The organism is Pseudomonas oryzagri, from assembly GCF_020831405.1.
Lineage (GTDB): Bacteria > Pseudomonadota > Gammaproteobacteria > Pseudomonadales > Pseudomonadaceae > Geopseudomonas > Geopseudomonas oryzagri.
The window spans coordinates 1-51,980 of record NZ_JAJHPU010000034.1 but is presented as its reverse complement, the minus strand read 5'-3'; the positions used below and the strand labels follow the sequence as shown (position 1 = coordinate 51,980).

Annotated in this window: 45 protein-coding genes; 24 read left to right on the top strand and 21 right to left on the bottom strand. The window is 68.5% G+C overall.

What is annotated here, in order from left to right:
• From LMJ29_RS12125 to LMJ29_RS21025, 7 genes are all read left to right on the top strand, one after another.
• Positions 1 to 763 (top strand): L-serine ammonia-lyase (locus LMJ29_RS12125; RefSeq protein WP_229605785.1); only part of this gene is annotated, 763 nt, incomplete at its 5' end.
• 31 nt (positions 764 to 794) lie between these two features.
• A complete protein-coding gene (locus tag LMJ29_RS12120) occupies positions 795 to 1,799 on the top strand; it encodes a GlxA family transcriptional regulator (protein ID WP_229605784.1) in 1,005 nt (334 codons plus the stop codon).
• 335 nt (positions 1,800 to 2,134) lie between these two features.
• A complete protein-coding gene (locus tag LMJ29_RS12115) occupies positions 2,135 to 3,496 on the top strand; it encodes an SWIM zinc finger family protein (protein ID WP_229605783.1) in 1,362 nt (453 codons plus the stop codon).
• The gene (locus LMJ29_RS12110) at positions 3,493 to 5,106 is read left to right on the top strand and encodes a DUF5691 domain-containing protein (protein ID WP_229605782.1); all 1,614 of its coding nucleotides are present in this window, start codon (positions 3,493 to 3,495) and stop codon (positions 5,104 to 5,106) included. The genes LMJ29_RS12115 and LMJ29_RS12110 overlap by 4 nt, the downstream gene beginning before the upstream one ends.
• 13 nt (positions 5,107 to 5,119) lie before the next feature.
• A complete protein-coding gene (locus LMJ29_RS12105) occupies positions 5,120 to 6,205 on the top strand; it encodes an ATP-binding protein (RefSeq protein ID WP_229605781.1) in 1,086 nt (361 codons plus the stop codon).
• Positions 6,206 to 6,212: 7 nt separating this feature from the next.
• Complete coding sequence (locus LMJ29_RS12100; protein ID WP_229605780.1) at positions 6,213 to 8,489, top strand: DUF5682 family protein; 2,277 nt, start codon at positions 6,213 to 6,215, stop codon at positions 8,487 to 8,489.
• A complete protein-coding gene (locus tag LMJ29_RS21025; protein ID WP_229605779.1) occupies positions 8,486 to 9,685 on the top strand; it encodes a VWA domain-containing protein in 1,200 nt (399 codons plus the stop codon). The genes LMJ29_RS12100 and LMJ29_RS21025 overlap by 4 nt, the downstream gene beginning before the upstream one ends.
• 252 nt (positions 9,686 to 9,937) lie before the next feature.
• On the opposite strand, the gene LMJ29_RS12090 is transcribed toward LMJ29_RS21025, so the two are convergent.
• The 5 genes from LMJ29_RS12090 to pedF all read right to left on the bottom strand — a co-directional run bounded on the left by LMJ29_RS12090 (position 9,938) and on the right by pedF (position 13,611).
• Positions 9,938 to 10,228 (bottom strand): hypothetical protein, encoded by a 291-nt coding sequence (locus tag LMJ29_RS12090; protein WP_229605778.1) that lies wholly within the window; start codon positions 10,226 to 10,228, stop codon positions 9,938 to 9,940.
• Positions 10,229 to 10,391: 163 nt separating this feature from the next.
• Positions 10,392 to 11,330, bottom strand: coding sequence for a quinoprotein relay system zinc metallohydrolase 1 (locus tag LMJ29_RS12085; protein ID WP_229605777.1), 939 nt, complete (start codon positions 11,328 to 11,330; stop codon positions 10,392 to 10,394).
• 38 nt (positions 11,331 to 11,368) lie between these two features.
• The gene (locus tag LMJ29_RS12080) at positions 11,369 to 12,124 is read right to left on the bottom strand and encodes a quinoprotein dehydrogenase-associated SoxYZ-like carrier (protein WP_229605776.1); all 756 of its coding nucleotides are present in this window, start codon (positions 12,122 to 12,124) and stop codon (positions 11,369 to 11,371) included.
• Between the two features lie 134 nt (positions 12,125 to 12,258).
• Positions 12,259 to 13,167 carry a substrate-binding periplasmic protein gene (locus LMJ29_RS12075; RefSeq protein ID WP_229605775.1) on the bottom strand — a complete coding sequence of 303 codons (909 nt, stop codon included), beginning with the start codon at positions 13,165 to 13,167 and terminating at the stop codon, positions 12,259 to 12,261.
• Positions 13,168 to 13,173: 6 nt separating this feature from the next.
• The gene (pedF, locus tag LMJ29_RS12070) at positions 13,174 to 13,611 is read right to left on the bottom strand and encodes a cytochrome c-550 PedF (RefSeq protein ID WP_229605774.1); all 438 of its coding nucleotides are present in this window, start codon (positions 13,609 to 13,611) and stop codon (positions 13,174 to 13,176) included.
• Positions 13,612 to 13,923: 312 nt separating this feature from the next.
• On the opposite strand from pedF, the gene exaA reads away from it, so the two are divergent.
• Together exaA and LMJ29_RS12060 are read left to right on the top strand one after the other, a co-directional pair.
• A complete protein-coding gene (gene exaA / locus LMJ29_RS12065; protein WP_229605773.1) occupies positions 13,924 to 15,798 on the top strand; it encodes a quinoprotein ethanol dehydrogenase in 1,875 nt (624 codons plus the stop codon).
• 209 nt (positions 15,799 to 16,007) lie between these two features.
• Positions 16,008 to 16,664 carry a pentapeptide repeat-containing protein gene (locus tag LMJ29_RS12060; protein ID WP_229605772.1) on the top strand — a complete coding sequence of 219 codons (657 nt, stop codon included), beginning with the start codon at positions 16,008 to 16,010 and terminating at the stop codon, positions 16,662 to 16,664.
• Between the two features lie 338 nt (positions 16,665 to 17,002).
• Here the strand turns inward: LMJ29_RS12060 and LMJ29_RS12055 are convergent, their stop codons facing one another.
• The 3 genes from LMJ29_RS12055 to LMJ29_RS12045 form a co-directional block, all read right to left on the bottom strand.
• Positions 17,003 to 17,647 (bottom strand): response regulator, encoded by a 645-nt coding sequence (locus LMJ29_RS12055; protein ID WP_229605771.1) that lies wholly within the window; start codon positions 17,645 to 17,647, stop codon positions 17,003 to 17,005.
• Positions 17,644 to 18,909 carry a sensor histidine kinase gene (locus tag LMJ29_RS12050; RefSeq protein ID WP_229605770.1) on the bottom strand — a complete coding sequence of 422 codons (1,266 nt, stop codon included), beginning with the start codon at positions 18,907 to 18,909 and terminating at the stop codon, positions 17,644 to 17,646. The genes LMJ29_RS12055 and LMJ29_RS12050 overlap by 4 nt, the downstream gene beginning before the upstream one ends.
• A 215-nt stretch (positions 18,910 to 19,124) precedes the next feature.
• On the bottom strand, positions 19,125 to 19,562 hold the full coding sequence (locus LMJ29_RS12045) for a cupredoxin domain-containing protein (protein ID WP_136489608.1): 438 nt from the start codon (positions 19,560 to 19,562) through the stop codon (positions 19,125 to 19,127).
• A gap of 156 nt (positions 19,563 to 19,718) precedes the next feature.
• Between LMJ29_RS12045 and LMJ29_RS12040 the strand changes: the two genes are divergently transcribed.
• The 9 genes from LMJ29_RS12040 (at position 19,719) to LMJ29_RS12000 (ending at position 27,006) form a co-directional block, all read left to right on the top strand.
• Positions 19,719 to 20,885: an ABC transporter substrate-binding protein gene (locus tag LMJ29_RS12040; protein ID WP_229605769.1), complete on the top strand. Its 1,167-nt coding sequence runs from the start codon at positions 19,719 to 19,721 to the stop codon at positions 20,883 to 20,885.
• Between the two features lie 40 nt (positions 20,886 to 20,925).
• On the top strand, positions 20,926 to 21,894 hold the full coding sequence (locus tag LMJ29_RS12035) for a YVTN family beta-propeller repeat protein (protein WP_229605768.1): 969 nt from the start codon (positions 20,926 to 20,928) through the stop codon (positions 21,892 to 21,894).
• Positions 21,891 to 22,613, top strand: a complete 723-nt coding sequence (locus LMJ29_RS12030) for an ABC transporter ATP-binding protein (RefSeq protein WP_229605767.1) — start codon at positions 21,891 to 21,893, stop codon at positions 22,611 to 22,613. Before LMJ29_RS12035 ends, LMJ29_RS12030 begins: the two co-directional genes overlap by 4 nt.
• A 139-nt stretch (positions 22,614 to 22,752) precedes the next feature.
• The gene (locus LMJ29_RS12025) at positions 22,753 to 23,544 is read left to right on the top strand and encodes an ABC transporter permease (protein WP_229605766.1); all 792 of its coding nucleotides are present in this window, start codon (positions 22,753 to 22,755) and stop codon (positions 23,542 to 23,544) included.
• Positions 23,545 to 23,672: 128 nt separating this feature from the next.
• Entirely contained in the window at positions 23,673 to 24,218 is a 546-nt protein-coding gene (locus LMJ29_RS12020) for a PQQ-dependent catabolism-associated CXXCW motif protein (RefSeq protein ID WP_229605765.1), read from the top strand.
• Between the two features lie 57 nt (positions 24,219 to 24,275).
• Entirely contained in the window at positions 24,276 to 24,941 is a 666-nt protein-coding gene (locus tag LMJ29_RS12015; protein ID WP_229605764.1) for a response regulator transcription factor, read from the top strand.
• Between the two features lie 220 nt (positions 24,942 to 25,161).
• A complete protein-coding gene (locus LMJ29_RS12010; RefSeq protein ID WP_229605763.1) occupies positions 25,162 to 25,932 on the top strand; it encodes a hypothetical protein in 771 nt (256 codons plus the stop codon).
• A gap of 291 nt (positions 25,933 to 26,223) precedes the next feature.
• Positions 26,224 to 26,562, top strand: a complete 339-nt coding sequence (locus tag LMJ29_RS12005; protein ID WP_229605762.1) for a nuclear transport factor 2 family protein — start codon at positions 26,224 to 26,226, stop codon at positions 26,560 to 26,562.
• Between the two features lie 39 nt (positions 26,563 to 26,601).
• Positions 26,602 to 27,006, top strand: coding sequence for a VOC family protein (locus LMJ29_RS12000; protein WP_229605761.1), 405 nt, complete (start codon positions 26,602 to 26,604; stop codon positions 27,004 to 27,006).
• Positions 27,007 to 27,098: 92 nt separating this feature from the next.
• On the opposite strand, the gene LMJ29_RS11995 is transcribed toward LMJ29_RS12000, so the two are convergent.
• Positions 27,099 to 27,752, bottom strand: a complete 654-nt coding sequence (locus LMJ29_RS11995) for a hypothetical protein (protein WP_229605760.1) — start codon at positions 27,750 to 27,752, stop codon at positions 27,099 to 27,101.
• 369 nt (positions 27,753 to 28,121) lie between these two features.
• Here LMJ29_RS11995 and LMJ29_RS11990 point away from each other — a divergent pair, with 369 nt between their 5' ends.
• The 3 genes from LMJ29_RS11990 to LMJ29_RS11980 all read left to right on the top strand — a co-directional run bounded on the left by LMJ29_RS11990 (position 28,122) and on the right by LMJ29_RS11980 (position 30,104).
• Positions 28,122 to 28,712 carry a hypothetical protein gene (locus LMJ29_RS11990; RefSeq protein WP_229605759.1) on the top strand — a complete coding sequence of 197 codons (591 nt, stop codon included), beginning with the start codon at positions 28,122 to 28,124 and terminating at the stop codon, positions 28,710 to 28,712.
• Positions 28,713 to 28,989: 277 nt separating this feature from the next.
• Entirely contained in the window at positions 28,990 to 29,763 is a 774-nt protein-coding gene (locus LMJ29_RS11985; protein WP_229605758.1) for a hypothetical protein, read from the top strand.
• A gap of 2 nt (positions 29,764 to 29,765) precedes the next feature.
• The gene (locus tag LMJ29_RS11980; RefSeq protein ID WP_229605757.1) at positions 29,766 to 30,104 is read left to right on the top strand and encodes a hypothetical protein; all 339 of its coding nucleotides are present in this window, start codon (positions 29,766 to 29,768) and stop codon (positions 30,102 to 30,104) included.
• A 176-nt stretch (positions 30,105 to 30,280) separates the two neighbouring features.
• On the opposite strand, the gene nahK is transcribed toward LMJ29_RS11980, so the two are convergent.
• From nahK to LMJ29_RS11965, 3 genes are all read right to left on the bottom strand, one after another.
• A complete protein-coding gene (gene nahK / locus LMJ29_RS11975; RefSeq protein WP_229605756.1) occupies positions 30,281 to 32,920 on the bottom strand; it encodes a hybrid sensor histidine kinase/response regulator NahK/ErcS' in 2,640 nt (879 codons plus the stop codon).
• The gene (gene nosP, locus LMJ29_RS11970) at positions 32,850 to 34,013 is read right to left on the bottom strand and encodes a nitric oxide-sensing protein NosP (RefSeq protein WP_229605755.1); all 1,164 of its coding nucleotides are present in this window, start codon (positions 34,011 to 34,013) and stop codon (positions 32,850 to 32,852) included. Before nosP ends, nahK begins: the two co-directional genes overlap by 71 nt.
• A 312-nt stretch (positions 34,014 to 34,325) precedes the next feature.
• Positions 34,326 to 35,501 (bottom strand): porin, encoded by a 1,176-nt coding sequence (locus LMJ29_RS11965; protein WP_229605754.1) that lies wholly within the window; start codon positions 35,499 to 35,501, stop codon positions 34,326 to 34,328.
• 581 nt (positions 35,502 to 36,082) lie between these two features.
• Here LMJ29_RS11965 and LMJ29_RS11960 point away from each other — a divergent pair.
• Positions 36,083 to 37,021, top strand: coding sequence for an AEC family transporter (locus LMJ29_RS11960; RefSeq protein ID WP_229605753.1), 939 nt, complete (start codon positions 36,083 to 36,085; stop codon positions 37,019 to 37,021).
• A 194-nt stretch (positions 37,022 to 37,215) separates the two neighbouring features.
• Positions 37,216 to 39,390 carry an FAD-dependent oxidoreductase gene (locus tag LMJ29_RS11955; RefSeq protein WP_229605752.1) on the top strand — a complete coding sequence of 725 codons (2,175 nt, stop codon included), beginning with the start codon at positions 37,216 to 37,218 and terminating at the stop codon, positions 39,388 to 39,390.
• 154 nt (positions 39,391 to 39,544) lie between these two features.
• Here LMJ29_RS11955 and LMJ29_RS11950 read toward each other — a convergent pair whose 3' ends face one another.
• Positions 39,545 to 42,067, bottom strand: coding sequence for an insulinase family protein (locus tag LMJ29_RS11950; protein ID WP_229605751.1), 2,523 nt, complete (start codon positions 42,065 to 42,067; stop codon positions 39,545 to 39,547).
• A 578-nt stretch (positions 42,068 to 42,645) separates the two neighbouring features.
• Between LMJ29_RS11950 and LMJ29_RS11945 the strand changes: the two genes are divergently transcribed.
• Positions 42,646 to 43,008 (top strand): hypothetical protein, encoded by a 363-nt coding sequence (locus tag LMJ29_RS11945; protein WP_229605750.1) that lies wholly within the window; start codon positions 42,646 to 42,648, stop codon positions 43,006 to 43,008.
• A gap of 471 nt (positions 43,009 to 43,479) precedes the next feature.
• Here LMJ29_RS11945 and LMJ29_RS11940 read toward each other — a convergent pair whose 3' ends face one another.
• From LMJ29_RS11940 to LMJ29_RS11905, 8 genes are all read right to left on the bottom strand, one after another.
• A complete protein-coding gene (locus LMJ29_RS11940) occupies positions 43,480 to 44,190 on the bottom strand; it encodes an OmpA family protein (protein WP_229605749.1) in 711 nt (236 codons plus the stop codon).
• A 93-nt stretch (positions 44,191 to 44,283) separates the two neighbouring features.
• Entirely contained in the window at positions 44,284 to 44,925 is a 642-nt protein-coding gene (locus LMJ29_RS11935) for an MBL fold metallo-hydrolase (RefSeq protein ID WP_229605748.1), read from the bottom strand.
• 91 nt (positions 44,926 to 45,016) lie between these two features.
• Complete coding sequence (locus LMJ29_RS11930) at positions 45,017 to 46,363, bottom strand: TolC family outer membrane protein (RefSeq protein ID WP_229605747.1); 1,347 nt, start codon at positions 46,361 to 46,363, stop codon at positions 45,017 to 45,019.
• Positions 46,360 to 47,610 (bottom strand): S8/S53 family peptidase, encoded by a 1,251-nt coding sequence (locus tag LMJ29_RS11925; protein ID WP_229605746.1) that lies wholly within the window; start codon positions 47,608 to 47,610, stop codon positions 46,360 to 46,362. Before LMJ29_RS11925 ends, LMJ29_RS11930 begins: the two co-directional genes overlap by 4 nt.
• Entirely contained in the window at positions 47,607 to 48,947 is a 1,341-nt protein-coding gene (locus LMJ29_RS11920) for an HlyD family type I secretion periplasmic adaptor subunit (RefSeq protein WP_229605745.1), read from the bottom strand. Before LMJ29_RS11920 ends, LMJ29_RS11925 begins: the two co-directional genes overlap by 4 nt.
• A gap of 1 nt (position 48,948) precedes the next feature.
• Positions 48,949 to 51,066: a peptidase domain-containing ABC transporter gene (locus LMJ29_RS11915; RefSeq protein WP_229605744.1), complete on the bottom strand. Its 2,118-nt coding sequence runs from the start codon at positions 51,064 to 51,066 to the stop codon at positions 48,949 to 48,951.
• A 57-nt stretch (positions 51,067 to 51,123) separates the two neighbouring features.
• On the bottom strand, positions 51,124 to 51,399 hold the full coding sequence (locus LMJ29_RS11910) for a hypothetical protein (protein ID WP_229605743.1): 276 nt from the start codon (positions 51,397 to 51,399) through the stop codon (positions 51,124 to 51,126).
• A 125-nt stretch (positions 51,400 to 51,524) separates the two neighbouring features.
• A partial coding sequence (locus LMJ29_RS11905; protein WP_229605742.1) for a hypothetical protein occupies positions 51,525 to 51,980 on the bottom strand: 456 nt, incomplete at its 5' end.

Below are 51,980 nucleotides of genomic sequence, written 5' to 3'. Positions count from 1 at the left end.
GGAGATCCGCAGCGGCCTGATGCGCCTGTGGCAGGCCATGCGCGACTGCGTGGACAACGGCCTCAAACACGAGGGCATCCTGCCCGGCGGGCTCAACGTGCAGCGCCGCGCGGCCAAGCTGCACCGCAGCCTGCAGCAGCTGAGCAAGCCCAACGTGATCGGCTCGACGCTGAGCGGCATGGAGTGGGTCAACCTGTTCGCCCTGGCGGTCAACGAGGAGAACGCCGCCGGCGGGCGCATGGTCACCGCGCCCACCAACGGCGCGGCGGGGATCATCCCGGCGGTGCTGCACTACTACGTGCGCTTCAGCCCGGCGGTGAGCGAGGCCGACGTGGTCGACTACCTGCTGGCCGCCGCGGCGGTGGGCATCCTGTGCAAGAAGAACGCCTCGATCTCCGGTGCCGAGGTCGGCTGCCAGGGCGAGGTGGGCTCGGCCTGCGCGATGGCCGCGGCGGGGCTGGCCGAGGTCTTGGGCGCCAGTCCCGCGCAGCTGGAGAATGCCGCCGAGATCGCCTTGGAGCACAACCTGGGGCTGACCTGCGATCCGGTCGGCGGGCTGGTGCAGGTGCCGTGCATCGAGCGCAACGCGATCGCCGCGGTGAAGGCGATCAATGCGGCGCAGATGGCGCTGCGCGGCGACGGCGAGCACTTCATCTCGCTGGACCGGGTGATCCGCACCATGCGCGACACCGGTGCCGACATGCACGACAAGTACAAGGAGACCTCGCGCGGGGGCCTGGCGGTCAGCGCCATCGAGTGCTGAGCGCCCTCTCATCATTCAGGAGAACCGCCCCATGACGGCCATGTTGCAGCGGGTGGCCGCGCCGCCCGCCCTGGAATCCATCGCCTTCCTGCTGGTCGAGCAGTTCAGCCTGGTCGCCCTGGCCGCCGCACTGGAGCCGCTGCGCCTGGCCAACCAGCTGAGCGGCCGCGGTCTGTTCCGCTGGCACACCCAGAGCCTCGACGGCCGTCCGGTGCGCGCCAGCAACGGCATGCTGGTCGCCCCCGACGGCGCCGCAGGCGGCCAGCCGGCGGACGCCCTGATCCTCTGCGGCGGCGGCGGCGACGGCGGCGCGCGGCTCGACGACCCGGCGCACGCCCGCCTGCTGCGCGAACAGGCCGCCCGCGGCGTGCACCTGGGCGCGCTCGGCTCGGGCAGCTGGACACTGGCGCGCGCCGGCCTGCTCGACGGCTACCAGTGCACCACCGCCTGGGAGTGCCGCGCCGACCTGCATGCGGATTTTCCGGCCGTGACCCTCAGCCCGCAGAGCTTCGTCATCGACCGCGACCGCTACACCGCGGCTGGCGGCACCGCCGCCCTGGCGATGATGCTGCAGCTGATCGGCCGCAACCACGGCCCCGAACTGGCGGCGGCGATCGACGAGACCTTGGCCGGCGCCCACCTGCCCGCCGCCGAGGCACCGCGCCTGCCGGCGGCGCGGCTGCGCCGCATCGGCCATCCCAAGCTCCGGGAGGTGATCCAGCTGATGGAGAACAACCTCGAGGAGCCCATCGACCTCGAGCTGCTGGCCGGCTACATCGCGCTGTCGCGGCGCCAGCTGGAGCGCCTGTTCCAGAAGCACCTGTGCTGCTCGCCGTCGCGTTACTACCTCAAATTGCGCCTGCTGCGCGCCCGCCAGCTGCTCAAGCAGACCGACCAGCCGATCGTCGAGGTCGCCAGCGGTTGCGGCTTCCTGTCGGCGCAGAGCTTCTCGCGCTGCTACCGCGAGCACTTCGGCATCCCGCCGAGCAACGAGCGGCCAAGCCGCGCGCGGTCCAGCCGGGAGCGGGTGCACTAGTTTATCGGTCGGGTGCGACCACCTTTGGGCCCGCCTGCGCCTAGTGCGCGGTGCGGGCTCTTTTTTTGCCCGCCCGGCCTGCCGCTTCAGCAACCTTATGGCCGGCGCTGCTTAACAGCGTACGGGTAAAGCCTGTCCGCGAAACGACCCCTGACCTGCCCCCCAGCTGGATTGGCTTGCATTCGGCCTGCGCCACACACCCCTCTCGCGACTGGTAGCAAACCGACCGGCTGGAGACGCTCAGAAGCCCCCATGGAAACGGGGCTGTTTCACCCGGACACGGGCCTGTGCCATGATCCGTCGCCTTACCGAACGGACTCAAAAGTAAGCATCCCATGCAGTTCTCCCGTGAACTCATTCTTCAGCAGGCGCCGGACGATGCCTCGGCCAAAGCCGCCCAGGGCCTGCGCAACGTCGCCAAATGGCAGAGCCTCGGGGCCAACGAGCTGGCCCTGTGGGGCGAGTGCAAGGGCAGCGGCAGCAAGCCGTATCAGGTGCAGATCGACCTGAGCGCCCTGGCCTTCAAATGCAGTTGCCCGAGTCGCAAGTTTCCCTGCAAACATGGCTTGGCGCTGGCGCTGATTCGCGCCGAACAGAGCAGCGCGTTCACCGACGCCGAGCTGCCGGTCTGGGTCGGCGAGTGGCTGGAGGGCCGTCAGCAGCGCGCCGAGAAACAGGAGCAGAAGAAGGCCACCGCCACTGCGCGCAAGAGCCCTGAGGACGCGGCCTTGCCTACCAAGCGCCTGGAGCGCATGGCGGCCGGGCTGGACGAGCTGGAGCGCTGGCTACAGGATCAGGTCGCCCAGGGCCTGGCCGGACTGCTCGGCAACGAGGGCGCGCTGGAACGACTGGCCGCCCGCATGATCGATGCGCAGCTGCCGGGCGTGGCCTACCGCCTGCGCCAGCTCGCCGGCGTTCCCGGCAGCGGCATGATCGATGGCGTGGACTGGCCCTTGCGCCTGCTCGGTGCATTCGGCCGTTTGCAGCTGATGATCGACGGCTTTCGCCGCTTCGACAGTCTGCCGCCCGACGCGCGGGCCGACCTGTCCCAGGCCCTCGGCCTGCCACTGAGCAAGGACGAGGTGCTGGGCCAGGGCGAACTCTGCCGCGATGAGTGGCAGGTGCTCGGCCAGCGCGTGGAGGAAGAGGAGCGACTGTGGCTGCGCCGGGTCTGGCTGCTCGGCCTGAACACGGGGCGCGTCGCGCTGGTGCAGGATTTCGCCCACGGATCCCAGCGCTTCGAGCAAGTCTTTCTCACCGGCTCGGTGATCGCCGCCGAGCTGGCCTTCTACCCCGGCGCCCATCCCCAGCGCGCCTTGCTCACCAACAGCCCGGAACTGCGGGAGCGCGCCATCGAGGCGCCGCCCTCCCCCGTCCGGGTCGCGCTCGCCGAGCTGGCCGCGGCACTGGCGGCGAACCCCTGGCAGCCCCTGCGCCCGCTGCGGGTCGATGACGGCGTACCCGAGCGGACGCCGGACCACGGCTGGGTACTGCGCGTTCCCGGACAGGACGCCGATGGCGCCATGCCCCTGCGCCTGGACGAGCGTGACGGCTGGGTGCTGTGTGCCCTGGCCGGTGGCCGGCCGCTGCGCCTGTTCGGCGAGTGGCACCTGGGCGTCGACGGCTGTCATCTGCGCCCCCTGACCGCCTGGCAGGAACGGGCACTGGTCTGGGCAGTACAGGAGAACGCCGAATGAGTCGACTCGAACCTCTCGCGGTCACCGCGCTGCTCGGCACCCGCAAACAGAAGCCTGCGCCGCTGCCGCTCGACGGGGAAATCGCCACGCTGCTCGCGGCCATCGCGGTTTCGCCGGCAAGCGATGAAGCCGGCGTTCTGCGCACGGCGGCGGTGCTCGACATCTGTCAGCAGGCCGGCTGGGTCGCCCCAGATGCGACGACCCGCGCAGCGCCTCCCGCCCCCGCGGACGCGCAGGCGCTGCCACCGGCGGCTGTCCTGCCCCTGCTCCCCCAGATGTTCGCCGAAGGCTACGAGCGCCTGGGCCAGCTGACCCTGCTCGAACTGGCGCGCCATCGGCTGCGCCTGCCGCCTGTCCTGCTCGCCGATCTGCTCGAGAAGGCGCGCCGCGACGACGCCTGGCGCGGTCTGGTCGCGCCGGTGCTGGGCGAGCGCGGGCGCTGGCTGGCCGAGCGCAATCCGGCCTGGCAGGTACAGGCCAGCGACCCGACCACGGCGCCCGATGACGAGGCCTGGGAATTCGGCAGCCTCGATCAGCGCGTGGCCTACCTGAGTGCACTGCGCGTGCGCGACCCCGCGGCTGCCCGCGAGCGCTTCGCGGCTGCGCTGAAGGAGCTGGATGCCCGCGAGCGCGCCACGCTGGCACGCGCGCTTGCCGCCGGCCTGGCCGCGGACGACGAAGCCCTGCTGGAGAAACTCCGCGGCGACCGCAGCAAGGAGGTGCGCCGAGTCGCCGTCGATCTGCTCGCGTGGCTGCCCGGCTCGGCTTATCGACAGCGCATGAACGCGCGTCTGGCCCAGTGCATCGCCTTTGCGCCGCGGGAGCCCGGGCCGGGCGGGCTGAAGGGCCTGTTCAAGCAACTCGCGCAGGTCGTCTCGAAAGAGCCGGCGGTACGCATCGAGCCGCCGGAGGCCTTCTTCGCCGATGGCAAGGAGGACCAGCTGGAGGAAGCCGTACCCGGCGGCGAGGGTCTCGGCCAGCGCGCCTGGTGGCTGTATCAGGTGGTGGCCGCCACGCCGTTGCAGTGGTGGCGCGAGCACGGCGCCCTGTCTTGCCGCGAACTGGTGGCGGCAGTCGGCGGCAACGACTGGGAAGCGGCGATGCTCCGCGGCTGGTACCAGGCCACCCTGCGCGAAGGCGACGCCGAATGGGCGGCGGCCCTGCTCGATCGCCTGTCCGCCAATGGCACGCAGCTGGCGCGCAGCTTTCTCGACAGCCAGCCGCTGATCGCCCTGCTGCCACTGGACGAGCGCGAACGGCACTGGCTGCACATCGCCGCGAACATCGACGAGCGCAACGGACCGAGCCTCTCCGAGCTGCTCGGTCAGATCGTCGACGCCATTCCCATCGAGGCGCAGCCGGGCGCCGACTTCTGCCGCCAGTTGCTGCCGCACCTGCGCAACGGCATCGGCCTGCCCCGCAGCGCCTACGACTACAACCTTCGGCAGGCCATGCGGGCCTTCGCCACGCTGCTGCCCCTGGAGACCTTCACTGAGGCTCGCCAGGGCTGGCCGGATGGCGAGTCCCTGGGCCGTCATCAACGCGAAGCCGTGGACGACTGGCGACACACCCTGACCCTGCGCGAAAACCTGCAGCAACTTCTCGATTAAAGCGGACGTAATCATGGAAACCAGCCTGGTACTGCGCCAACACGCCGAACAGCAATTCGCCGAGGAACTCGACCAACTGCGCAAGCAGGACAACCGCCAGCGCCCCGGCAACTGGGAGCTGTCGCCCTGGGCGGTGGTCACCTACCTGCTCGGCGGCAAGCTGGACAACGGCTTCGAGGTCAGCGCCAAGTACATCGGCAGCCGGCGCCTGATCGAAACCGCCGTCGCGACCCTGGCCACCGACCGCGCGCTGCTGCTGTACGGAGTGCCCGGCACGGCCAAATCCTGGGTGTCCGAGCACCTGGCCGCGGCCATCAGCGGCGATTCCACGCTGATCGTGCAGGGCACCGCCGGCACCAGCGAGGAACAGATGCGCTACGGCTGGAACTACGCCCAGCTGCTGGCCAAGGGCCCCTCGCGCGAGGCGCTGGTCGAGAGCCCGCTGTTGCGCGCGATGGAGCGCGGCAAAACCGCGCGCATCGAGGAGCTGACGCGGATTCCCGCCGACGTGCAGGACACCCTGATCACCCTGCTTTCGGAGAAAACCCTGCCCATTCCCGAGCTGGCCAGCGAAGTCCAGGCGGTACGCGGATTCAACGTCATCGCCACGGCCAACAACCGCGACAAGGGCGTCAACGAACTGTCCTCGGCGCTCAAGCGCCGTTTCAACACCGTCGTGCTGCCGGTGCCCGCCAGCGAGGCGGAGGAAGTGGCCATCGTCAACAAGCGCGTGGCGGAAATGGGCCGGGCGCTGGAGCTGCCCGCGGAGCCGCCGGCACTCGCCGAAGTGCGCCGGGTGGTGCAGATCTTCCGCGAACTGCGCAACGGCCTGACCGAGGACGGCAAGACCAAGCTCAAGTCGCCGAGCGGCACGCTGTCGACCGCCGAAGCGATATCCGTGATCAACAGCGGCATGGCGCTGGCCGCGCACTTCGGCGACGGCCTGCTGCACGCCAACGATGTGGCCGCCAGCCTGCTCGGCGCGGTGATCAAGGACCCGGTGCAGGACGCGGTGGTCTGGCGCGAGTACCTGGAGACCGTGGTCAAGGAGCGCAGCGACTGGAAGGACCTCTACCGCGCCTGCCGCGAGATCGAGTGAGCGCACCATGTCCGACGCGATCCACCTGTTCGGCATTCGCCACCACGGCCCCGGCTGCGCGCGCAGCCTGCTGCAGGCCCTGCAGGCGCTGCAGCCCGACTGCCTGCTGATCGAGGGACCAGCGGACGCCGAAGCGATACTGCCGTTCGTGCTGCACGAGGAACTGCAGCCGCCCGTGGCGCTGCTGCTGCATGCCGAAGACGACCCGCGGCAGGCCTCGTTCTACCCGTTCGCCGAATTCTCCCCGGAGTGGCAGGCCCTGCGCTTCGCCCGGGAGCGAGGGATCGAAACCCGCTTCATCGATCTGCCGGCCGCCCACCAGTTCGCCCTGGAACAGGCCTGGCGCGAAGAGGACGCGGCGGCGGCCCCTGAAGCAGCGGCCGCAACACCCGAGAGCGACGCCGGGCTGAGCGGCGACCCGCTGGGCTGGCTGGGGCAGGCCGCGGGCTACGCGGACGGCGAAGCCTGGTGGAACCACATGGTCGAGGAGCGTTGCGACGGCCAGCAGCTGTTCGCCGCCATCGCCGAGGCCATGCAGGCCCTGCGCGAGCAGGCCCCGGCCGAGCGTTCGCCGCGCCGGGCCCGGCGGGAAGCCCTGCGCGAAGCGCACATGCGCAAGTGCCTGCGTCAGGCGCTCAAGGACGGTTACCAACGCATTGCCGTGGTCTGCGGCGCCTGGCACGTGCCGGCGCTGGCCAGCCTGCCGGCGGCCAAGGTCGACAACGAGCTGCTCAAGGGGCTGCCCAAGACCCGGGTGGCAGCCACCTGGGCACCCTGGACCTACCGCAATCTGTGCAGCGCCAGCGGCTACGGGGCGGGGGTCGATGCACCCGCCTGGTATGCGCACCTCTGGCGCAATCCCGAGCCCGGGCAACGCGCCGTCACCTGGCTGGCGCGGGCGGCAGGACTGTTCCGCGCGGAGGGGCTGGACTGCTCCTCGGCCCAGATCATCGAGGCCACCCGCCTGGCCGAAGGCCTCGCCGCCCTGCGCGAACGCCCTGCCCCCGGCCTGGAAGAACTCTGCGAAGCCCTGCAGACCACGGTATGCATGGGCGATGCCGCCCCCATGCGGCTGATTCGCGACCGCCTGATCGTCGGCGATCGCCTGGGCACGGTACCGGCCGACGTACCGGCCGTACCGCTGCAGCGCGACCTCGAGCAGCAGCAGAAGAGCCTGCGCCTGAAGCCCCAGGCGGCGCAGAAAACGCTCGATCTGGACCTGCGCGAGCCGGGCGGACTGGCCCGCAGCCATCTGCTGCATCGCCTGAACCTGCTCGGCATTCGCTGGGGCGAACAGACCCGCGGCGTGGTGTCGAGCAAAGGCACCTTCCATGAGGTCTGGTCGCTGCAGTGGCAACCCGAGCTGGCCGTGGCGGTGATCGAAGCCAGCCAGTGGGGCAGCACCGTCGAATCGGCTGCCACGGCCCGTGCGGTAGCCAGGGCCAGGAGCAGCGAATCGCTGGCGGAGCTGTCGGAGCTGGTGGACGACGTGTTGCTGGCCAATCTGCCGCAGGCGGTGGCGCCGGTCACTCGCGCGCTCGAGGATCTCGCCTCGCTGGCCACCGATGTCACCCAGTTGCTCGACGCGGTCCCGGCGCTGACCCGCATCGCGCGCTATGGCAACGTGCGCCAGACCGATACCGGCATGGTCCGTCACGTGCTCGATGGCCTGATCACCCGTGCGGCCATCGGTCTTTCCGCCGCCTGCGCCGCGCTGCACGAAGATGCCGCCAGCGCCATGCGCGAGCGCATCCGCGCCGCCGACGCCGCCATTCGCCTGCTTGACGACCCGGCGCGCAGCCAGGACTGGCAGCAGGCTCTGGGCCGGATCGCCGCCTTCGGCGCCAGCCACGGGCTGATCTGCGGACAAGCGGCGCGCCTGCTGTTCGATGCCGACGCCGAGGATCTCGACGCCTGCGCCGTGCGCATGAACCTGGCCCTGTCGCGCAGCGTGGAGCCCGCCGCGGCCGCCGCCTGGCTGGAAGGCTTCCTCGACCAGAGCGCGCTAATCCTGATGCACGATCCGCGCCTGTGGTCGATGGTGGACGGCTGGCTCGCCGCACTCAGCGACGACCACTTCGAGCGCATCGTGGCGCTGCTGCGGCGCACCTTCAGCACCTTCTCGGCGGCCGAACGCCGGGAACTGGGCGAGCGTGCCCGCCGCCCGGCGGCGGCGACCGTCGCCGCGCCGGCGGCGACCCGCTGGGATCCGCAGCGCGCTGCCCTGCCGCTGCCACTGCTGGCTCGACTGCTGGGCCTGAGCAATGATGGAGCGTTCTCGTGACCGACCACAACGACTCTCAGCTGGACGCCGCGCAGCGCGTTCGTCTCCGCCGCTGGCGCCTGGTGCTCGGCGAAGCGGCGGCGGAAAGCCTCGGCGATTGCGGCCTGGACAAGGCCCAGCAGGAAATCGATGCCGCCCTGACGGCACTCTACGACCCCGACGGGCCGGGTGGCCTGCGCCGTGGCGGCAGCGGCAAGTCGTCGCCGAAGGTCGCGCGCTGGCTGGGCGACATCCGCAAGTACTTCCCCAGTCAGGTCGTCCAGGTGATGCAGAAGGACGCCCTGGAGCGCCTGAACCTCAAGAGCATGCTGCTGCAACCCGAGATGCTGGAGTCGGTCCAGCCGGACGTGCATCTGGTGGCATCGCTGGTGTCCCTGTCCGGGGTAATCCCGGCGGAAACCAGGGACACCGCCCGGCAAGTGGTGCGCAAGGTGGTCGACGAGCTGATCAAGCGCCTCGAAGAGCCGATGCGCAGCGCCGTGAGTGGAGCGCTGAACCGGGCGGTACGCAACAACCGGCCCCGCCATGCCGAGATCGACTGGAACCGCACCATCCGCGCCAACCTGCGCCACTGGCAGGAGGACTACCGCACCATCGTGCCGCAGACCCTGGTCGGCTATGGTCGCAAGGCGCAGCGCAGTCAGCGCGACATCATCCTGTGCATCGACCAGAGCGGTTCGATGGCGGCGTCGGTGGTCTATTCGAGCATCTTCGGCGCGGTCATGGCGTCCTTGCCGGCGGTGAAGACCCACCTGGTGGTCTTCGATACCGCGGTGGTGGACATGACCGAGCAGCTGGACGATCCGGTGGATCTGCTGTTCGGCGTGCAACTGGGCGGCGGCACCGATATCAACCGCGCCGTCGGCTATTGCCAGGGGCTGATCCGCGAGCCGCGCAACACCATCCTGGTGCTGATCTCCGACCTCTACGAAGGCGGCGTGGAGAAGAACCTGCTGCAGCGTGCCGCCGAGCTGGTGGAGTCGGGTGTGCAGGTCATCGCCCTGCTGGCGCTCAGCGACGAGGGCCGGCCGTTCTACGATGCCGAGCTTGCCGCCAAGCTGGCCGCGCTGGGCGTGCCGTCCTTCGCCTGCAGTCCCGACCAGTTTCCCGCCCTGATGGCGGCGGCGATTCGCAAGGAGGACATCGGCCTGTGGGCGGCGCAGCAAGGCATCGCGACGGCCCGCGCCAAGGGCTGATAGCGGCCCGCTCGCCCTCGCGCTGCCGATCAGGCGCCGATTCGGGTTTCTGCGTCTGCCAATGATTGGTTGCCTCCCGGCCTCTTGCCGGAGACGCGCGCGGGTCGGAAACGTGCAAACACCTGCAGAAACCGCCCCCAGGCGCCAAGCCCCTGCCAGACGCGCAAACGAAAATGCCGCTCCCATCGGGAACGGCATCTTTTCGTCTGCGGGCAACCGCCCGCCGTCAGGGCTCGCAGGCCGAAAGCCGGCTCAAGTCTCGCCGCGTACCGCAGGCACGAACGGCTGCGGCCAGTTGAGCAGCTGGCTCGCCCGGGCCAGCTGGCCGCTGACCATCTCCAGCGCCTCGCTGCCGCGTTCGCCACCGAGCACCTCACGGATCAGGTGGTGCGCCTGGTCCACCAGTTCGGCGATGGCGATGCGCTCCTGCGCACGCCACTCCAGCTCCAGCGCCCGTTCCGCGGGCGTCGGGCTGCGCTCGCCAGCGCACTGGCCGCAGCATTCGTGCTGATCGTCTGGATTCACCGTGGTCTTGCAGTTCATTCGAAGTCCCTCTCCGTCGTGGCTCGCCATCGAGCCCAATCGCCCGCACAGTGTCGCTCGCGACGGCGCGGTGGCCGTTGACCGGCTTAACACTTCGCCCACCCGACCAGGCCCGGAACCTTGATCCAGAGCAAGCCCGCGGCTCGGCCGGCGAGCGCCCGCGCTACTCGCGCCGATCCACGCGCCGGAACACCTGCGCCTCGTACTTCGGATACAGGTGGCTGACGCTGCGGACCAGCTCGTAGCGGGTCAGGCTGATGGTCGCGAAGCGCTCGGGGATCGGCGTGTTCATCGCCTCGTTCATGTCCTTGCCGGCGGCCACCGCCTCGCGCAGCAGGCCGTCGAGCCAGCCGAGGTAGTCGCGCATCTGCGCGAACGGCTCGCGCCCCGTGGCGACCGGGCCGTGGCCGGGGACCAGCAGGGTGTAGGGCAGCTTTTCCAGCTCGGCCAGATCCGCCAGCCAGACGTCCAGGCCAGGCGTCTGCGGGGTGGTCAGGGCGCGCTGGTAGAACACCAGATCGCTGGCGAACAGTACGCCGGTGGTCTCGTCGAAGATCGCCAGGTCGGCGCCGGTATGCCCGCGCAAGGCCAGCAGCCGCAGGCGATGGCCGCCGATCTCGCGCACGCCGGGCTCCAGCGTCTGGGTCGGCAGCAGCACCTCGGTGCCGCGCATCCAGTCGCCCAGCAGGCGGTACATGTTGTCGGCGAACGCCGCGCCCTGCGCGGCGAGCAGTTCGCGGGTGCCGGCCAGCGACGCGATCGGCACGTCGGCGAAGGCCTGGTTGCCGAACACGTGGTCGGGATGGTGGTGGGTGTTGATCACCAGGGCGATGGGCCGCGCGGTGATCCGGCCGATGGCGGCGCGCAGCGCCTCGCCGTAGCGCCGCGAGATGCCGGTATCGATCAGCACCACGCCCGCTTCGGTGACGATGAAGGCGACGTTGACGATCTCGCCGCCGTTGTCCGCGGCGAAGTTCTCGGTGCTGCCTTCCACCAGCCAGGTGTCCGTGGCGATCTGCCGCGGCTGGAGGTCGTAGGCCAGCTCGCCCGCCGCCAGCGGCAGGCTGAGGAAGATCGCCACAAGCATGCAGCACAGACGCATGGTGCCTCCTTTCGCGCTACGGCGCGGCGCCGGCGGGCTCAGAACGCCGCTTCGAATTCGTTGCCGTTGTTGTCGCGCAGCCACAGCTGCTGGCCGGCGTCCCGGCCGTCCAGCTGCAGGGTCAGGGTGGGGTTTTCGCTGACCGAGGGGTGCAGCTCCAGGCTGGCCAGCACCGCCCCGTCGCCGCCGCGCAGCTCGGCGCGCTCGATGAAGAATTCGGGGACGCCCGCGGTCAGGCCGTTGTCCATCGGGTGGGCGATGCGCAGGCGCAGGCGGCTGCCGTCGCCCTGGGCGAAGCGCGCGCCGAACACCTCGCCCAAGTGTTCCTCCCAACCCTCCTGGGCGCGCACCGCGCTGGGCGCCGTGCAGCCGCCGCCGGCGGCGTCGATGCGCGTCGAGCCGACGTGCCAGGCGCCGTCGCGGGTGAGTACCGCAGCGCGGATCGGCGTGGCCTGCTCGACGCGGATGTTCAGGGCGATGCGCGGCGCCACCGGGCCGGTGGGGAAGAAGGTGAATATGTGCGGGATCGGATTGAGTTCGGCCCAGGCGACGATGCGCACCACCTCCTGGCCCAGGGCGGTGGCGTCGATGGTCACCGGCACCTGGCGCGAGTCCTCGGCGAACGGCGGTGCGCTGAGCACCACGCGGTCGTCGAACTCGTAGGGCGCCTCGCCGAGGAAGCGCGTCTGGTGGAAGCTCCACATCGGCGACTGCAGCGGATCGGCGTCGCCGGCCCACGCCGAGTTGCTCAACAGCAGCCAGCCGAGGGCCAGGCCCATGCTACGGATCGTCATGCCTTGCCTCCTGCACCTGTCGGCCCCGCTGATGGCACCCGAACTCCGGCGATCCGGCGCGCGGCGCGTTCCCGCCGACGCTGCCAGGCGAGCGCATGGCCGCGCTCACGGACAGCACGGGGCGGACCGTCGCCTCACTCGCCGGTGCGGCCCTGCGCCTGCACCTCGCCCTCGTACAGCTCGGGCACCTCGTAGCGCAGGCCGTAGTTGGCGTAGATCTTCGCCAACTCGCCGGAACCGATCAGCTCGATCAGGCTGCTCTCCAGCGCGTAGGCCAGCTGGCGATTGCTCTCGTGCACCGCCATGCCGATCTCCCATTGCTGGCGCCCCATCTCCGGGTAGGCGTTTTCCGCCGCCTTGAGCTGCGGGTCATTGGCCTCGTGGAGCATCCAGTCGATCTCGCCGCGCATGGCCATCACCGCGTCCACCTTGCCCTCGCGCATGGCGGCGAAGGCCAGCGGCGGATTGGCGTAGTGGTGGGTGTTGCGGCTCATCCGCCCACCGAACACCGAGCTCATGTAGAACGAGGGCACGCTCTCCACCTCGACGCCGATCGGGTGGTAGGCGAACACCGCGACACTGGGCACTTCCTTGAGACGACGGGTGTCGTGGGCCACCTGCCAGCGTTCGTTCTGGTAGGGGCCGAACATCACCACCAGCTCGTTGACCAGCTCGCCCAGCTCGTTGCGCTTTTGCGAGTAGTTGCGGTCGTAGGGCACCCGCAGCATCACGTCGGCGAGTTCCTCGGGACGCAGGTAGTGACCTTTCCAGATGAAGTTGCGCAGGTCGTCGTCGAGCTTTTCGCCCGCCGCCACCCACATCAGCTCCAGCTTGAGGCCCTGGCCGTCGGCCAGCTTCTGCGCCAGTTCGACGTCCACGCCGCGCGCCTTGCCGTCCTGCTGGAAGCTGTAGGGCGGGAAGTTCTCGTACACCGCCACCTTGAGCACCCCGGAGGCGACGATGTCGTCGAACGGCCGGACCTGCGCCTGCGCGCCCTGGACGAGCAGCAGCAGGCTGGCGAACACCAGGGCGATCAGGCGCATGGCGGCTTACTCCTCGATGGCGACGCTTTCCAGGTAGCTGCGGATGGCCCATAGGGCTTCCTGGCTCAGGTAGTCGGCCATCTTCGGCATGTACACGCGACCGTCACGCACCGCGCCGTTGATCACGCGCTCCTTGAACCACTCGTCACCCTCGATGCCGGCATCGAGCTTGCGCAGGTCGGGAGCGATACCGCCGGAGATGGCGTCCAGACCGTGGCAGCGTGCGCAGTTCTGGGTGTAGGCCGATTTGCCGATTTCCACGGCATGGGCATTCTTCTCGTAGGGCGCGCGGTAGGGGTTCTCGTCACGCCATTCGGTACCGAGCTGCTCGAGGCCTTCGGTGTTCACCGCCTGCGGGGTGACGTCACCATGAGCCATTACCTGGGAAGCGGCGCCGAGGGCCAGGGTAGCCAGCAGGGCGTGCAGGAATTTCTTGTTGTTCATGATGGGAACCTCGTTTCGATGCGGTGCAAGGCGATGCACTCCGGGACGTGAGTGCGTTGATGGAATATTAGGGAGACAGGGGCCAGCGCCAGTATTCTGCTTTGGTGCCCGCACCCTCCTCCCTTGGTAGGAGATGCCCGCGGAGGCCTGTCGACCGCCCTCCGACCCCATGAACAAACCCTTGTTTCGAAAGGGATTTTTTCCCGGACTCAGCGGGAAGGCTTCCCTATCGCGGCACATCGCCGGCGGACCACCATCGGGCCGAGCGGCTGCTCCCGCAGCCATCCACCACCGATCAGGGATACCGCCCCCATGACAACAAGAACCCTCCTGCCCTCCACTCCCCGCCCGCTCGGACGCGTCATCCACGGCCTGGTGCTGGCCGCCGGCCTCGGCCTCGGCCTGCCGGCGCTGGCCAAGCCGGTCAGCTGGGAAGACATCGCCAACGACCACCTCAGCACCCAGGACGTGCTGCAATACGGCATGGGCACCAGCGCCCAGCGCTACAGCCCGCTGGCCCAGGTCAACGTGGACAACGTGTTCAAGCTGACCCCGGCCTGGTCCTACTCCTTCGGCGACGAGAAGCAGCGCGGCCAGGAATCCCAGGCCATCGTCCACGACGGAGTGATCTACGTCACCGGCTCCTATTCGCGGGTGTTCGCCATCGACGCCAGGACCGGCAAGCGCAAGTGGACCTACAGCCACCGCCTGCCCGACGACATCCGCCCGTGCTGCGACGTGGTCAACCGCGGCGCCGCCATCTATGGCGACAAGATCTACTTCGGCACCCTCGACGCCGCGGTGGTCGCGCTGAACAAGGACACCGGCAAGGTGGTGTGGAAGAAGAAGTTCGCCGAGCACGGCGCCGGCTACACCATGACCGGCGCGCCGACCATCGTGAAGGACGGCAAGACCGGCAAGGTACTGCTGATCCACGGCAGCTCCGGCGACGAGTTCGGCGTGGTCGGCCAGCTGTTCGCCCGCGACCCGGACACCGGCGAGGAGGTGTGGATGCGCCCGTTCGTCGAGGGCCACATGGGCCGCCTCAACGGCAAGGACAGCACGCCGACCGGCGACGTCAAGGCGCCGTCCTGGCCGGACGACAAGAACCACCCGACCGGCAAGAAGGAAGCCTGGAGCCACGGCGGCGGCGCGCCCTGGCAGAGCGCCAGCTTCGACCCGGCAACCAACACCATCATCGTCGGCGCCGGCAACCCGGCGCCGTGGAACGGCTGGGCGCGCACCAGCGATGGCGGCGATCCGAAGGACTACGACAGCCTGTACACCTCCGGCCAGGTCGGCGTCGACCCCAGCACCGGCGAAGTGAAGTGGTTCTACCAGCACACCCCCAACGACGCCTGGGACTTCTCCGGCAACAACGAGCTGGTGCTGTTCGACTACCAGGACAAGTCCGGCAAGACCGTCAAGGCCACCGCCCACGCCGACCGCAACGGCTTCTTCTATGTGGTGGATCGCGCCAACGGCAAGCTGCAGAACGCCTTCCCGTTCGTCGACAACATCACCTGGGCCAGCCACATCGACCTCAAGACCGGCCGCCCGGTGGAGAACCCGGGCCAGCGTCCGCCCAAGCCGGAAGCCGGCGAGAAGCACGGCAAGAGCGTCGAGGTCTCGCCGCCGTTCCTCGGCGGCAAGAACTGGAACCCGATGGCCTACAGCCAGGACACCGGCCTGTTCTACGTGCCGGCCAACCACTGGAAGGAGGACTACTGGACCGAGGAGGTCGCCTACAAGAAGGGCTCCGCCTACCTCGGCCAGGGCTTCCGCATCAAGCGCATGTACGACGACCACGTCGGCATCCTGCGCGCGATGGACCCGACCACCGGCAAGGTGGCCTGGGAGCACAAGGAAAAGCTGCCGCTGTGGGCCGGCGTGCTGGCCACCAAGGGCGGCCTGGTGTTCACCGGCACCGGCGACGGCCTGTTCAAGGCCTTCGACGCCAAGACCGGCAAGGAGCTCTGGCAGTTCAACGTCGGCACCGGGATCATCTCGCCGCCGATCACCTGGGAGCAGGACGGCGAGCAGTACATCGGCGTGACCGCCGGCTACGGCGGCGCGGTGCCGCTGTGGGGCGGCGACATGGCCGAGCTGACCAAGCCGGTGGCCCAGGGCGGCTCGTTCTGGGTGTTCAAGCTGCCCAGCTGGGATGCCAAGACCGCCCAGCGCTGAGCTGATGGCGCCCGCTCACCGCCTGCACCTGTCGGCCATCGCGCAGGCCCGGTGAGCGGCGCCGCCACCGGGCTCCCCTCCGCGGCCCGGTTCCTTGCGGAGGCGCCAGCGCCTCCGCCTTTTTTGTCCCGCACCGCCGCTGCGCCATGCCCCCTGCGCACCGCATCCCTTTCCCCGGTGCGCCCGGCGCACCCTACAGGAATGCCGCCATGCCTCGACTCCTGCTCCCGCTCCTGCCTCTCGCCCTGCTGCTGAGCGCACCCCTCGCCCAGGCCGACGACGACGGCGCCCCCCTTATCAATGGCTGCCGCCTGCAAGCCGACAGCCGCTGTCCGGGTGCCGATCTGCGCGGCGCCGACCTGCGCCACCTCGATCTGCGCCGTATCGATCTCTCCGGCGCCGACCTCACCGGCGCCGACCTGCGCCACGCCCGGCTGGATCTGGCCAACCTGGAGAAGGCCAAACTGGCCGGGGCCGACCTGACCCGCGCCAGCCTGCAGCAGACCAACCTGCGCCTGGCGGACTTTTCCGGCGCACGACTGGTCGCCGTCAACGGCTGGAACCTGCACGGCCAGGCCGCGCGCTTCACCGGCGCCGACCTGACCGCCGCCAACCTGGAATTCGCCCGCCTGTCCGGTGCGCGCCTGCACGAGACCAACCTGACCGCCGCCAACCTGGAGATGGCCTGGCTGAACAAGGCCGACTTCAAGGGCGCCAGCCTGCGCGACGCCAACCTGCAGGAGGCCAAGATCAACGATGCCAATCTCGAAGCCGCCGACCTCGCCGGCGCACGCCGCCACTACGCCACCTTCCAGGGCACCAACATGGAAGGCTGCAAGGAGTGTCCGCTGGATTGGGAGAAGTGAGGGCCGCGACCGACCAGCCGGCCAATCGCAGGGGGACAACTCGCGCAGCGCTTGCCCACCGAGCCGGCCCCACTTGGGCGGGTAGAAAACCGCTGCGCGGGTTTTCTACCCCACGGTCCTGTCGCGCAGCCCCACGATCTGTAGGGGCGAATTCATTCGCCAAGCAGGCCAAGGGCCTGCCCTTGCGGGCTCCGGGGGGCGCTTCGCACCCCTTGGCGAATAAATTCGCCCCTACAGCGGATCGCCGCGCCCAGGCGCCTGCGTGAGCACGCCATCCACAGACGCTCCGCGTCCGCCGGAGCCCGACTCCCGCGTGGGAGCGAGCCGTCGAGTCAGCGTCAGGCCCCCACCTGCCCCACCCGCAACAGGCCGGTGTCGATCGCCAGGTGCACCAGCTCGCTCTGGCTGCCGACCTGCAGCTTGTTCTTCAGCTGCGTCTGGTAGTTGGCCACCGTCTTGGCGCTGATGCACAGCTTGTCGGCGATCTGCCGTAGGCCGACGCCGCGGGCGAGCAGGACGAATATCTCCAGCTCGCGCTGGGTCATGCCGCCCAGCCGCGGGTCCTGGCCGTCGCCGCCGGTGCAGGCCAGCGCGGTGGCCAGGCCGTGCTCGATGTAGGTGTGCCCGGCCAGCACCTTGCGCACCGCTTCAAGCAGCACCTGCGGCGCTGCGCTCTTGGTCAGGTAGCCGCTGGCGCCGGCCTCCAGCGCCTTGCGCACCACCGGCAGCTCGTCGTGCATGCTGAAGAACAGCACGCGCAGTTGCGGCTGGCGTGCCCGCAGGCGCCGCGCGGTCTCCAGCCCGCTGATGCCGGGCAGGCCGACGTCGAGGATCACCAGCTCCGGGCAGCCCTGCGCCACCCGCTGCAGGGCCTCCTCGCCGCTGGCCGCCTCGCTCACGGTCACGCCCTCGAGCAGGGTGGCCAACAGGCTGGCGTAGCCCTGGCGCACCACCGCATGGTCGTCGACGATCAGGATGTTCATGCAGTCCACTCCCGCCATGGAATATCCACGCACAGGCGCAGGCCGCGGGGCTCGGCGCCGTGCAGTTGCAGATCCGCGCCGAGGCAGCGCGCCCGTTCGCGCATCGAGCGCAGGCCCACGCCCTCGCGCAGGTTGTTGTCCGTAAGGCCGCGCCCATCGTCGCTGACCTCCAGGCGCAGGCTGGCGCCCCGGCAGTGCAGGACCACCCGCACCCGCTGCGCGCCGGCATGCCGGGCGACGTTGGTGAGCGCCTCCTGGAGCAGGCGATAGACGTGCGCACGGGCCTCGGCGCACAGCACCGGCAGGGCGCTGTCCAGCTCCAGCTCGCAGGGCACGCCCTGGTACTGCTGCCACTGCTCGCCGAGCTGGCGTACCGCCTCGGCCAGCCCCAGGCGTTCGAGCATCACCGGGTAGAGATCGCGCACCAGGCTGCGGAAGCTCTGCTGCATCTGCTCGCTGGTGTCCAGCAGGCGCTGGCTGATCGTCTCGACCTGCTGCGGCTGCTCGCGACAGGCGCCGAGCAGGTAGAGCTGGGCGCGCATGCCGGCGAGGATCTGCCCGAGGTCGTCGTGCAGGGCGTGCGCCAGGCGGGTGCGCTCGGCCTCCTGGAGGGCCAGCAGGGCGCGGGTCAGCTCGTCGTTGGCCTGCTGCGCCTGCTGCAGGGACTGCGCCATGGCGTTGACCTGGCCGGCCAGGCGCCGCGCCTCGGGCTGGGCGCAGTCGGGCAGGCGGGTTTGCAGGGCGCCGCCGGCGATGGCCTGCAGGGCGCGCAACACCGCGTCGAGCAGGCCGAGGCCGCGGCGTACCAGCCAGCCGCTGGCGCCCAGGCACAGCAGCCAGGCCGCGGCGAACAGCGCGAGCAGTTGCAGCAGCGACTCCCAGACCTCCTCCAGCTCGTCGGCGGGGCTGACGCGGATGCTCAGGCCACGACCGTCGGCCAGCGCCACCCGATAGTGCGGCAGGTCGGCAAAGCGCCCGGCGGCCCAGCCCGCCAGCGGGTTGGCGGGCTGGGCGGGGGCGCCGGCGTCCCAGTCGAATTCGAGATGGCGCAGGTTGGCGGTCAGGCTCTCGTGGAGCAGCGATGGGTCGTCGGCCGCGCGCTGGGCGAGAAAGCGCGCCACGCTGTCGGCCGCCTGCAGCTCGCGGCGGATGTCCAGTTCGGCCTGGCGCAGCATCAGCAGCAGGCAGACCAGCAGCACGCCGACAAACAGGCCGCTGACCAGCAGGCTGGCGCGCCCCAGGGCGGAAAGCGGGGTAAACATGCTGGGGATCCCTGAAGGCTCGGAGCCTGTTCACGATCTGGCGAGCCAAGGCCAGGCAAGACCGTGGCGGCCCCGCAAAACCGGCCGAGGCGAACGACTGGCTCGCAGCCGATCGACTCGCTTCGCTCGCCCTGCGGGCCGGCCTGCGGCGGTTACTCCGCTGCGCTGCGTTTCAGCGCGGCATGGCCGACGCGCAGCTGATCGTGGACGGGCGCTCAGCGCACCACGAATACGCCGAGCATGCCCTTGCCTTCCAGGCCCTTGGCGTAGAAGCGGTACTTGCCGGGCTTGATCGGCACGAAGAAGATCTCCGCCTCGCCGGCGTCCTCGAACTCCAGCTCGTTGAGGGTGGTCGCCTTGACCTCGACGCCGCCGGCCTCGACCTTGCGCAGGTAGATGGCGCCGGCGAACTCCGGCGCCTGGAAGGCGTACTCCTTGCGCCCGCTGGCGATAATCTTCAGCTGGTAGGCCTTGCCGGTTTCCAGGCGGTACTCGGTCTGCGACAGGCTGTAGTCGCTGGCTTCCGAGCCCATCACCAGGTCGGGCAAGGCTTCGGTGCGGCGGGTCAGGTCGCCGGCGGCGTGGGCGCCATCGAAGCCGAGCATGGAGAGGATCAGCACGGCAGGCAGGGCCAGGGTTCTGAGCGGGGACATGGGCAAGGCTCCTGTACTTGTTGTTGTCGGAGTCCATGCTAAGAGCAGCATCCCGCCGCCGAATCAGTACCTTGGTACCGGTCCGGCGGTACTTTCTGCATATTTGCCTGCCCCCACTCCCTTCCTAAGCTGGCAGCAACCCCATCGGAGGCTGCCATGCGTACCCTGCTGCCCTGCCTGATCACCACCCTCGGCCTGCTCGCGGCCGGCCCGGCCAGCGCCGCGCTGGAAGTGCGCATCGGCTACCTCGGCTACACCCCGGAGCGCGGCCCGGTGCTGTCCAACGTCATCCCCGAGCCGACCGACGCCGGCCTGCGCGGCGCCGAGCTGGCCATCGAGGACAGCAACAGCACCGGGCGCTTCCTCAAGCACAGCTATCGCCTGGACAGCGTCGAGGCCGCCAGCGGCGCAGCGCTGCTGGAGCAGGCGCGCGCCCTGCACGAGTCCGGCCTGCGCCTGTTCGTGGTCAACGCCCCGGCCGACAGCCTGCGCCAGCTCGCCGCGGCCATGCCGGACAGCCTGCTGCTCAACGCCGGCAGCGCCGACGACAGCCTGCGCACTGACGCCTGCGCGCCCAACCTGCTGCACACCCTTCCCAGCCGCGCCATGCTCGCCGACGCCCTCGGCCAGTTCCTCGCCGCGCGCAAGTGGCAGCGCGCCCTGCTGATCCCCGGCCCGACCGCCGACGACCAGGCCTACGCCGACGCCCTGCGCCGCGCCGCCAGGCGCTTCGGCGTGAAGATCGTCGCCGAGAAGCCGTGGACCTTCGACAACGACCAGCGCCGCAGCGCCCAGGCCGAGATGCCGCTGTTCACCCAGACCGCCGAGTACGACGTGGTGCTGGTCGCCGACGAACGCGGCGACTTCGGCGAGTACGTGCCCTACCACACCTGGTACCCGCGCCCGGTGGCCGGCACCCAGGGCCTGACCCCGACCGGCTGGCACAAGACCGTGGAAACCTACGGCGCCGCCCAGCTGCAGAAGCGCTTCGAGGAACACGCGAAACGCTGGATGAACGACCGCGACTTCGCCGCCTGGATCGCCGTGCGCAGCATCGCCACCGCGGCGAACAAGCTGAAGAGCAGCGATCCCGCGGCGATCCGCCAGCTGGCGCTGTCCGCCGAGCTGCCGCTGGACGGCTTCAAGGGCCGCAAGCTGAGCTTCCGCGACTGGAACGGCCAGCTGCGCCAGCCGATCCCGGTGGTGCAGCCGCGCGCGCTGGTCACCACCTCGCCGCAGGACGGCTTCCTGCACCCGGTCACCGACCTCGACAGCCTGGGCTACGACCGTCCGGAAAGCCGCTGCCGCCTCGCCGAGTCCTGACCGGCCCCATCGACAACAACAAAGATCCGGAGTACTGCCCATGCGCCATCTGCTGCTCGCCGCCACCGCCGCCGGCTTCCTGCTCGCCGGCCACACGGCCGTGGCCGCCACCGCCTACGTGTCCAACGAGAAGGACAACAACCTCAGCGTGATCGATCTCGACAAGCTGGAGACGGTAGCGACCATCGACGTCGGCATGCGTCCGCGCGGCCTGGCGCTGTCCCACGACAACAAGCTGCTGTTCATCTGCGCCAGCGACTCCGACCGCGTGCAGGTGATGGACCTGGCCAGCCGCAAGATCGTCAAGGAGCTGCCCTCCGGCGCCGACCCCGAGCAGTTCGCCCTGCACCCCAACAACAAGTGGCTGTACATCTCCAACGAGGACGATGCGCTGGTCACCGTGGTCGACGTCGACAGCGAGCAGGTGCTCGGCCAGATCGACGTCGGCGTCGAGCCGGAGGGCATGGCGGTCAGCCCGGACGGCAAGTGGGCGGTGAACACCAGCGAAACCACCAGCATGCTGCACTGGATCGACACCGCCACCAACCAGCTGGTCGACAATACCCAGGTCGACCAGCGCCCGCGCCACGTCGAGTTCAGCCAGGACGGCAAGCTGCTGTGGGCCTCGGCGGAGATCGGCGGCACCGTCACCGTGGTCGACGTGGCCACCCGCCAGCCGCTGAAGACCCTCAACTTCCAGATCAAGGGCGTGCACCCGGACAAGGTGCAGCCGGTGGGGGTCAAGCTGACCGCCGACGGCAAGTACGCCTTCGTCGCCCTCGGCCCGGCCAACCACGTGGCGGTGGTGGATGCCCAGACCTACGAGGTGCTCGACTACCTGCTGGTCGGCCGCCGCGTCTGGCACATGGCCTTCACCCCCGGCGAAAAACAGTTGCTGACCACCAACGGAGTCAGCGGCGACGTGTCGGTGATCGACGTGGCCAGCCGCAAGGTGACCAAGTCGATCAAGGTCGGCCGCTACCCGTGGGGCGTGGTGGTGACGCCATGATCGGTCTCGAGGTATCCGGGGTCAGCTTCGCCTACGGAGCACGCCAGGCGCTGGTCGACCTCGACTTCGTCCTGGTGCCGGGACGCTTCAATGCGCTGCTCGGCCCCAACGGCGCCGGCAAGTCGACGCTGATCGCCCTGCTCACCCGCCTCTACGACCTGCAGAGCGGCGACATCCGCATCGGCGCCTGCTCGATCCGCGAAAAGCCGCGCCAGGCGCTGGCGCAGATCGGCGTGGTGTTCCAGCAGAGCACCCTGGATCTCGACCTCTCCGTGGAACAGAACCTGCGCTACCACGCCGCCCTGCACGGCCTGCCGCGCGCCCTGGCCGAGGAGCGCATCGCCCTGGAGCTGGCCCGCCAGCAACTCGCCGAGCGCCGCCGCGAGCCGGTGCGTGCGCTCAACGGCGGCCACCGCCGCCGGGTAGAGATCGCCCGCGCGCTGCTGCACAAGCCGCAGCTCTTGCTGCTCGACGAGGCCAGCGCCGGCCTCGACCCGGCCAGTCGCCAGGCGCTGAATGCGCACGTGCGCCGGCTGTGCGTCGAGGACGGCCTGACCGTGCTGTGGACCACCCACCTGTTCGACGAGGTGCAGGCCGACGACCCGCTGCTGATCCTCCACCGCGGCCGCCTGGTCGCCCGCGGCACAGCGGCGAGCCTGGCCGAGGCTGGCGAGGACCTGTCCGCGTCCTTCGCCCGGCTGACGGAGGTCGCCGCATGAGCTGCCGCCACCACCCGGTGAAAAATCGCTGCGCGAGTTTTCCACCCTACCACCGAGCACGCACCGCGAACTCCGCAGGGTGGAGAACGGCCGCAGGCCTTATCCACCATGCTTGCCGCGCCGCCACGAGGGCATTGCCATGACCGCCTACCTGGAGTGCCTGCGCGGCATCGTGCTGCGCGAATGGCTGCGCTTCGTCCAGCAGCGCTCGCGCTTCTTCAGCGCGCTGGTGCGTCCGCTGCTGTGGCTGCTGGTGTTCGCCGCCGGTTTCCGCGCCGCGCTGGGCATCGCCATCATCGAGCCCTACGACACCTACATCACCTACGAGACCTACATCGTCCCGGGGCTGGCCTGCATGATCCTGCTGTTCAACGGCATGCAGGGCTCGCTGTCGATGGTCTACGACCGCGAGATGGGCAGCATGCGCGTGCTTTTGATGAGTCCGCTGCCACGTCCCTTCCTGCTCGCCGCCAAGCTCGTGGCCACCAGCCTGCTGTCGCTGCTGCAAGTCTACGCTTTCCTCGCCATCGCCTGGCTGTACGGTGTGCAGCCGCCGGTCTGGGGCCTGCTCTACGCCCTGCCCGCGCTGCTGCTCGCCGGACTGATGCTGGCCGCGCTGGGCCTCTTGCTGTCCAACGGCATTCGCCAGCTGGAGAACTTCGCCGGGGTGATGAACTTCGTGATCTTCCCGCTGTTCTTCCTGTCCTCGGCGCTCTACCCGCTGTGGAAGATGCGCGAGGCCAGCGAATGGCTGTACTGGCTGTGCGCGCTCAATCCGTTCAGCCACGCGGTGGAACTGGTGCGCTTCGCCCTCTACGAACGCCTCAGCGTCACCGCCCTGCTGGTCTGCCTGGGCGTCACCGCGCTGTGCAGCGTGCTCGCCGTGCTTACCTTCAACCCGCAGCACGCCGCGCTGCGGCGCAGCGCCTGAGGCCCGCCGGGCGCCTCGCGCCCGGCAAAACTACTACTTTGGTACTGCCTTCCGCCCCCCTATCGCAGGATTCCCAAAGCACTGCGTCTGACCGATAAATAGTCGCAAATAACAAGGGATCCCCAGCCATGTCGCGCCTGCTCGCCGCCGCGCTCTGCCTGCCGCTCTTGCTGGCCCTGTTGCCTGTCCAGGCCGCCGAGGAGCAGCTGTTCTCGGCCGACGGCTATCGCCTGACCCGCTACCGCAGCCCCACGCCGCCCACGGTCGAGGGTGCGCAGACCATCGATACCGCGACCCTGCAGAAGATGCTGGCCGGCCAGCAGCCGCCGGCGCTGATCGACGTGTTCCGCCGCCCCTGGCTGCACGGCCGCTTCATCGACGACGAGACGCACGAGAACATCCCCGGCAGCCTGTGGCTGGCCAACGTCGGCGAAGGCGCCGCCGAGGCGCAGTGGCTCGCCTACTTCGCCCACTACCTCAAGCAGGCCAGCGGCGGCGACCACGCCCGCGCGCTGGTGCTCTACTGCAAGTCCGACTGCTGGCTTTCGTGGAATGCCAGCAAGCGCGCCGCGGCGCTGGGCTACACCCGCCTGTACTGGTACCGTGACGGCATCGACGCCTGGCGTCAGGCCGGCCTGCCGGTGCAGACGGCCACCCCCGAGCCGCTACCCTGAGGCGCAGTCCGGGTTCGCGCCAGCCTAATCGACAAATACAAAATCCAGGTAAAGGCCATGTACAAGATCCTCATTGCCGATGACCATCCGCTGTTCCGCGAGGCCATCCACAACGTCATCGCCGACGGCTTCCCGGACAGCGAGGTGATGGAAACCTCCGACCTCGACAGCGCCCTGAGCCTGACCCAGGAGCACGACGACCTCGACCTGATCCTGCTCGACCTCAACATGCCCGGCATGCACGGCCTGAACGGCCTGATCACCCTGCGCAACGAGGCGCCGACCATTCCGGTGGTGATCGTCTCCGCCGAGGAGGACAAGCAGATCGTCCTGCAGGCCATCACCTACGGCGCGGTCGGCTTCATCACCAAGTCCTCGCCGCGCGCGCAGATGACCGAGGCCATCGAGCAGATCCTCAACGGCAACGTCTACCTGCCCTCGGACATCATCCGCGCCAGCAAGCAGACCCCGCGCCGCGCCAGCCACGAGGAGTCGGGCATCCCCCCGGAACTGCTGCAGGCGCTGACCCGCAAGCAGCTGCTGGTGCTCGAGCGCATGACCAAGGGCGAATCCAACAAGCAGATCGCCTACAACCTCGACATCGCCGAAACCACGGTGAAGGCCCACGTCTCCGCCATCCTGCGCAAGCTCGGCGTGCACAACCGCGTGCAGGCCATCCTCAGCGCCGGCGACATCGACTTCAGCGCCTACCTGCGCCGCTGAACCGCCGCTGCCACCCGCGTTTTCCCTGCCCACATGGATGTGGGTCCCCTGCCGCAACGCCCCCTCCGCCCTTCGCGCGCGACGACGAGCCGACAGCCCCCAAGCCCCCCGATGGACAAGCCTGCGTGGGCTCGAGTAGCGTTTGCCGCTATCCGCTCGCGCAAGGCAGCGGACGGCAGGGACGCGCCAGGTCCGGCAGCGAATCGCAGGGAGCCCAATGATGACTTTCCGATCCTTTGTCACGCTGGCGGTCCTCGCTGGCGCGCTATTGGTGCTGTACCGCATCCACACCGACCCGTATGGCACCCGCTTGCCCATCGGCACCAGTGATTTGGGCAGTGTGCAGGAAGCGCTGGCGAAACTGCCCGACGACGAGCGCGCGCTGGTCGAGGCCTATGCTCGACGCAGTCGCGGCGATGTCCTGCCGGTGCAATTCGCCGACCCGGACGATCCGCTGACCGCGCGCACCTTCGCCGAGGCCATCGAGCTGCAACGGGTCTGGGAAACCAAGCGCAAAGCCCAGGAGGCGCAGCTGGCCGAGCTGCGGGCGCAGCACGAGGCCCGGCTGGCGCCGCTGCGCGCCCAGGTACGGGCGAGCGTGGTCAAGGCGGAGATCGTCACCCGCAACGAATACCAGGCGCGCCGGAATCCGTACTTCTATCAGCAGCCCTATCAGGTCGACACCAGTCCGACCTTCCTGACCCGGATCCGCGTGGAGAACCTCGGCAACCAACCCATAGTGGCGCTGCGCGGCTCGCTCGAAGCCTCGGACAGTCAGGCTTATCTGTCGATGGACCTATGCTGGATCGATCTGGACAGCGACGAGGCGATTGCCGCCGGTGACTTCCTCGAGTTCTACTGCGGCCACGACTATCGCGGCGCCTCCCAGCAGCAGCGGGACTTCGTGAATCGCCCTGAGGGCCGTTTCGAGGTCAAGTGGGAGCCGCGCTACGTCAAGCTGGCCAGCGGCGTGGAGCTGAAAAGCGAGTAGCGCCCCGTGGCGGGGAGGCCGCGCGACTGCTGCTGCCGAGCGCAGAAGGGCAGTCGAGCGCAACGCAGACCACACAGCCGGGCGCTCACCGAAAGAACCAGCGCTTGCGCTCAGGGAGGCTTCCCTGTGCGCATCACCCAACCGCTCCGTCTGTCGTTCCTGCGTCGCCGCCTGCCGGGCAGCAAAGGCACCTCGACTATCCTCTTGATGAGCCCGCCCGCCAGTGACGGGCAGGCGTCGCGCCGCCATTCGGTGGCGTCCCCTGAAGCGCCTTCGTCCCGGAGCTTCGCCATGCCGACTTCCACTGCAGCCGTCCTCGAACACCACCTGGAGGCCTTCTATCAAGGCATCGACGCCATCATGGAGGACTTCACCGACGTGTCGGTGATCATCACCGCCAGCGCCACCTACCGCGGCCTGGGCGAGATACGCGCGTTCTTCTCCGCACTGCTCGACGGCCTCCCCGCCGGCTTTGACGAGGCGGTGAAGATCACCCGCCAGGAGGTCGTCGGCGAGGTCGCCTTCCTGGTCTGGGAAGCCAGGCCCTGGTTTCCGTTCTGCACCGATACCTTCGTGGTGCGCAACGGCAAGATCGCCTATCAGACCTTCGCCGCAGCCGGCGCGGCCTGACCATCGCGGCGCCCGCAGAACGGCCATGGGAGCCGAGCCATGAAAGTGATCGTCGACATCGACGTCCCGGAGCTCGCGCCGGCGATCGACTTCTACTGCAGCGCGCTGGGCCTGCAGCTCAGCCGCCTCCTCGACACGGATGTCGCGGAACTTGCCGGGGCGAGCTGCACAATCTATCTGCTGCGCCACGCCGCCGGCTCGCGCCCCGTGCATGCGCTCGCGCTGCAGCGCCAGTACTCCCGGCACTGGACGCCCGTGCACCTGGACCTCGTGGTGGACGACCTGGCCGCCGCCACGCGCCGCGCCCTGGCGGCCGGGGCCGTGCAGGAAAGCGCCTGCGTCGAATGGCGCGGGTCGAAATGCATCAGCTTCGCCGATCCCTTCGGCCACGGCTTCTGCCTGATCGAGTTCGCCGGGGAAAGCTATACCGCCGACGACGCCTGAGCCCGCCGACACCCGCAATGCTGCGCAAGCCGTGCGGCCGGCCGCGGCGCAAGCCCCGTTGCGTCGGCCGGCTGCCGAGCTGTGCTGGACGCTCAGTCCGCCGCGAAGCAGTAGAGCAGGCCCGCCCCGCCGGACGAGGCCAGCGCATCCACACCGCAACCGCCGCGCGAGGAGTGCGAGGAGTTCCACGAATGCGCCGCCGCGCTGTCGTCGCGGCCCACGCGGTCGTGGTGGCCGACCATCGCCGCGCCGGTGGTGCTGCTGGTCCAGTTGCCGCAGGTCTGGTCCTCGGTGCCGGCGAAGGCGGTGCCGTCGGGCTGCGAGCCGGTGAGGATGTCGTGCATGTTGGGATTGTCGCCGCGGCCCTTGACCGGCATGCCGCGCTCGTCCAGTGCGGTCTCCTTGGTGAGCAGGTTGTCGCCGTGCAACTGGTCGACGTCCTGGGCGATCAGCGCGCCCTTGGCGTTGTGCCAGGGCCCCTTGCCGATGCGCTCGCGGGCATTCACCGCCGCCTGGCCGTCGCGGGCGCTGGTGCTGAGGTAGGCGCGCCAGGTGTGGCCGCCGGCCCCGGCGGCGGTGGCGAGCTTCTGGCAATGGGCATCGGCGCCGGCCAGGCCACCGAGGTCGGCGCCCTTGCCCATGCCGACGCTGGTGACGAAGAAGGTCATGCCGGGCTGGGCGACGGCGCTGCAGCTGAACGCCAGGGCGGCCAGCGCCAGAGCACGCTTGAGGGGAGTGGGGAACATGGGCGGCTTCTCCTGTGGACGAGTGCACCGTCGGGAGACGGAGAACGGGTGGCCCATTCAGCCTAGTCGAGCGCGCCGGGCCTTCCGTTCCCATTGGTCGCGCCTGCCCCCAGCCGCGGCCCCCACGTGCCCGTCCCGGCAAAACCGCGATCCCGCCATGGACGGGCGCGCCACCTTGGGGTAGCGTCATGACATCACCGTGCCCCTTTCGGACGCGCGGCAAGGGCTTGCCAAGCCTGGCTCTCCACTGCGGCGGTCGACAACGGATCGGCCGGGCGGTACGCCAGGATCGCCAAGGGCAAGGGAATGTCATGCAGCAGAGAGGACGTTCGCGCCTCCTTTGCTACCGAATGGAGTTGTCCCGCCACCATGCACGAAATTGAGCTCCGCCTCATCGCCATCGCCAAGCGCCATGCCCTGGTCGGCATGCAGGCCGCCCAGGCCCTGAACGACGAGCAAGGCAAACTTCAGCTCGAGCGGGTACTGTCCCAGGAGCGCCTGGCCAGCGTCGCCGGAACGGCGCAATCCCGGGCGACCCTCGAGCAACTGGGCGAATTCATGCATATGCACAAGGCCGCGTTCGAGCACCTGGCCCTGGTCTGCAGCACCGAGCTGGCCGAGGTGCTGGCCGAGCTGCCGGCGCACCGTCAGGAGGAGTACCGCGCCGGGATCGTGGCTTCGATCAACTGGCAACTCGGCGCGCAGAGCCTGCTCTATCGCAACCGCGAACGCTGGATCGCCGCAGCCCTGGATATCTGCCAGCTCATCGACGACTGCCGACACACCGTGCTGTTCGACGACGACGGCATGGGCTTCGCCAACGATGACGACCTGGAGCGCTTCCAGGCACTGTTCGCCATCATCGAGGAGGTCCACCAGAGCGAAGTGGCGCAGCTGAGCGAGCGTCACCAGCGACTAACCGAGTCCCTGGCCATTCTGGAACAGGCCGTTCCCGCCTGATGACGCGCCGCCGGCCCCGGCTGGCGGCGGGTCGCCGATGTCCGCCAGCCCGACGGCGGTATGCGACGCTCCCGCAACACCCCCTGACCGGGCGGAGGAGGCACTCTGCAGGCTATCGGAACCTCCCCGGGCAGGACTGCGGCCGAGCACCAGGCAAGCGCACATCGGCTCACCTCACCTAGGGAGCCGACCCGACTTAAACCCCGATTACAGAGAGGAATATCCACAACCCCCAAAGCAGCACCCATACATGGACAACACGGCAAAGGGAATTTCCATGCAAAAGACCACCCCGCTCACCAGCGCAGCGATCTACAACCGCAACAACGAACTCGTCCTCGACAATGCCCAGGCAGTCCACACACTGTCCCTGCAGGACGGCCGGATAACCGCCAGCCTGAGCATCGCCTGCACCGACGACAATCTCTTCGCCATTGGCGAAAGCTACTATGCATTCAGCTTCTCTGCGGAGCACGGACCGTTCCGCAGCGAACTCGTCGAATGCATCAGAAGCGGAGAAAATCCGTACTTCGAATGGACCGCGCAACTTCCGGCCGAACACGGCGAAGCCGGCGCGTCAGCACCCGCTACCGTCGGCGCCGACGAGAAGTACATCTCCATCCAGTTCACCAACTACTCCTCCCAGGCATTCCAGAGAAGCACCTGGGGCGCGAACCTGTGGGATGGCTTCAGCTGGCTGAGCACCTCGCCGGGCGACACGCTCGACGCCCACAGCGGCCAACAGGCAATTGCCGCCAGCCAGAATTTCGATGCCTTTATCGCCTTCAACTCCGGCATCTGGCTGTGCTGGGCCGGAAGAGGAACGAACTTCGGCGTATGGGTGCACTTCAACTACCAGATCCTGGGCCTGGGCGACGCCCCGGTCTGGTACGTGAGCACCGATGGCGGTGAATGGACGCTGGCAGGCAAGATCCCCGCCGAACCCTACACCTGGGACGCCGCAAAAGTTGGCTTCAAGATCGTGGCGCGACCCACTGCAGGCCATTCGTCGCTGTTCGTGGACGTCATCATCGAAGACACAAGGAAGTAATCATGCCAGCAACATTGATCCATATCGTCGACGGCAACTGGACCGCCGAAGTGGCCAACACCAGCATCAGCTATACGTTCCAGGGCGGAAGTCTTTCCGCTCAACGTACTTCCGTCACCGAATTCGCGGGCAACCTGTTCAACCACGGCCAGCAGAACATGAATGACTTCTTCGAGACGACCGACTCCGAAGACCTGGTGGCGGAGCAACTATTTGCGAACACCGACACGCTGGTTTACCAGGAGGCCGTCATCTTCGTCGCCGAAACAAGCGGCCCTGAGGTCCCGGTGTTGATCGACTTTCTGGAAGAAGTTGGCGACGCACTTCTCGTAGCGATATAGGCATTATCGACGTAGCGCGAAAGCAGGCGGGTCGCACGCACAGTTGCGACCCGCCTGCTGAAGAACCTCGACCTATCCGAACGCCCCCCTCCACCAGCGAACGCATTTGGCGCAGAGCAGCCCGCGTCAGGCGCGCACTCCGGGGCAGCGGCTGGCGCCAGCCGGAGCGGTGGCCCCTACCCCCGCCCGCGCTCCAGCAGATGACTCATCGCCGTCTTCAGCTTCATCGGTCGCACCGGCTTGTGCATCAGTACGTGGCCGAGTTCGCGCATCTGTTGCTTGAGGTCGTTGCTGTAGTTGGCGGTGATCATCAGTACCGGCAGCGGCGTGCTGCGCCGGGCGTTGAGTTCCTGGACCAGTTCGGCGCCGGTATGGCCGTTGTCGAGGTGGTAGTCGACGATCAGGATATCGGCCACGCCCTGCACGGTGTCGACCTGGCTGGCCAGATCCTCGCCGGATAGCGCGGTGACCACCGCGCAGCCCCAGCCTTCCAGCAGGGTGCGCATGCCGGCGCAGATGGCGGCGTCGTTGTCGACCACCCAGACCCGCGCGCCCTGCAGGTGCTCGCCGGGCGGCGGCAGCAGCTCGCTCTGCTCGCGCGGCCGCGACACGCTGCGCGCGTAGGGCACCTCGACGGCGAAGCAGGAGCCGAAGCCTTCGCGCGAGTGCACGCGGATGCGGTGGCCGAGCATGCGCACGATCTTGTCGACGATGGCCAGGCCCAGGCCCAGGCCGCGGTCCTGGGTGGTGCGCACCGGGGCGCCGCGCTTGAACTCCTGGAATATCTCGCCGAGCTTGTCGGCGGCGATGCCGGCGCCGGTGTCCCATACCTCGATCGACAGCCCGCTGGCGCGGCGCCGGCAGCCGAGCAGCACGCGGCCGCTGGCGGTGTAGCGGATGGCGTTGCTGAGGAAGTTGCGCAGCACCCGCGCCAGCAGCTGCATGTCGCTCTTGACCAGCGCCGAGCTGGGCACGAACTCCAGGGTCAGGCCTTCGCTGGCGGCGATCTGGTGGTATTCGGCGGCGAGGTTGTCGAGGAGGTCGGCGACCGCGAAGGCGCCGACGTCGGGCTTGATCACCCCGGCGTCGAGCTTGGAGACGTCGACCAGGGTGCCGAGCAGGCCTTCGACGTCCTCCAGCGAGTTGCTGACGTTGCGGATCAGCCCGGCGCTGGGCGCCGGCACCGGCTGCTCGAGCAGCGCGCTGGTGAACAGCCGCGCGGCGTTGAGCGGCTGCAGCAGGTCGTGGCTGACCGCGGCGAGGAACTTGGTCTTCGACAGGTTGGCCTGTTCGGCCTCGCGCTTGGCCTCGCGCAGGCGCGCCTCGGCGCGGGCGCGCTCGGCGATCTCCTCGCGCAGCTGGCTGTTCACCGCGGTCAGTTCGGCGGTGCGCTCGCGCACGCGCTTCTCGAGGTTCTGGTAGGCCTGGTGCAGGGCCTCGGCGGTGCGCCGGCGCTCGGTGATGTCGCGGATCAGCACGAAGATGCCGATCACCTCGCCGCCGGGCTGCCGGTTGGGCACGTAGGAGCGCAGCATGTAGCGCTCCTGGCCGGCGCGGTTACGCTCGGCGACCTCGAAGGTCACGCATTCGCCGGCGAAGGCGCGCTCGATGTACGGCTCGAGCAGGCGGTAGTGCTCCTCGCTGTGCACCTCGTGGATGCTCTGGCCGAGCATGGCGCCGCGCGGCCAGCTGTACCACTCGTCGTAGACCTTGTTGGTGAATTCGTAGGTGAGGTCGCCGCTGATGTAGGCGATCAGCGCCGGCACCTGGTCGGTGATCAGGCGCAGCCAGCGCTCGCTCTCGCGCAGGGTCTCGGCGTAGTGGTAGCGCTCGGTGATGTCGGTGTAGGTGTTGACGTAGCCGCCGGTGGGCATCGGATGGGTGCGCACCTCCAGCACGCGGCCGTCGGCCAGGCGCTGCTCGCGCTCGTGCAGCGGACGGCCGCCGGCGTCGCGGCTGCTCGGGGTGAGCAGGGCCACCTCGCTGTCGGCCATCACCTCGGCGAACGGGCGGTGCGCCTGGACCGGGGCGAGGCCGGTGAGTTCGAGGAAGCGGCCGTTCCACAGCTCCAGCTCGCCCTCGGCGTTGATCACCGCGACGCCCTGCGACAGGTTGTCCATGGTGCGCTGCAGCAGGTGCGACTTCTGCGCCACCGCTTGTTCGCGGCGCACGGTCTCGTTGATCTTCACCTCGGTGATGTCGGTGTAGAGGATCACCAGGCCGCCCTCGCGGGTCGGCCGCTCGCTGACCTGCACCCAGCGGCCGTCGTGCAGGCGGTAGAGGACGCGTTCCTGGTCGGCGCCAACGTGCTCCTCGACCACCAGGCCGGAGCTGATCGCCAGGCGGCGCACCTCGGCGAGCCGCATGCCGCGGCGGATGCGGTTCTGCAGCTGGCCCCAGAGGGCCTGGAAGCGGCGGTTGAACAGCAGGATGCGCTGCTCGGCGTCGAACAGCACGAAGGCATCGGAGATGCTCTCGATGGCGTCGATCAGGTGCTGGTGGGCGGTCTCGGCGCGCCCGCGCGCCTCGCTGAGCAGCGCATTGCTGGTGCGCAGCTCGGTCATCGCGCGGTTCAGCGCCTCGGTGCGCTCGCGTACCTGCTCGGCGAGCACCACCGAGTGCTGGAAGGCGGCGTAGGCGTCGGCGCCCTGTGGCCCGGAGGATTCGACGCGCTCGACCAGCGCGGCGTTGATGCGCTCCAGCTTGCGGTTGCGCGCCTCCAGTTCGGCGAGCTGCGCGCGCAGCTCAGCGACACAGGCCCCGTCCGGGTCGTCCGATGGCGACGCCGGTGAAGGTCTGGTTGATGTGCATGCCATTGAACTGCTCCCCGTAGGTGTTGAAGCCGATCACCCGCTGGCGCACCAGCAGGGCGGCGGTATCGGCGACCATGCCGCGCGCTTCCACCTCCATGCGGCGCAGGAAACAGTCGCAGCCGATGGTCAGGAGCAGCGGCCCGAGGCGCTGCTCCAGGCCGTCGAACAGCGCCTGCAGGTTGGGCAACAAGGGACCGGGCTGCATGGCGGTGAGGACGATGCCGTTCTCCACCGCACAGTAGAAGGTCAGGCTGAGGTCCGGGTTGACCCGCTGGATCGAGCGCACGTAGTACTGCTCGCCGAAGCGCACCGCCAGCGGGTGCAGGGCGAAGGTGGCGAGGTCGAGCTGCTGCGGGTCGACGCCGAGCAGGCGGGCGTACTCCAGGGCCGCCGGTTCGGCGTTGAGTTCGTACACCGTCCGGCTGGCCGGGTCGGCGGCGGTCACCACCAGCTTCTCGCCGAGCGGCAGGATGTGGTGGGTGGTGAACACCTCGAAGTCCAGCGTGGTATGTACCAGCACCACCACCGCCGAGCCGGTGTGGAAACGGCCGTCATGGTAGACGTGGGTGCGCGTCAGGTAGTTGTCGTCGCCGGCCGAGCCGCCGAAGTGCGGGATGCTGCCGAAGGCGGCGTTGAGCGCCGAGAGCACCAGCTCCTCGCGGGCGGACAGGCCGTCGAGCAGGGTCAGCGCGAAGCTGTGGCCGACCACCGGGTCCAGGCGGCTGCCGCGGCACTCCTCGACCAACTGGGCGACCACGTGCTGGGCGTCGAGCAGGCTGAAGCTGTCCAGCGCATCGATGCGCGTGGCGGCGATGGAGAAGCGGCGGTGATCGAAGCCGACGGCGCTGACGCAGCCGCGGCCGTAGCCGTGCGGGGTGATTTCGCCGGCGGTAGTGCAGCCGACCAGGCGCACGCCGCCGAAGTACTGTTCCAGCGCGTTGGCCAGGGCGGGCAGGTCGTATTCGGCGCTGCAGAAGAACAGCACGCAGCCCAGGTGCGGGTGCATCAACTGGCGCGCCAGGTCCTGCGCCACGGTTTCCGGGTCGGTCGACTCGGACAGGGCCATGCGGACGGCGTCGTTCAGATCCTCTTCCACGTCGCCTCCAGACCGGTAGAACAGACACGGGATCATTCTAAGAAGAGGGCGGCGGGCAGCTAATGCTACTTGGGTACTGGCTACCCCCGCCTTTGGGGGTACGGAAGGTGGCGGCACGAGGGCCGTGCCGGCCGACGGGCGGGGACGGCTGCAGAGACCTACGGCGCTCTGCACGCTGCCCCGTCCGTTGCTTACCGGGAATTCGCTGCCGTCCGGGGGATGGCGGGGACTGCTGCCCCGCCACCGCTGCGCATCGACTGGAAAGCACCCACGGTCGCTTTCCAGCCGTCCCCCGGCCGGAGCCGGCTGTGCTTAGAAGCTCAGCGCGGCACCGAAGGCGATGGTGCGGGTTTCCTCGTCGAGAGCGTCGGTATCTTTGCCTTCGATCTCGAACTGGTTCAGCTCGGCGACCAGCTTGAGGTTGTCGTTGACGTCGTGGAAGAAGGCGATACCGCGGGTCTCGTAGTCGGCCGCAGTACCCAGGCCGTTGCCGTCGTCCTCGGTCTTGCCGTAGGACAGGGCCACGCGGTTCTTGCCGAAGCGGTAGGAGCCCTGCAGCAGGTAGCCTTCGCTGTCGACCTCACGCAGCAGCGCCTCGCCGGCGTTGTTGGTGAAGAACGGGTTGATGCCCTCGGCCTGGAAGCCCGACGCGGTCAGCGACAGGTTGCCCATCTTGGCCTGCACGCCGTAGCCGACGCCGGTGGAGTCGACGTCCTCGACGCTGTCGTCGGTGTTGTCCGAGCTCTGCTGCATGCCGTTGACCCAGGAGTAGATCTGCGCGCCGGCGGCTTCGAACTGGTAGGTGATCTCGGTTTCGAAGCGCGGGGCTTCCTGGTAGGCCTCGTTCAGCGGGGCGCTGGCGTCGTCGGTGGTGTCCACCGGGTCCATGATGCCGGCGGCGATGCGCAGGCCGCCCATCACCGGCGAGCGGTAGGTGATCTGCGAGGTCGGGAACGGGTACGGGTAGCCGGTGCCGATGTTGCCGAAGGACACACCGCCGCCGTCGACCAGGCCCAGGGTATCGCTGACCTGGCCATAGCCGGTCAGGAACTCGTCGAGCAGGATGTTGGAGCGGGCGAACAGGCCGAAGTCCTTACCGAACAGCACTTCACCCCACTCGGCGCCGCCGGCGGTGCCGTAGAACTGACGAACGTCGATGGCGGTGGCGGTGCCGTTGGTGTCGCTGTCGTTGATGGTGATCCAGAACGAGGAGCGGCCGCCCAGCTTGAGGTCGTCGACCTGCTTGCCGAAGTTGAAGCCGATGTAGTTGGGCAGGAAGCCCATCTTGACGCGCGACTGGTCGCGGTCGAATTGCTCGCCGGCACGGTCGACGTCGCTGTTGACGTAGAAGGTGTTGAAGTAGCCGTCGGTGGAGAAGGTGACTCCATCCTTGTCGTACAACTTGATCTCGGCCGAGGCCGGCAGGCTGATTGCCAGGGCGGTGGCAGCCGCCAGGAGGGAGTAGCAGGCTTTGTTCTTGTTCATCATTGTCTCCGCTTGCGTCAGGACGACTGCCTGATCCAACAGTCGAGCGGATTATCCGAAGCGGGCCTGCACGCCCCGTATTCTGCGCTAGCGCCGGATGAATGATGCTTTGGCACGCCAGTACGACCCGACTCCAAGGCCGCTCATCCGTACCGGGCCAAAGTCGTGCTACTAACGCAGGGGGATCGATGCTTTAGGAGTAAACGGTAGAAGTTAATCGCTAGTGGAAATATATCGGTCGGTGCGACCGCGGAGACTTGGTCACTTATAGGGACCGCGTTGTTGAAGAAAAGTGATGAAAATGTTGAAAAAATCGTTGCGGGGTGGGGATAGGGCCGGACACGTGCGGGTGAGCGAGCCCGCGAGTGGAGCCGCTGCGCCCCTGTCGGTCCAGCCCTGTGGGCAGTAGAGGGAGCACGGCGGATAAAGGCCGACGATTGCCTCCCGGCGGGGGGGCCGGCGCGTTTTTCGTGCGCTGATCGAACGCAAACGCCCAGGGCCGTTCCCTTGGCGCGGGGCGCTGCCGATAATCCAGCGACACCCGCCCATCCGCGGCCCAAAGCGGCCGCCCGCCGGATCGCCCCATGCTCGACATCCTCGCCATCACCACCCCCATCTTCATACTCATCGGCCTGGGCTTTTTGTCGGCGCGCGCCGGCCTGCTCAGCCGCGAGCAGTTCCGTGGCATCGGCACCTTCGTCATCTCCTTCGCCCTGCCCGCCCTGCTGATCAAGGCACTCGGCGAGCGCTCCATCGGCGAGGTGCTCAATGCCGGTTACCTGCTGGCCTATGGCCTGGCCTCGCTAGCGGTATTCGCCGGCGGTTTCGCGCTGTCGCGCCTGCGCGGCGACAACCTGCAGGGCGCGGCGATCAGCGCGATGGGCATGTCGGTGTCCAACAGCGGCTTCATCGGCTATCCGGTGGTGGCCATGGTGCTGGGCACGCCGGCGGCGCTGGCCATGGCGCTGGGCATGCTGGTGGAAAACCTGCTGATGATCCCGCTCGCCCTGGCGCTGGCCGAGGCCGGCCGGCAGCACGGCGCCAGACCGCGGGAGATGCTGGCGCAGACCGCGCGGCGGCTGGCGAAGAATCCGATGCTGGTCGGCATCGTGGTCGGCCTCGCGCTGTCGCTGCTCGAGCTGCGCCTGCCGCCGATCCTGCTGCGCAGCGTCGAGCTGCTGGCCCAGGCCTCGGCGCCGGCGGCGCTGTTCGTCATCGGCGGCTCGCTGTACGGCCTGCGCCCCGGCGGCATGCTGGCCGAGGTCGGCCAGGTCGCCCTCGGCAAACTGGTCCTGCATCCGCTGGCGGTATTCGCCGCCTTCGCCCTGGTGCCGTCGATGGACCCGACGCTGAAGGTCGCCGGCCTGCTGTTCGCCAGCGCGCCGATGATGAGCGTCTACCCGCTGCTCGGCCAACCGTTCGGCCTGGAGCAGCGCTGTGCGGCGGCGCTGGTGACGGCCACGGCGCTATCGTTCCTGACCATGAGCCTGCTGCTCGGCGTGCTGCCGCACCCGCTGGCCTGACCGCCAGGGCGGCGGCCCGCGCGGCGCGCAGGGACTATCCTTGCAGGACTCCCTCGCCGCACAGAGGCCCTGCATGCACGCCACTCCGCCGCCGCAGCCCCCGGGCTGGCCGGCACTCGCCCGGATCCCCGCTCCCCGCCCGCGCGCTCCTCGCCGCGGCGCCCGACGCCACGAAGGCCGCCAGGACTGAGGCGGTGGACGCACGCCGGCTGGCGCTGCTCGCGCTGATCCTCGGCCTGGTCGCGGCCTTCTTCGTCCTCGGCCTCGGCCAGTACCTCGACCTCGCCCACCTCAAGGCCGCCCACAGCCGGCTCGCCGACGCGGTCGCCGCCGATCCCTGGCGGGCGGCCGGCTGGTTCTTCCTCGTCTACGTGGCGGTGACCGCGCTGTCGCTGCCCGGTGCAGCGCTGCTGACCCTGGTGGCCGGCGCGCTGTTCGGCCTGATCCAGGGCACCCTGCTGGTGTCCTTCGCCTCCACCGTCGGCGCCACCCTGGCGATGCTGAGCAGCCGCTTCGTGCTGCGCGACTGGGTCGCGGGGCGCTGCGGTCCCCTGCTCGACGCCATCGACCGCGGCCTGGCGCGCGACGGCGCCTTCTATCTGTTCGCCCTGCGCCTTGTGCCGGCGTTCCCGTTCTTCCTGATCAACCTGGCCATGGGCCTGACCCGCCTGCCGACGCGCACCTTCTACTGGGTCAGCCAGCTCGGCATGCTGCCGGGCACCCTGGTCTACGTGAACGCCGGCCGCGAGCTGGGCCGGCTGGACAGCCTGGCCGGCATCCTTTCGCCCGGCCTGCTCGGCGCCTTCGTGCTGCTCGGCATGCTTCCGCTGCTGGCCCGCCGCCTGGTGGACGCCCTGCGCGCCCGCCGGGTGTACGCCGGCTGGGAGCGGCCGCGGCGCTTCGAGCGCAACCTGGTGGTGATCGGCGCCGGTGCCGGCGGGCTGGTCAGCGCCTACCTGGCCGCCGCCCTCGGCGCGCGGGTCACCCTGATCGAGAAGGGCAAGATGGGCGGCGACTGCCTGAACCGCGGCTGCGTGCCGTCCAAGGCGCTGCTGCGCTCGGCGCGCTTCGCCGGCGAGCTGCGCCAGGCGGCACGGCTGGGCTGGCGGGCCAGCGGCGAGGCGGACTTCGCCGCGGTGATGGAGCGGGTGCAACGGGTGATCGCGGCGGTCGAACCGCACGACTCGGCCGAGCGCTACCGCGAGCTGGGCGTCGAGGTGATCGAGGGCGAGGCGCGCCTGGTGAGCCCCTGGGCGGTGGAGGTGGCCGGCCGCAGGCTGACCAGCCGCGCGATCGTCATCGCCAGCGGCGGGCGGCCGCTGGTGCCGAACATCCCCGGCCTGGAGCTGGTCGAGCCGCTCACCTCGGACAGCGTGTGGAGCCTGCGCGAGCGCCCCGCGCGCCTGTTGGTGCTGGGCGGCGGACCGATCGGCTGCGAGCTGGCGCAGGCCTTCCAGCGCCTGGGCTGCCAGGTGAGCCTGGTGGAGATGGGCGAGCGCCTGCTGCTGCGCGAGGACCCGGAAGCCAGCGCGGCGGTGCAGGCGGCGCTGGTCGAGGACGGCGTGGCGCTGTACCTGCACCACCAGGCGCTGCGCTTCGAGCGCCGCGACGGCGAGCGCCAGCTGGTGTGCCGCGACCTCGGCGGCGGTCACCCGCTGACGCTGGGCTTCGACCGCGTGCTGCTGGCGCTCGGCCGGGTGGCCAACGTCGAGGGCCTGGACGTCGAGGCGCTGGGTCTGGTGCGCCGCCCCAACGGCACCCTGGAGACCGACGAGTACCTGGCCACGCGCTTTCCGCACCTGTACGCGGTGGGCGACGTCACCGGCCCCTGGCAGTTCACCCACGTCGCCGCCCACCAGGCCGGCTACGCGGTGCTCAATGCGCTGTTCGGCGGCTTCTGGCGGCTGCGCGCCGACTACCGGGCGATTCCCTGGGCCACCTTCACCGCCCCGGAGGTGGCGCGCGTCGGGTTGAGCGAGGCGGAGGCGCACGAGCAGGGCATCGCCTGCGAAGTCACCCGCTTCGCGCTGGCCGAGCTGGACCGCGCCATCGTCGAGGAGGCGACCGAGGGATTCGTCAAGGTGCTCAGCGCGCCGGGACGCGACCGCATCCTCGGCGCGACCATCGTCGGCGAGCATGCCGGCGAGCTGATCGCCGAGTTCGTCGCGGCGATGCAGCACGGCCGGGGTCTGAAGCAGCTGCTGCGCACCATCCACGTCTACCCGACGCTGAGCGAGGCCAACAAGTACGCCGCCGGCGCCTGGCAAAGGGCCCATGTGGCGCCCTGGCAGCTCCGGCTGCTACGCCGCCTGCACGCGTGGCAGCGCGGCAAGCGACGCCACCGGCGGGAAAAGCCGCCGCAGGGCTGAGCGGTGGCCGGTTTGCTTGCGTCATCGGGTCGATTTCGGCGCGCGGAGCCACGCTACCGCGTGGTCGCTGCTCGCCATGGCCGCCCCATGACGCGTCGCGGCCTCGGCACCTCGGTCATTCGCAGTGGAGTCAAGCAACCCAGCGTACCGCCCATCAGCCGCTGACCAGCCAGCGCCACTCGGCCTGCGCCAGGTCGGCGGCGGCCTGTTGCAGATCCGCCCGGCTCAGCCCTGTCAGCGCAGCGCGCACCGCCGCTTCATTGCCGGCCTCACGCCCGCCCAGCCAGTCGCTGCAGGCGCGCAGCAGGCGGGCACGGCGGTTGTCGGGGCCGAGCAGGCCGTCGAGCGCCGCCTGCCGGGCCTGGGCCAGACGGTCTTCGTCCAGTGTCGCCAGGCTGGCGGCGGAGCGGGCGAGGAACTCGCGGATCGCCTGTTGCAGGCGCGCGCCGTCGGCGTGCGGCGACTGCACGCCGAACTGCAGCTCGGCGCCCTGCTCGCCGGCCTGGAAGCGACTGAACAGCGCGTAGCCCAGACCCTGCTCGACACGCAGCGCCTGGTAGAAGGCGCCCTGCTGCAGCACCGCCAGCAGCCGCCAGGCCGCCTCCTGCTGCGGCTGGTCGGGCGCGGCCAGCACGCGCAGCAGCACGGCGTGTTCGTCGCCGCCCAGCTCGAGCTGCAGATGCCGCTCGCCGCCGGGGCAGGTCCGCGACTCGCGCGGCGGCGCCTGCCGAGCCGGGGCGAAGCCCGCCGCCACGCCGGCCGGCAGCGGGCCGAACGGCAGGGCCTGGCGCGCGGCGCCGGCCACGAACGCCTCGACCAGGCGGCGCAGTTCGCCGTCGTCCAGGCCGTCGAGCGGCAGCTCGGCCAGCTCATCCGCCTCGCGCCATTGCGCCGCCGGATGCGCCAGCAGGCGGCGCAACAGCATCTGCTGCGCGACCTGGGCGCGCTGGCGCTGCAGGTCGACGCGCCACTGCGCCGGCTCGCCCTGCGCCAACCCCGCCAGCAGGCGCTCCAGCACCGCCGGCAGGCTGGCGGCCGGGCCGCTCAGGCAGCCGCGCAGCCAGCCGGGACGCGGCAGCGCCTGCCAGACATGGCCGAGCCGCGCGGCGCCGTGCAGCGCCTGCTGCCAGTGTCCGGCCAGCGCCGCCTCGGCCAGTTCGGCGGCCAGGCGGGTGCCCGCATCCAGGCCCGGCGGCTGCCAGAGCAGCAGCAGCGCGGCCTGGCCGGGGCGCAGGCCGGGATGCTCGGCCACCGGCGCCGCCGGGGCGCTGGCGGCCAGGAACGGATTGGTCGGCGCCGGCAGCCAGCGCACGCCTTCCGGCGGCGGCAGCAGCAGCGGGCGAACGCGCCGGCGCACCGGGAACCAGGGGGTCGGCGCGCCGTCGTCCAGCGCCGTCCGGGCGTCCTGGACGATCAGCCGGGACAACTGCAGACCTGCCAGCGCGGCCAGCAGCGCCGCCGGCGCACGCGGTGGCCGCCCCACCGGCAAGATCCCCTCGCCCTGGCGCAACCAGCGCGCCAGCCACAGGCCGGCGCGCTCCATCGGCGCCAACTCGGCCTCCTGCCAGGCCCGCTCGCGACACAGCGCCCGCCACTCGACCTCGCCCGGCGCCAGCGCCGGGTCGCTCGCCAGCCGGCCCAGCCAGTCGACGCAAAGCGCGGCGACGACCGGCGGCGGCGCGGCGACGACCGGCGGCGGCGCGGCGCCGATCGCCGGACGCTCCAGGCGCAGGCCGAGCAGCCCCTCGCCACCGCCGCCCGGCAGCCAGTCGATCGCTACCTGCTGCGCCCAGCCGCGGCTGCGCAACTCGGCCAGCAGGCCACCGGCCGCCGGCTGGCTGGCGGCTTCGCCGAGCAGGGCGAGCAGCTCGTCCTCGTCCTGCGCCGCCACCGCCAGCGGCAGCCACAGACTCATGCGTTGCAGCGCCTGGGGCTGCTCGAGGGTCAATTCCCGCGCGCCCTGCCCGGCCGGCCACAGTGCCGGCCAGGACGCCGCGGCCGGCGGCTCGCCCGCCGGCAGGGCGCCGCCCAGCTCGCGGGCCAGTTGCTCCAGTTCGTCCAGAGATTGCGGACCGCTGAGCAGCAGGCGCAGGTTGCCGCCGCGATAGTGGCGGGCGTGCCAGGCGCGCAGGTCGGCGAACAGCTGCGCATCGTTGCCGTCCAGGCTGGCGCGGTTGCCGGCGTGGAAACGCGCCAGCGGATGCTCGGACTGCAGCAGCCCGGCCAGGGCGCCGTGCAGCTGGCAGTCGCCGTCCGCGCAGCGCGCGCGGTATTCGGCCTCCAGCACCTCGCGCTCGGCGGCCAGGCGATCCTCCCTGAGCAGCGGCCGGCCCAGCAGGTCGACCAGCCGGCCTGCTGCCTGCGCCAGCTCTCGCGCCGGCACCTCCAGGTAGTAGAGGGTCTGCAGACCGAGGGTGCGGGCGTTGTAGCGCCCGCCGCAGCCGTGCACGTAGTCGGCGAACGCGGCGACGCCGGGGTGGGCGGCGCTGCCGAGGAACAGGCCGTGCTCGAGAAAATGCGCCAGGCCTGGCCAGCGCGGCGGCTCGTGGAAGCTGCCGACCGCCACGCCGGCCGCTACGGCCGCGCGGGACGCCGCGGCATCGTGGAGCAGGGCGACCTGCACGCCGTTGTCGAGACGCAGGGTGCGCCCGGGCAGGGAGGGGAATTCGCAATCCATGGGGCCAGCTTGTCACAGGGCAGAGTTCGCAGCATCCCCCCAGGCCCGACGGCCGGCAACCCTGCGCGAGTCGCAGGCGCCTGCGACCAAAGTACCGCACGCCCAAAAGGCCGTGCAGCGCCTCTTTCCAGTCTCGCCCGCGCACCGGCAACCGGCGCCAGCAGGCGTCCTGCGCTGTTGCCGGTCCGAGCACGCGGCAGCGGGCACAAGTTGATTTCCATGTAGCAGTTCTGCTGGTGGAAAAAGAATAAGGACAAACAGAAGAATAAGCCGACCTTTTTCCGCCCTTCCTTAGCGCAGGCCCCACCACCGGTATGAAGTAAGGTTTATGCCGAAATGGCAGAACAGCACTACCCCCATCGATTCTCCACCTGTACTACCGTTTCTATCGGCGTTCGCAGGTGCAAAGCGAGGAGGTCGAGGGGAAATACCATGAAGGCAAGACTCGTTATATGTCCGCACGCCCTTCCCACTGCGCTGGACGCTTTTCCATGCGATCGCCTGAAGCGGGGTTGCGCGTTACAACCTTAGCACTCGTACCCGGGCGGTGAATCAAAACCAACTATCAGGGTGTGGAGATGGAACAATTGATTCTGGCTTACAGCGATGGCGGCTATGAATTGCTGATCAGCGACCTCGAGGGCCCGCAGAGCGTCATCCAGTTCATCGCCAATGCGGACGACGAGGCCGCCGGCGTAAAGCTGCTCGCCGAGTCCATGCAAAATGGCGTGGAAGATATAGTCGCCAACGCCGACTATATCTTCCAGGATAGCCAGACGGTGAACGAAAGCTGGGTTGAAGCGGTATTCAGCAGTACCGACTCGCTGGTATTCGCCGGCGAGGAGATCTTCGGAATCTATAGCGCCGAGGAAGGCGAAAGCTTGCTGGACGTACTCCCAGAGGCCGGCGAAGCCTTGTTCGACTTCGCGCTTAGTCTGTAACGGCTACATATCGCTATTTCATACACGACCCCTGTTATGGGCCTGCACTCTCAGCATACTGAATCTTCCAACGCGCAATGGAAGCGCGAGGTATGGGAGATCGGCACCGCGCAGTCCAGCGAAGCCAATGGGACTGATGAGATATACCCGGACAGCGTCCCTCATACTTGTCTCGTATATACCGGCGGCGCCCCTGTGGCAGCGACCGTGGTATACGTTTCCTTCTGCGTGCCGGACGCCCGGGATATGAAGTCAGGCTATACCTCGCCCCACGGGAGCTTTGCCGTTCGCGTACAGCGGTTGCTTCCCAGGTTCTATATCGGCAGACAAGATCGATGGGCGTATTTCCATGGCAAGTGGAGCGAATCCACCGCCCATACCGATTCGCGCCCATAAAAAAGGCGCTGCAGCTGTGCAGCGCCTTTCTCCCTCCTCGCCCGCGCCGGAAACCGGCGCGATCGAAGGCGTTTCTTACTGCTGGGTGGTGCCGGTCTGGGCACCCGGCAGCGGGCGCAGGTTGATTTCCACGCGGCGGTTCTGCTGGCGGCCGGCGTCGCTGGAGTTGCTGGCGATCGGCTGATCCGGACCGGCGCCGCGGGTGGTCACGCGGCTCGGGTTGACGCCCTGCGACAGCAGGTAGTTGGCCACGCTCTGCGCACGACGCTGGGACAGGCCCATGTTGTACTGGTAGCCGCCGACGTTGTCGGTGTGACCGACGATCTCGATGCTGTTCTGGTCGAACTGCTTGAAGGAGTTGGCCAGGTTGTTCAGCGGGCTGTAGAAGTCGCTGGAGATGTCGGCCGAAGCGGTGGCGAAGGTGATGTTGCCGGGCATGATCAGCTTGATGTCGTCGCCCTGGCGCTGCACTTCCACGCCGGTGCCCTGCATCTGCTGGCGCAGCTGTTCTTCCTGCTTGTTGGCGTAGTAGCCGTAGCCGGCACCGGCGGCGCCGCCCACCGCGGCGCCGATCAGGGCGCCCTTGCCGCGGTTGTCGTGGTTGATCAGCGCACCGGCGGCAGCGCCGGCCAGGGCACCCAGGCCGCCGTACTTGGCGGTCTTGTTCATGCCGGTGGATTCGGTCTGGCCGGTCTGGGCGCTCTGATCGTAGGGACTCTGCGAGGCGCAGCCGCTCAACATGGCGATGGCGACGGCGGACAGGATCAGACGACTCGACAGTTTCATTGAACTCTCCTTGGACGATTCAGGCCCCTGCAATATGGGGCAACTGGCCATTAGAGGCTGGCGGCGGCGAGAAATTCCCGCCGCGCTCGCTCGTCAGGCACGGATGAACGGATTTTCGCGCATTTCTTCCCCCAGCGTCGTCTGCGGGCCATGACCTGTGATCACGGTCGCATCCTCGTCGAGGCTGTACAGGCGTTGCTTGATCGAGCGCTCGATGGTGGCGTAGTCGCCGCCCCACAGGTCGGTGCGGCCGATGCCGCGGCGGAACAGGGTGTCGCCGGCGATCAGGAGCTTGGCATCCTCGAACCAGAAGCTCATCGAGCCCGGTGTGTGCCCCGGGGTGTGCAGCGCCACGCCGCAGCCACAGGCCAGCTCTTCGTCATCCTGCAGCCACTGGTCCGGCGCCGGCACCGGGGTGTAGGGCACGCCGAACATGCGGCATTGCAGCTCGAGGCTGTCCCACAGGAACTGGTCCGCCTGGTGCAGGTGCAGGGTGGCGCCGGTGCGCTCCTTCATCTGCCCCGCGGCGAGAAAATGGTCGAGATGGGCGTGGGTATGGACGATGCTGACCACCTTGAGGCCGTGCTGGTCCAGGCGCGCCATGATCAATTCGGGATCGCCGCCCGGGTCGACGACGATCGCCTTCTTGGTCACGGGATCGCCGATGATGGTGCAGTTGCACTGCAACGGCCCGACGGGGAAGGTTTCGCGGATCAGGCTGGGTTGGGGGCTCATGGGCAAAGAGGCTTGAGAGTCGATGACCGAGCAATTCTGGCACACCGCATCGCTTTTCGGGGCGATCGTCGATGCGGGCCAGGGGCAGCCGTCAGTGGGCGTGCTTCGTGTAGCCCCGCAGCTGCATCAGATCCTCGTCGCGCAGCGCACCGACCGCGGCCTTCAACTTCAGGGAATAACTCAAGGTGTCGTAAAAGTTCTTCGCCTGCTCGCGCAAGGCCTGGGACAACTGCTCCTGGGCGTTGAGGACATCGACGGCGCTTCTGACACCCACGCCATAGCCAAGCTTGCTGGCGCGCAGCGAATCCCTGCTCGACGACACCGCGGCACGGAAGACATCCATCTTCCTGGCACCCACCGTGGTATTGATGAAGCTTTCGCGCGCCGACTCCACCGAGTCCTTCCTGACCGCATCGAGCTTGTCGCTGGACGCCAGCATCGCGTACTTGGCCTCGCGCACCCTGGACATCACGTAACCGCCCTCGAACAGCGGCACGGTCGCCTGCAGTCCCACATAGGACTCGTTGGTGTTCTGCCCCGGACCTTCCTCCGAAAAGCTGGACATGGTCGCGGACTGGTCGTTGAGGTCCAGGCTGGCGGTAAATTCGAGCTTGGGATAGTGCCCGGCCTTGTTGTAGTCGACCTCGGCCGAGGCGATATCGACTTCGTAACTTTGTACCTGCACATCCAGATTGGAGCGGGCCGCCTGATCCAGCCAGCCTTGCAGCTCACCAGGCACCGGCGGCTGCAGCTTGATGGACTTGCGCAGCGGCGACAACGTATCGACCGGCTCCCCCGCCAAGACCCACAGCGCCTTGCGCTGCACCTCGAGATCGACCTCGGCCTGCAGGACCTTGGCCGAAACCAGCTCGTAGCGGGCCTGGGCGTCGTAGACATCGCTCGCCGTCACCGTACCGATCTTGAAGCTTTTTCGGGCCTGATCCATGAAGTCGTAGGTGGCCTTTTGCTGGGCACGATAGGTGTTGAGCGTATCTTCGGCGTACAACGCATCGAAGAAGGCCTTGACCACCCGCAGACGCAGGTCCTGCCGAGCGGTTTCAAGGGTCAACTCCGCCTGCAGGGCCTTGCGTTTCCCGCGGTCGTAGAGCGCCAGCTTCTCAGCGTCGAACAAGGGTTGGGTCAGGCGAACGTCGTAGTCCTTGCGCGTGAAGTCGACTTCACTGCTGGTGCTCTGGGAGTCGATTTCCTTTTCCTGGGAAACCCGATCCAGCGCCGCCCGCAGCTCGACCTTGGGCAACAGGCCGGCAACCCCCTGCGGCTTGGCCTCGCGGTCGGCAAGATAGGTATTCACGGCCTCGCGATACTGCGGGTCGTTCAGCAGTGCCTTTTGATAGACCTCCACCACGTCCATGGCGCCGGCCCAGCCAGGCAGCCCCAACAGCCCCGCAACGAGCAGTTTCAAAAGTCGTTTATTCACAACCTCGCCTCGATATAACCGCACGCGATCTCGCGCTCGCCGCGTACGGGTGTTGCTGCCGAGCAAATGCGCCGCTTCAGTTCCATGGCATCGAGCCCCGGCTCCTTCTGCAGGATGCCCGCGGCCAGCGCCACGATCTGCGGGGCGGCAAAGCTGGTCCCGCGCAGATCGCGGGGCCGCCAGTCGAAGCCGCGTCCGGCCACCGGATCGGCCAGCGCGGCGACATCGACCCCCGCGCCATGATTGCTGAGCCGCGACACCGCACCGGAAGCATCCACCGCGCCGACCACCAGGACATTGGCCGGCCGGGAGGTGGCGGCAGCCGCGTCCCCCAGGTCGCGCCCTTCGTTGCCGGCGGCCAGCACGAAGAGGACCTCCGGCACCGACGCCATGGCCTGGACGATCTCCTGCCAGTTGCGCTGGCCACGCGGATCGGTGTTGCCGATGGACATGTTGACGATGCGCACCTGTTTGCGGCGCAGATCGTCGACCAGCATCCGGAAGCGGCGGAAATCGTTGCCCGGGAAGCTGTAGGGCACCAGGCTGAGGCGCCCCTGGGCGTGGGCCAGCAGCACGCTGGCGACCGAGGTGCCGTGCCGTACCGGCGCGAAGGGTCCGCGCTTGAGGGGATCCACGTCGAAGGGACGGTCATCCATCTCGCGGAAGTCGTAGCCGAGGCTGCGGCCCTGCTCGTCGCGGGCCAGGGCGCGCGCCACCTCGGGGATGAGGTAGTTGACGCCGGAATCGACCAGCGCCACGCGAATGCCGCCGGGATCGCTGCCGGCGGGAACCGGCGGGTTAAGCAACTCGCGCCGGCCGGTCCGTACCAGGTTCGCGCCGAGGTGCTCGATCGCCTCGGCACGACCGGACGCCAGGTAGTGGATCTCGCGCCCCTCCACCGCACGGCAATCGGCATCGAGCCGCCCTGAAAGCGCGGCGCGCAGGCCCCTTTCGCTGCGATTGAACAGCTCGTAGATGCGTGCTCCGGAGCGCGGGTCGGGGTCGTAGGCGCGGAGGATATCGCCGTTATCCTGGGCGAAGTCGGCGAATCCGGCGAAACGATCGCCGCCCAGCGGCAGGCGCCCGCGGGCGACCGGCCTGTCGGCTCGCACCGCGCCGGAACACCACCCCGCGGCCAGTTCGAGAAAATCCCGGTGCGGCGCATCGTCCCCTTGCGCCAGCAGTGGCGCCAGGCAGACGACGGCAACCACTGGCCAGCGCCAGCGCATGGACAGGCGGCTCATCATGGTTCACGCAGCCCCTCGTTGACGACGCGCATGACCGGGAACAACAGGTACTCGACCAGACGCCGCTGACCGATCTTGATATCGGCCTCGACGCTCATGCCCGGCATCAGGCGGAAGGCCTCCGGCAGGTGCTTGAGTTCGTTCTGGGTGATCTCCACCCGTGCCAGGTAGAACTGCTCGGTTTCCGCGGCGACCCGGGAGACGTTGCTGGGAATATCCTTGCCCCGGCTACTGCTTGACTGGGAGTCCTTGTCGAACGAGTCGTAGGTCACCGACTGCAGGGTGCCGCGCAGGAAGCCGTGCTTCTGGAACGGCGCACTGTCGAGCTTGATGTCGACCGGCATGCCCGCCCCCACCATCGACACGTCGGTGGCACTCAGGCGCACGTCGACGAAACGGGGCAGGCGAGCCGGCACCAGCTTCATCAGTACGTCCGTCGGCGACACCGTGGTGCCGACCGCGGTATCGGACAACTCGACCACAATCGCGTCCTCGGGAGCCACCAACTCCACCGAGGCATTCTCGTAGGCCGCCTTGGCAACTTCCTGGCGGGCTTCCTGCAGATTGCGTTCGGCCTGCAGGCGGCTGTCCATCTTGTCGAAGCGCCACTCTTCGGCGAAGCCCTTGCGCTCGGCCACGAGCTTCTTCAGCTCGCCGCGGGACTTGAGCATTTCCCCGCGCACCTCGGAGTACTGCGACTGGGCCTTGATGCGATCCTGACTGGCCTTGTACCAGTTCAGTCGCGAGCCGTAGTTCTCCTTGTTGACCAGGTCGTCCCACATCTTCTCGATGTCGCTGGACAACTTGAGCTGCTCCTGCAGCATCGGCAGGCGCTGGGCAAGCTCATCGAGCTTCTCCTGCAAGGCGCCCTCCTGCTCGCGATACTTCTGCATCTTGTATTCGAACTCGCGCATCTCCGAGACGAGCATGTCGTCCTCGGTGGAGCCGGCCCGCTGCAGATCGGCTGCGGTGTGCCGGCCCTCGAGCACCATGTCGAGGCGGCGGACCTCCGCCGCATAGGTTTCCACCTTTTGCCGGTACTTGTTCAGTTCGGACTCGGAAACCGTCGGGTCCAGGGTCAGTACCGGACTGCCCTTGCTCACCCGGTCGCCGACACGGACATGGATCTCCTTGACCTGCGACTTGACCGAGGGCCGCAGGACGATGTTGGGCTCCTGCAGAACGGTCTTGCCCCGCCCGGACACGACGCGATCCACCTGGACCATGGCGACGAAGACGAGGACGACCAGCAGCAGGCCACCGAACGCATAGAGCATGCGTGTCCCGGGGTTCTTCAAGCGCGCACCCACCCCCAAGCTCTCAAAGCGATCGCTCATCTCAACCACGCCCCCACAGATTCCGGTAGGCGGCATTCTCTCTCAGCAGCCGCTCATGCTGCCCCGCCGCGACCAGGCGGCCGTCATCGAGGAAGAACACCGCGTCCATCCGGCTGGCGACGAACTCATGGTGCGTGAAGAAGATCGTCGTCCGTCCGCGCCGGCACTCGATGATGTTGGCGATCAGCCCCTGCTCGGTCAGCGGATCGAGGTCGCCGGTCACCTCGTCCAGCAGCAATAGCGCCGGGTCACGGACCAGGGCGCGTGCCAGCGCCAGGCGGCTCTTCTGCCCCGAGGACAGGTTGGCGCCATCGTCGCCGATCAGGGTTTCGTAGCCCTTCGGCAGGGCCTGGATGAAATCGTGAGCCAAGGCCATGCGCGCGGCGGCCTGGATGCGCTCCAGCGAAATGCTCCGGTCCCAGGCGGCGATGTTGTCGCTCACCGTGCCCCGGAACAGCCCGACGTCGTGGGATACCACACCGATCTGCTTGCGCACGTGCTCGATGTCCAGCTCGCGCAGATCGCTGCCATCCAGGCAGACCAGCCCAACCTGGGGCTGGTTCAGGCCCAGCATCAGGTTGAGAACCGTGGTCTTGCCCGCCCCGGACCTGCCGACCACGGCCAGGGTTTCACCGCGCGGGAAGGTGGCATCGACCATCAGCTGGAACCGCGAGTCCCGGCCATGGCGGAAATAGATCTTCTTGAACTCCACGGCGCCGAGAAGTTTCTTGCGCTCTCGCCTTGCCGCGGACAGCGGCGGAGCACCGCGCAGGATCTCCTGCCAGCGCCCGTGGATGTTCTGCAGCTCCTTGAGGTCGTGCAGCAGTACCGGCAGACGGGCCAGCGGTCCGGTGAGGCGCCGCATCAGAATGTTGCACGCCACCAGGGCCCCCACGCTCAGGCTCGACTGCATGACCATGGCGGCACCCACCGCGAGCATCACGATGTTGCCCAACCGCTCGATGAAGGTGGTCACGGAGCGCACGAAGGCTTCGGCATCGTCCCGCTCCTGTCGGGACTGCTCGGCCTCGGCGACCTTCTGCGCATATTCGTCCTCCCGCCGACCGAGCAGCCCGAGGATCTTGATGGTGCGCAGGTGGGTCAGCGTCTCGACCAGGAAGGTCTCCCGCCGCTCCAGCCCGGCCCGGCTCTCGCTGGCCTTGCGCTCTTCCTGCCCCCGCCAGTAGAAGGCGAAAGCGATCTGCAGGACGCAGGTGGCCACGGCCACGCAGGTGAGAATCCAGTTGATCCACAGGAGCACGGCGAAGAACAGCAGGGCGAACAGGTAGTCGGTAGACGACATGGCGATCTGCCGGAGCATCCTGACCATTCGCTCGGATTGCCGGTTGTCGCCGATCCACGCGCCGAGCGGCCGGCTCTCGTAAATCTCGGCCGGCAGCGATGCGGTGTGCCGGAACATGAGCGCAGAGGCATCGGTGCCGACGGATTTGGTCATTCGTCCCAGGAACTGGGCGCGGATGTATTCGAAGGTGCTTTCGAAGCCGAGCAGGAAGGCCGCGCCGATGACCAGCGTGGTCAGCGTCGACCATGCCTGGTAGGAAACGACCTTGTCGAGCACCAGCATGAGAAAGAATGGGCTCGCCAGCGACAACAGGCTGACCAGGAACCCGGCGAACAGAATGGGGCTGAGGAAACGCTGGTAGTCCCGGAATATCCTGGCGATGTCCGCCACGCCGGGTGCCCCGCGAACCACCTGGGCAGGCTGAGGCGCCACCTCCTGGGGTTCCTGCAACTGCAACAGCGTTCCCGACCACTGCCGCATGAAGGCTTCGTGCGGCACGCTGATCATTTGCTCGCTGGCCAGGGGATCATGGAGCTCGACAGTCGAGATTTCGCCAAGCTCGTACTTGAAGGCCACCGGCACAACCCAGTTGCCGTTGGCCAGCTGCGCCACCACCTTGCGCTCGTCGGCGACTGCACTGGCAAGACCGTCGAGATCGACGTCCGAAATGGCCACGGCCAGACCATCGGTCGAGAGTGGAAAATCGCCAATCCTTGCCTTGACTGCCGCAGACAACTCGTCAATCAACTGCTCATCGAAACGTTTCGCCGGATGAATGAAGACCAGGCAATCCTGCAAAGATTTTTTTTCAGCCAACTTGCCACTTCCTGCATAAAAACGGGGGGCAAAGCCCCCCGCCAAAACCCTGATTCATCAGTTGAAGTTCGGCGAACCCAGCTGCTTGGCATCCCGAGTCTTCAGAACGCCATCCTTGACCAGCTTGTCGATGAGACCTTGCAGGGAGGGCATGCTGTTGGCGAAGCCCTCCAGCGGGATATTCAGCGAAAAAGTCTGCTGCAGCTCCGGCTTGGCATCCTTGGAAGCCTTGCGCTGGACGCCGAACACGATACGAACCACGCCACCGGCGATCGAAACTTCACTCACTGCATCGGCAAAAAGATGTTCCATCAAGCTCACCTCTAACTTCATTTTATTAAATCGTTTAAACCCGCCAGAATACGAAACATTAAAGCCCCGCCATTCCGATCACACACTCGGAAATGGCCACTCACGGTTCCCCGCGAGTGGCCACCCCTGAACAACTATGCGACTACTTAAACTACGGAGACGTCAGCCTCGTAGTAGCCGTAGCCGAAGTCATCCCAGTCCGAATAGCTCGAGTTGTAGCCGTAGCCATACTCGTTACCCAGACCGTAATACGACTCGCCGTACACGCTGCTCAGATACTGCCCAGCCTCGGCGTCGTAGTACTCGTAGACACCTACATACTCGTCGTAGCCGTAGCTGGCATAACCGTCATAGACCGCAGTGATGTAGTAGTAACCGTAGTTACCGGTCTCGTTGTAGGTGTACCAGTACTGGCCGGCGTAGTAGGTGCCAGCATCCTCGAAGCCGTAGCCCGAGTAGCTGTCGCCGTTGCCGTACACGTAGGTGAAGTAGTACAGCTGGTCGCCCGGATTGCTCAGGTCGGCCTCGTAGTAGCCATAGCCGAACCAGTCGTAGCTGCTGTAGCTGGAGTCGTAGGCGTAGCCGTACTCGTTGCCCAGACC

Bases quoted from the DNA above. Each gene is read 5' to 3' on its own strand.
- LMJ29_RS11950 (WP_229605751.1), bottom strand. From the start codon at position 42,067: ATGGATTGCGAATTCCCCTCCCTGCCCGGGCGCACCCTGCGTCTCGAC.
- LMJ29_RS12005 (WP_229605762.1), top strand. From the start codon at position 26,224: ATGCCGACTTCCACTGCAGCCGTCCTCGAACACCACCTGGAGGCCTTC.
- LMJ29_RS11985 (WP_229605758.1), top strand. From the start codon at position 28,990: ATGCAAAAGACCACCCCGCTCACCAGCGCAGCGATCTACAACCGCAAC.
- LMJ29_RS12025 (WP_229605766.1), top strand. From the start codon at position 22,753: ATGACCGCCTACCTGGAGTGCCTGCGCGGCATCGTGCTGCGCGAATGG.
- LMJ29_RS12040 (WP_229605769.1), top strand. From the start codon at position 19,719: ATGCGTACCCTGCTGCCCTGCCTGATCACCACCCTCGGCCTGCTCGCG.
- LMJ29_RS12090 (WP_229605778.1), bottom strand. From the start codon at position 10,228: ATGAACTGCAAGACCACGGTGAATCCAGACGATCAGCACGAATGCTGC.
- LMJ29_RS12010 (WP_229605763.1), top strand. From the start codon at position 25,162: ATGACTTTCCGATCCTTTGTCACGCTGGCGGTCCTCGCTGGCGCGCTA.
- LMJ29_RS11965 (WP_229605754.1), bottom strand. From the start codon at position 35,501: ATGATGAACAAGAACAAAGCCTGCTACTCCCTCCTGGCGGCTGCCACC.
- LMJ29_RS12030 (WP_229605767.1), top strand. From the start codon at position 21,891: ATGATCGGTCTCGAGGTATCCGGGGTCAGCTTCGCCTACGGAGCACGC.
- nahK (WP_229605756.1), bottom strand. From the start codon at position 32,920: ATGGCATGCACATCAACCAGACCTTCACCGGCGTCGCCATCGGACGAC.
- LMJ29_RS12085 (WP_229605777.1), bottom strand. From the start codon at position 11,330: ATGCGTCTGTGCTGCATGCTTGTGGCGATCTTCCTCAGCCTGCCGCTG.
- LMJ29_RS11940 (WP_229605749.1), bottom strand. From the start codon at position 44,190: ATGAAACTGTCGAGTCGTCTGATCCTGTCCGCCGTCGCCATCGCCATG.
- LMJ29_RS11990 (WP_229605759.1), top strand. From the start codon at position 28,122: ATGCACGAAATTGAGCTCCGCCTCATCGCCATCGCCAAGCGCCATGCC.
- LMJ29_RS12035 (WP_229605768.1), top strand. From the start codon at position 20,926: ATGCGCCATCTGCTGCTCGCCGCCACCGCCGCCGGCTTCCTGCTCGCC.
- LMJ29_RS12000 (WP_229605761.1), top strand. From the start codon at position 26,602: ATGAAAGTGATCGTCGACATCGACGTCCCGGAGCTCGCGCCGGCGATC.
- LMJ29_RS12110 (WP_229605782.1), top strand. From the start codon at position 3,493: ATGAGTCGACTCGAACCTCTCGCGGTCACCGCGCTGCTCGGCACCCGC.
- LMJ29_RS12015 (WP_229605764.1), top strand. From the start codon at position 24,276: ATGTACAAGATCCTCATTGCCGATGACCATCCGCTGTTCCGCGAGGCC.
- LMJ29_RS12115 (WP_229605783.1), top strand. From the start codon at position 2,135: ATGCAGTTCTCCCGTGAACTCATTCTTCAGCAGGCGCCGGACGATGCC.
- pedF (WP_229605774.1), bottom strand. From the start codon at position 13,611: ATGAACAACAAGAAATTCCTGCACGCCCTGCTGGCTACCCTGGCCCTC.
- LMJ29_RS11945 (WP_229605750.1), top strand. From the start codon at position 42,646: ATGGAACAATTGATTCTGGCTTACAGCGATGGCGGCTATGAATTGCTG.
- LMJ29_RS12120 (WP_229605784.1), top strand. From the start codon at position 795: ATGACGGCCATGTTGCAGCGGGTGGCCGCGCCGCCCGCCCTGGAATCC.
- LMJ29_RS12055 (WP_229605771.1), bottom strand. From the start codon at position 17,647: ATGAACATCCTGATCGTCGACGACCATGCGGTGGTGCGCCAGGGCTAC.
- LMJ29_RS11925 (WP_229605746.1), bottom strand. From the start codon at position 47,610: ATGATGAGCCGCCTGTCCATGCGCTGGCGCTGGCCAGTGGTTGCCGTC.
- LMJ29_RS12050 (WP_229605770.1), bottom strand. From the start codon at position 18,909: ATGTTTACCCCGCTTTCCGCCCTGGGGCGCGCCAGCCTGCTGGTCAGC.
- LMJ29_RS11920 (WP_229605745.1), bottom strand. From the start codon at position 48,947: ATGAGCGATCGCTTTGAGAGCTTGGGGGTGGGTGCGCGCTTGAAGAAC.
- LMJ29_RS12075 (WP_229605775.1), bottom strand. From the start codon at position 13,167: ATGCGCCTGATCGCCCTGGTGTTCGCCAGCCTGCTGCTGCTCGTCCAG.
- LMJ29_RS11995 (WP_229605760.1), bottom strand. From the start codon at position 27,752: ATGTTCCCCACTCCCCTCAAGCGTGCTCTGGCGCTGGCCGCCCTGGCG.
- LMJ29_RS12100 (WP_229605780.1), top strand. From the start codon at position 6,213: ATGTCCGACGCGATCCACCTGTTCGGCATTCGCCACCACGGCCCCGGC.
- LMJ29_RS12020 (WP_229605765.1), top strand. From the start codon at position 23,673: ATGTCGCGCCTGCTCGCCGCCGCGCTCTGCCTGCCGCTCTTGCTGGCC.
- LMJ29_RS11935 (WP_229605748.1), bottom strand. From the start codon at position 44,925: ATGAGCCCCCAACCCAGCCTGATCCGCGAAACCTTCCCCGTCGGGCCG.
- LMJ29_RS11960 (WP_229605753.1), top strand. From the start codon at position 36,083: ATGCTCGACATCCTCGCCATCACCACCCCCATCTTCATACTCATCGGC.
- LMJ29_RS12060 (WP_229605772.1), top strand. From the start codon at position 16,008: ATGCCTCGACTCCTGCTCCCGCTCCTGCCTCTCGCCCTGCTGCTGAGC.
- LMJ29_RS12105 (WP_229605781.1), top strand. From the start codon at position 5,120: ATGGAAACCAGCCTGGTACTGCGCCAACACGCCGAACAGCAATTCGCC.
- LMJ29_RS12045 (WP_136489608.1), bottom strand. From the start codon at position 19,562: ATGTCCCCGCTCAGAACCCTGGCCCTGCCTGCCGTGCTGATCCTCTCC.
- LMJ29_RS12080 (WP_229605776.1), bottom strand. From the start codon at position 12,124: ATGACGATCCGTAGCATGGGCCTGGCCCTCGGCTGGCTGCTGTTGAGC.
- LMJ29_RS11910 (WP_229605743.1), bottom strand. From the start codon at position 51,399: ATGAAGTTAGAGGTGAGCTTGATGGAACATCTTTTTGCCGATGCAGTG.
- exaA (WP_229605773.1), top strand. From the start codon at position 13,924: ATGACAACAAGAACCCTCCTGCCCTCCACTCCCCGCCCGCTCGGACGC.
- LMJ29_RS11980 (WP_229605757.1), top strand. From the start codon at position 29,766: ATGCCAGCAACATTGATCCATATCGTCGACGGCAACTGGACCGCCGAA.